The 57,671-nt window shown below is 54.2% G+C and carries 42 protein-coding genes and 1 tRNA gene (2 of these 43 cut by a window edge); 29 read left to right on the top strand and 14 right to left on the bottom strand.

Annotation, left to right across the window (positions count from 1 at the left end; genetic code table 11):
• The 3 genes from dxs to gap form a co-directional block, all read right to left on the bottom strand.
• Positions 1-1,508 carry the 5' portion of a 1-deoxy-D-xylulose-5-phosphate synthase gene (gene dxs / locus R3C20_23525; protein MEZ6043480.1) on the bottom strand. 397 nt of this gene lie to the left of the window's left edge, so only the first 1,508 of its 1,905 coding nucleotides appear in the window; the start codon lies at positions 1,506-1,508; the stop codon falls past the left edge of the window.
• Positions 1,509-2,546 carry a polyprenyl synthetase family protein gene (locus R3C20_23520; GenBank protein MEZ6043479.1) on the bottom strand — a complete coding sequence of 346 codons (1,038 nt, stop codon included), beginning with the start codon at positions 2,544-2,546 and terminating at the stop codon, positions 1,509-1,511. It abuts the gene before it with no gap.
• Between the two features lie 217 nt (positions 2,547-2,763).
• Positions 2,764-3,762 carry a type I glyceraldehyde-3-phosphate dehydrogenase gene (gene gap, locus R3C20_23515; GenBank protein ID MEZ6043478.1) on the bottom strand — a complete coding sequence of 333 codons (999 nt, stop codon included), beginning with the start codon at positions 3,760-3,762 and terminating at the stop codon, positions 2,764-2,766.
• A 531-nt stretch (positions 3,763-4,293) separates the two neighbouring features.
• Between gap and R3C20_23510 the strand changes: the two genes are divergently transcribed.
• From R3C20_23510 to R3C20_23470, 9 genes are all read left to right on the top strand, one after another.
• Positions 4,294-6,045 (top strand): proline--tRNA ligase, encoded by a 1,752-nt coding sequence (locus R3C20_23510; protein MEZ6043477.1) that lies wholly within the window; start codon positions 4,294-4,296, stop codon positions 6,043-6,045.
• Positions 6,046-6,055: 10 nt separating this feature from the next.
• Positions 6,056-6,994 (top strand): polysaccharide deacetylase family protein, encoded by a 939-nt coding sequence (locus R3C20_23505; GenBank protein ID MEZ6043476.1) that lies wholly within the window; start codon positions 6,056-6,058, stop codon positions 6,992-6,994.
• A 159-nt stretch (positions 6,995-7,153) separates the two neighbouring features.
• A complete protein-coding gene (locus R3C20_23500) occupies positions 7,154-9,280 on the top strand; it encodes an FAD-dependent oxidoreductase (GenBank protein MEZ6043475.1) in 2,127 nt (708 codons plus the stop codon).
• A gap of 427 nt (positions 9,281-9,707) precedes the next feature.
• Positions 9,708-9,781 (top strand) — tRNA-Arg (locus R3C20_23495).
• 390 nt (positions 9,782-10,171) lie between these two features.
• The gene (locus tag R3C20_23490; protein ID MEZ6043474.1) at positions 10,172-10,690 is read left to right on the top strand and encodes a sigma-70 family RNA polymerase sigma factor; all 519 of its coding nucleotides are present in this window, start codon (positions 10,172-10,174) and stop codon (positions 10,688-10,690) included.
• Positions 10,690-11,703: a hypothetical protein gene (locus tag R3C20_23485; GenBank protein ID MEZ6043473.1), complete on the top strand. Its 1,014-nt coding sequence runs from the start codon at positions 10,690-10,692 to the stop codon at positions 11,701-11,703. Before R3C20_23490 ends, R3C20_23485 begins: the two co-directional genes overlap by 1 nt.
• Positions 11,700-13,325 carry a metallophosphoesterase gene (locus tag R3C20_23480; protein ID MEZ6043472.1) on the top strand — a complete coding sequence of 542 codons (1,626 nt, stop codon included), beginning with the start codon at positions 11,700-11,702 and terminating at the stop codon, positions 13,323-13,325. Before R3C20_23485 ends, R3C20_23480 begins: the two co-directional genes overlap by 4 nt.
• Before the next feature lie 21 nt (positions 13,326-13,346).
• Positions 13,347-14,801, top strand: a complete 1,455-nt coding sequence (locus R3C20_23475) for a sulfatase-like hydrolase/transferase (protein MEZ6043471.1) — start codon at positions 13,347-13,349, stop codon at positions 14,799-14,801.
• 32 nt (positions 14,802-14,833) lie between these two features.
• A complete protein-coding gene (locus R3C20_23470) occupies positions 14,834-15,010 on the top strand; it encodes a hypothetical protein (protein ID MEZ6043470.1) in 177 nt (58 codons plus the stop codon).
• Positions 15,011-15,150: 140 nt separating this feature from the next.
• On the opposite strand, the gene R3C20_23465 is transcribed toward R3C20_23470, so the two are convergent.
• Positions 15,151-15,426 (bottom strand): GxxExxY protein, encoded by a 276-nt coding sequence (locus R3C20_23465; GenBank protein MEZ6043469.1) that lies wholly within the window; start codon positions 15,424-15,426, stop codon positions 15,151-15,153.
• 144 nt (positions 15,427-15,570) lie between these two features.
• Between R3C20_23465 and R3C20_23460 the strand changes: the two genes are divergently transcribed.
• From R3C20_23460 to R3C20_23450, 3 genes are all read left to right on the top strand, one after another.
• A complete protein-coding gene (locus R3C20_23460) occupies positions 15,571-16,260 on the top strand; it encodes a hypothetical protein (protein MEZ6043468.1) in 690 nt (229 codons plus the stop codon).
• A gap of 428 nt (positions 16,261-16,688) precedes the next feature.
• Positions 16,689-18,818, top strand: coding sequence for a YHYH protein (locus tag R3C20_23455; GenBank protein MEZ6043467.1), 2,130 nt, complete (start codon positions 16,689-16,691; stop codon positions 18,816-18,818).
• Between the two features lie 327 nt (positions 18,819-19,145).
• Positions 19,146-20,387: a hypothetical protein gene (locus tag R3C20_23450; GenBank protein MEZ6043466.1), complete on the top strand. Its 1,242-nt coding sequence runs from the start codon at positions 19,146-19,148 to the stop codon at positions 20,385-20,387.
• Positions 20,388-20,450: 63 nt separating this feature from the next.
• On the opposite strand, the gene R3C20_23445 is transcribed toward R3C20_23450, so the two are convergent.
• Positions 20,451-21,032 (bottom strand): DUF2585 family protein, encoded by a 582-nt coding sequence (locus R3C20_23445; GenBank protein ID MEZ6043465.1) that lies wholly within the window; start codon positions 21,030-21,032, stop codon positions 20,451-20,453.
• Between the two features lie 451 nt (positions 21,033-21,483).
• Between R3C20_23445 and R3C20_23440 the strand changes: the two genes are divergently transcribed.
• Complete coding sequence (locus tag R3C20_23440) at positions 21,484-22,497, top strand: class I SAM-dependent methyltransferase (GenBank protein ID MEZ6043464.1); 1,014 nt, start codon at positions 21,484-21,486, stop codon at positions 22,495-22,497.
• 162 nt (positions 22,498-22,659) lie between these two features.
• On the opposite strand, the gene argC is transcribed toward R3C20_23440, so the two are convergent.
• Positions 22,660-23,682 carry an N-acetyl-gamma-glutamyl-phosphate reductase gene (gene argC, locus R3C20_23435; GenBank protein MEZ6043463.1) on the bottom strand — a complete coding sequence of 341 codons (1,023 nt, stop codon included), beginning with the start codon at positions 23,680-23,682 and terminating at the stop codon, positions 22,660-22,662.
• Positions 23,683-24,019: 337 nt separating this feature from the next.
• Here argC and R3C20_23430 point away from each other — a divergent pair, with 337 nt between their 5' ends.
• From R3C20_23430 to greA, 5 genes are all read left to right on the top strand, one after another.
• Positions 24,020-25,054, top strand: coding sequence for a hypothetical protein (locus R3C20_23430; GenBank protein ID MEZ6043462.1), 1,035 nt, complete (start codon positions 24,020-24,022; stop codon positions 25,052-25,054).
• Between the two features lie 25 nt (positions 25,055-25,079).
• Positions 25,080-27,776 carry a calcium-translocating P-type ATPase, PMCA-type gene (locus tag R3C20_23425; protein ID MEZ6043461.1) on the top strand — a complete coding sequence of 899 codons (2,697 nt, stop codon included), beginning with the start codon at positions 25,080-25,082 and terminating at the stop codon, positions 27,774-27,776.
• Positions 27,777-28,359: 583 nt separating this feature from the next.
• Positions 28,360-29,391 (top strand): TIM barrel protein, encoded by a 1,032-nt coding sequence (locus tag R3C20_23420; protein ID MEZ6043460.1) that lies wholly within the window; start codon positions 28,360-28,362, stop codon positions 29,389-29,391.
• A 126-nt stretch (positions 29,392-29,517) separates the two neighbouring features.
• Positions 29,518-30,654 (top strand): Gfo/Idh/MocA family oxidoreductase, encoded by a 1,137-nt coding sequence (locus R3C20_23415; GenBank protein ID MEZ6043459.1) that lies wholly within the window; start codon positions 29,518-29,520, stop codon positions 30,652-30,654.
• Positions 30,655-30,994: 340 nt separating this feature from the next.
• The gene (gene greA, locus R3C20_23410; GenBank protein MEZ6043458.1) at positions 30,995-31,465 is read left to right on the top strand and encodes a transcription elongation factor GreA; all 471 of its coding nucleotides are present in this window, start codon (positions 30,995-30,997) and stop codon (positions 31,463-31,465) included.
• Positions 31,466-31,649: 184 nt separating this feature from the next.
• On the opposite strand, the gene sucD is transcribed toward greA, so the two are convergent.
• Positions 31,650-32,543, bottom strand: a complete 894-nt coding sequence (gene sucD, locus R3C20_23405; protein MEZ6043457.1) for a succinate--CoA ligase subunit alpha — start codon at positions 32,541-32,543, stop codon at positions 31,650-31,652.
• A 91-nt stretch (positions 32,544-32,634) separates the two neighbouring features.
• Positions 32,635-33,822 (bottom strand): ADP-forming succinate--CoA ligase subunit beta, encoded by a 1,188-nt coding sequence (gene sucC, locus R3C20_23400; GenBank protein ID MEZ6043456.1) that lies wholly within the window; start codon positions 33,820-33,822, stop codon positions 32,635-32,637.
• Between the two features lie 409 nt (positions 33,823-34,231).
• Here sucC and purL point away from each other — a divergent pair, with 409 nt between their 5' ends.
• Entirely contained in the window at positions 34,232-36,868 is a 2,637-nt protein-coding gene (gene purL / locus R3C20_23395; GenBank protein ID MEZ6043455.1) for a phosphoribosylformylglycinamidine synthase subunit PurL, read from the top strand.
• 1,069 nt (positions 36,869-37,937) lie between these two features.
• The gene (locus R3C20_23390) at positions 37,938-39,011 is read left to right on the top strand and encodes a hypothetical protein (protein MEZ6043454.1); all 1,074 of its coding nucleotides are present in this window, start codon (positions 37,938-37,940) and stop codon (positions 39,009-39,011) included.
• Positions 39,012-39,095: 84 nt separating this feature from the next.
• On the opposite strand, the gene R3C20_23385 is transcribed toward R3C20_23390, so the two are convergent.
• On the bottom strand, positions 39,096-40,538 hold the full coding sequence (locus R3C20_23385) for a sodium/proline symporter (GenBank protein MEZ6043453.1): 1,443 nt from the start codon (positions 40,536-40,538) through the stop codon (positions 39,096-39,098).
• 205 nt (positions 40,539-40,743) lie between these two features.
• Between R3C20_23385 and ectA the strand changes: the two genes are divergently transcribed.
• From ectA to thpD, 4 genes are all read left to right on the top strand, one after another.
• The gene (ectA, locus tag R3C20_23380) at positions 40,744-41,262 is read left to right on the top strand and encodes a diaminobutyrate acetyltransferase (GenBank protein ID MEZ6043452.1); all 519 of its coding nucleotides are present in this window, start codon (positions 40,744-40,746) and stop codon (positions 41,260-41,262) included.
• Positions 41,263-41,315: 53 nt separating this feature from the next.
• Entirely contained in the window at positions 41,316-42,572 is a 1,257-nt protein-coding gene (ectB, locus tag R3C20_23375) for a diaminobutyrate--2-oxoglutarate transaminase (GenBank protein MEZ6043451.1), read from the top strand.
• Positions 42,573-42,724: 152 nt separating this feature from the next.
• Positions 42,725-43,144 (top strand): ectoine synthase, encoded by a 420-nt coding sequence (locus R3C20_23370; protein MEZ6043450.1) that lies wholly within the window; start codon positions 42,725-42,727, stop codon positions 43,142-43,144.
• A gap of 130 nt (positions 43,145-43,274) precedes the next feature.
• Entirely contained in the window at positions 43,275-44,171 is an 897-nt protein-coding gene (gene thpD, locus R3C20_23365) for an ectoine hydroxylase (protein ID MEZ6043449.1), read from the top strand.
• 94 nt (positions 44,172-44,265) lie between these two features.
• On the opposite strand, the gene R3C20_23360 is transcribed toward thpD, so the two are convergent.
• Positions 44,266-45,972 carry a DUF6807 family protein gene (locus R3C20_23360; GenBank protein ID MEZ6043448.1) on the bottom strand — a complete coding sequence of 569 codons (1,707 nt, stop codon included), beginning with the start codon at positions 45,970-45,972 and terminating at the stop codon, positions 44,266-44,268.
• Positions 45,973-46,457: 485 nt separating this feature from the next.
• On the opposite strand from R3C20_23360, the gene alaS reads away from it, so the two are divergent.
• Entirely contained in the window at positions 46,458-49,097 is a 2,640-nt protein-coding gene (alaS, locus tag R3C20_23355) for an alanine--tRNA ligase (protein ID MEZ6043447.1), read from the top strand.
• A gap of 374 nt (positions 49,098-49,471) precedes the next feature.
• Positions 49,472-49,819 carry a PilZ domain-containing protein gene (locus R3C20_23350; GenBank protein MEZ6043446.1) on the top strand — a complete coding sequence of 116 codons (348 nt, stop codon included), beginning with the start codon at positions 49,472-49,474 and terminating at the stop codon, positions 49,817-49,819.
• A 176-nt stretch (positions 49,820-49,995) separates the two neighbouring features.
• On the opposite strand, the gene R3C20_23345 is transcribed toward R3C20_23350, so the two are convergent.
• Both R3C20_23345 and gcvT read right to left on the bottom strand, forming a co-directional pair.
• On the bottom strand, positions 49,996-50,895 hold the full coding sequence (locus tag R3C20_23345; protein ID MEZ6043445.1) for a sugar phosphate isomerase/epimerase family protein: 900 nt from the start codon (positions 50,893-50,895) through the stop codon (positions 49,996-49,998).
• Positions 50,896-50,984: 89 nt separating this feature from the next.
• The gene (gene gcvT, locus R3C20_23340; GenBank protein ID MEZ6043444.1) at positions 50,985-52,067 is read right to left on the bottom strand and encodes a glycine cleavage system aminomethyltransferase GcvT; all 1,083 of its coding nucleotides are present in this window, start codon (positions 52,065-52,067) and stop codon (positions 50,985-50,987) included.
• A 341-nt stretch (positions 52,068-52,408) separates the two neighbouring features.
• Between gcvT and R3C20_23335 the strand changes: the two genes are divergently transcribed.
• Positions 52,409-53,692 carry an amidohydrolase family protein gene (locus R3C20_23335; GenBank protein ID MEZ6043443.1) on the top strand — a complete coding sequence of 428 codons (1,284 nt, stop codon included), beginning with the start codon at positions 52,409-52,411 and terminating at the stop codon, positions 53,690-53,692.
• An 85-nt stretch (positions 53,693-53,777) separates the two neighbouring features.
• Here R3C20_23335 and R3C20_23330 read toward each other — a convergent pair whose 3' ends face one another.
• Positions 53,778-55,160, bottom strand: coding sequence for a cyclopropane-fatty-acyl-phospholipid synthase family protein (locus R3C20_23330; protein MEZ6043442.1), 1,383 nt, complete (start codon positions 55,158-55,160; stop codon positions 53,778-53,780).
• Positions 55,161-55,439: 279 nt separating this feature from the next.
• On the opposite strand from R3C20_23330, the gene R3C20_23325 reads away from it, so the two are divergent.
• Positions 55,440-56,213, top strand: coding sequence for a hypothetical protein (locus tag R3C20_23325; protein ID MEZ6043441.1), 774 nt, complete (start codon positions 55,440-55,442; stop codon positions 56,211-56,213).
• A gap of 180 nt (positions 56,214-56,393) precedes the next feature.
• On the opposite strand, the gene R3C20_23320 is transcribed toward R3C20_23325, so the two are convergent.
• Entirely contained in the window at positions 56,394-56,798 is a 405-nt protein-coding gene (locus R3C20_23320) for a tetratricopeptide repeat protein (GenBank protein ID MEZ6043440.1), read from the bottom strand.
• 392 nt (positions 56,799-57,190) lie between these two features.
• Here R3C20_23320 and R3C20_23315 point away from each other — a divergent pair, with 392 nt between their 5' ends.
• On the top strand, positions 57,191-57,671 hold the 5' end (the start) of the coding sequence (locus tag R3C20_23315) for an MraY family glycosyltransferase (GenBank protein MEZ6043439.1). Its footprint extends 749 nt past the window's final position; the window shows 481 of its 1,230 coding nt (coding positions 1-481); the start codon lies at positions 57,191-57,193; the stop codon falls past the right edge of the window.

Raw genomic sequence — 57,671 nt, 5'->3', positions numbered from 1 at the left:
CCCCATGACAACACTTCTGCTTTGCCGAGTTCCACGGGAGCGACGTCTCGTTCAACCGACACAACGGCTGTCTTGGGGTATCGAATGGATGCAGGCGCACCGCAATCCAGCGAGAAGCTCAACATTGGGCGAATTTCCTGCTCATCAGCCGGAGCCATCACCACCATATTGGGGAAGATCCGCATGTAGGAGTTGTCGAAGACACCATGGTGCGTGGGACCGTCAGGACCACACAAACCTGCCCGGTCCATCGTAAAGACCACCGGCAGATTCTGAAGCGCCACCTCCTGAAAGATCTGGTCGAAACTGCGCTGCAGGAATGTGCTGTAAATATCAACGATGGGCAACATCCCTGACTTGGCCATACCTCCGGCGAACGCAACGGCATGACTTTCGCAAATCCCGGTATCGAAGAACCGATCCGGATGCTCGTCCCGAATTCGTTCCAGCTTATTCCCGGCACACATCGCGGCGGTCAGCACACAGACCCGACTGTCTTCATTCATCGCGTCATAGATTGCGTCTGACATCACTTCGGTGTAGGAAGTTGCAGACGAGCTCCTGACCGGGACAATCTCATTTTCGCCATCGCGTTTGAACGGTGAGGGTGTATGGAACTTGACCGGATCCTTGCATGCCGGTTCGAATCCATGGCCTTTCTCTGTGAACACGTGCAGCAGAACCGGGCCCTTGACATCCCGGATCATTTCCAGGTACTGACGAAGTGATTTAATGTCATGACCGTCAATGGGACCGATGTAACGAAAACCCATTTCTTCGAACAACATGCCGCCATGCAGGAAAGACTTCACGGCATCTTTAAAGCCGCTCAGCATCTTCTCCGTGGATTCTCCGACCAGCGGAACACGATTCAGCAACCAGGAAACGTCTCGTTTTAATCCATTGTAGAACGGTGCAACGCGAGCCTTGTCAAGATAACTGGCAACTCCGCCAACGCGTGGGCAGATGCCCATCTTGTTGTCGTTCAGGATCACCAGGAGATCTTTATTCAACCCGGCAGCGTTGTTCATCGCTTCAAAGACAATTCCCGAAGGCAACGCGCCATCACCGATGACGGCAACCGACTTGCGACCGTCTGTGAATAGGAGGTCATCAGCCGCCTTCATCCCCAACACCGTCGACACGCTGCTGCCGGCATGTCCGGTGACAAATAAGTCGTACTCGCTCTCTAACGGATTCGGGTAGCCCATTAATCCGCCCCGACGACGAATCGTCTGGAACTGATCAAATCGGCCGGTGATCAACTTATGAGGGTAGATCTGATGTCCGGTATCCCAAATTAGTCGATCGACCGAAAAATCGTAGACCTGATGCAACGCAATGCATAGTTCAACAACCCCCAGATTGCTTGCGAAATGCGCGGCACGGTCCGAGACGATCGATAACAGGGCCTCACGAATCTCGCTGGAAAGCTTGTTCAGATCCGCATCGCTGAATCCCCGCAATTGCTTGGGCGACTTCAGATTGCTCAGGATTTCGAATGACATCTAGTGATCTCTTTCCACGATAAACCGGGCTAAATCTGTCAACCAGACGGCTCGGTTCCCATAAGGGCTCAGCAGTTCACAGGCCTGCTGAACAAGTAGCTCCGCCCTGTTTCGGCTGGCTTCAACACCAAGAAGCGACGGATATGTCAGTTTGCCCAGGTCCACATCACGTCCCGTAGTCTTTCCAAGTTTGCTGTTCGACCCGGTGACATCCAGTAAATCATCGGCAATCTGGAATGCCAGGCCGATCAGAAGTCCATATTGGCGCAGACGCTCACGATCCTGAACGGAACCTTCAGCACAGATCGCGCCCAATTCCAGCGAGGCTGCAATCAATGCACCTGTTTTCATGGAGTGGATACGAATTAAGTGGTCTACGTCACGCGTGTCCTGAAAGTTGGAACCGATCTCTGTTTGTTCTGCTTCGGCACCGCCCTGCTCTTCAGAATCCGCAGATTCTGCCGAAACCAAACGGTCGAAAGAAAGGCCGTGGTCATTTTCCCGATCGGCTGGTTCAGTCAAAAGCCTATTTCGGAATGGCCCCCGCTCTGCTTCAAGGTCCAGTACCTGACCACCAACCATTCCCGATCCACTGGCAGCAGACGACAAGACCCTGACGAGCTCGGCCATGACTCTCGGCGGAGAATCGCCGCTGGTCAGCGTCTGAAAGGCATGGGTCAACAAACAATCACCCGCTAATATTGCCAGGGCCTCTCCAAAAACGACATGGCTCGTCGGACGCCCCCGCCTCAGTTCATCATCATCCATTGACGGCAGGTCATCGTGAATCAGCGAATAGGTATGGATCATCTCCATTGCACAGGCTGCTGCAAACGCCTTTCTGCGTTCACCGCCACACAGTTCGCATGCCAGTAGCACCAGAACCGGGCGAAGGCGTTTGCCGCCCGCCATCAAGCTGTATTCCACCGCCTCTTTCAAACTGGCGGGCCACCGCGCTGATCCCAGATTCTCCACCAGTGCTGCTTCGACTTCCTGACGAAGCGAACTCAGGTGTTCCTTGAAGGAGACGTCGGACATCAACAACGGCTTTCGAGAGATTGAAGTAAGACCATTCCACGCAAGAATGATACCGCGAAGACATGCTACCGCGAACACAAGACAACCTCGAAACGGCGCACGACCGCCACAATTGGCGTGACGAATCCGTCCAAACGACCTGCGTCCGGAATGACAAACAGCCCTGTGGAAGATCCACAGGGCTGCAGCTTGCTGTTGAGCAGTGAACTGCCAGAGCCTACTTCGCAATAACGCGTGCCATCTCCAGCACTTTATTTGAATAGCCCCATTCGTTGTCATACCAGCTGACAAGCTTCACGAATGTGCCATCAAGAGCGATACCAGCTTCAGCATCGAAGACGCTGGTGCAGCTTTCGCCAACAAAATCAGTGGAAACCACCTTTTCCGTCGTGTAACCCATGATGCCCTTCATTGGGCCATCTGCAGCAGCCTTGACGGCTGCACAAATCTGGTCGTAAGTCGCTTCGCTGTTCAGTTCTACTGTCAGGTCGACCACCGATACATCAGAGGTCGGAACGCGAAACGCCATTCCGGTCAACTTCTTATTGAGCTCCGGAATCACCTTACCAACAGCCTTTGCAGCCCCGGTTGATGAAGGAATGATGTTTTCCAGAATGCCACGACCGCCGCGCCAGTCCTTAGAGCTTGGACCATCGACGGTCTTCTGAGTTGCGGTTGCAGCGTGAACAGTCGTCATCAAGCCACGCTTGATGCCAAAATTGTCGTTAATCACCTTCGCCAGCGGTGCAAGACAGTTCGTTGTGCAGCTCGCATTGCTGATAATATCCTGACCAGCATAGCCAGTGTGATTCACACCGTAGACGAACATGGGAGTTTCGTCCTTCGATGGTGCAGACATAATGACTTTTTTCGCACCAGCTTTGATGTGGTTGCGAGCGGTTTCGTCGGTGAGGAAGAGCCCCGTGGATTCAACAACGACGTCTGCCCCGACTTCGTCCCATTTCAGTGTTGATGGATCTTTAACGGCAGTCAGCCGGATCTTCCTGCCATTCACCACAAGGTCCGTCCCATCCACGGAAACTTCACCCTGAAAACGACCATGAACTGAATCGAATTTCAGCATGTAGGCCAGGTACTCTGGCTCCAGCAGGTCGTTGATACCCACTACTTCAATGTCGTTTGCGAAATTCTGAACGGCCGCGCGGAACACCATTCGTCCGATACGACCAAAGCCGTTGATACCTAATTTGATCATGGAATTGCCGTGTTTCTGAAGACAGGGGGACTTATCACAAGGGCACCGCCCTTGACCCGAAATCGATCTGCCGCATGGAGGTAGAGGCATCATTCACACGAGTCGACCTCTTATTTCAGGATCTCAGATCCCGTGGTCGCTCTCAGCCAATGGTCGCTCTTAGCCAATGGTCGCTCTCAGCCAATGGTCGCTCGCGGTCCCACTCGCAGATTGCGAGCCCTGAAATTGGCAGGACTCGATTACTCCAGGCCACTTTAACGACCCCATCCCAGAGCGCCAATCCAGGGTGCTCAATCCCATCTACAGCTCTCAAAAATGCCTCTCAGATCACAGAAACAGGCACTTTTGAGAATCAGTTTGCTGAAATCCGACCTCTGCTAGAATCCGCGGCTCCCGGCAAAGGTGTATGCCCTCTGCCTGTGTCGAACCCTGCAAGACGCCTCACGGATAATGCTGGTTTCTCGCCACACCCCCTGCACATCGTGTGCATGTTGATATCGCGAATTTTTCGCACTCCATAAGGATACTATCGTGCGCTGGTCACAGACATTCATCCCCACCATGAAGGAAGTCCCGTCCGAGGCCGAAGTTCCCAGCCACCAGCTGATGCTGCGAGCGGGCCTGATTCGGCAACTGATGGCAGGATCTTACACCTACCTGCCCCTGGGCTACCGCGCGGTTCGCAAGGTCAGTGAAATCGTCCGTCAGGAAATGGACAAGGCCGGGGCAATTGAACTGTTCATGCCTGCATTGCAGCCTATTGAAATCTTCGAACGAACCGGCCGTAAAGAGGCCTTTGGCAATGTGCTGTTCAACTTCGAAGCAAAACGAGGCGATCGCAAACTGCATTTTGCTCTCGGCCCGACGCACGAAGAAGTGATCACGGACCTGATGGCACGCCACATCAGCAGCTATCGTCAGCTTCCCATCACGCTTTATCAGATTCAAACAAAGTTTCGCAACGAAGAACGCCCCCGGTTTGGTGTCTTGCGAACCAGCGAATTCCTGATGAAGGATGCCTACAGCTTCGGCAGCTCCATCGAACAACTGAATGCCGCCTATGATGCGATGTACAATGCCTACTGCCGAATCTTTGAACGTTGCGGCCTGGAATACCTGCCGGTTGAAGCAGAAAGCGGTCCCATCGGCGGCGATGCATCACATGAATTCATGGCCCCGGCAGACAATGGCGAAGACTTCGTCGTCCGTTGCCCCGGGTGCAACTACGCGGCGAATCAGGAACGCGCCGACACCGGACGCGTGTCGAATCTGCCAACAAAGGTGAATGAAGCGGCCGATCCTGCCAAAGTTGCAACGCCCAATGCAGGCAGCATCGAACAGGTCAGCAAGATGCTGAACGCGGCTCCGACTTCGTTCATCAAAACACTCATCTACTCTGTGGATGAAAAACCGGTTGCCGTCCTGCTTCGCGGCGACCACGAAGCGAATGAAGGAAAAATTCGACGGGCCTGCCAGGCCACCACAGTCGAACTGGCAGACGAGGCCACGATCCTCAAAGTGACAGGGGCTCCCGTAGGGTTTGCAGGCCCCGTCGGAATTCAATGTGCGTACATTGCAGATCACGATGTCGCTCAAATTTCCTCCGCCATCACCGGAGCGAATGAAAAAGACGCACACCTGACAGGAGTGATACCGGGCACACATTTTGAGCTCCCGGAAACCTTCGACCTGCGAAACGCTGAAGCGGGCGACTCATGTCCGAAATGCGATGGGGTGCTGGAGATTGTCCACGGAATCGAAGTGGGCCATGTCTTTAAGCTTGGCACCAAGTACAGCGTGTCACTTGACGCAACCTTTGTCGACGCAAATGAAGAAGCTCACCCCATCATCATGGGATGTTACGGCATCGGTGTGACACGTGTTGTTGCCGCAATCGTTGAAACCTGCCACGACGAAGGTGGGATTATCTGGCCACTGGCTGTCGCACCTTACTCTGTGCAGATCATCCCGTTAAATGTCAGTGACGATGCCGTCATGAAGGTCGCGAATACTCTCTACGAACAACTTGGAAACGCTGGGATTGATGTCCTGATGGATGACCGTGACCAACGCCCGGGGTTCAAATTTAAAGATGCTGATCTGATCGGCATTCCCCTCCGGATTACCGTCGGAGGCAAGGGTCTTGCCGAAGGCGTCACAGAAGTGAAATGGCGAACGGACAAAGATGCGAGCAAAGTTCCGATCGCGGAAACAACCGGATACGTCAGGGATCTGATCGCCGAGAAAATGATGACTTCATCGAATTCCTCGAATCCCTCATGAAGATCGGTCCATGATGCAGAAGCACCTCGCCATCCTGCTGGTTTCACTGTCCGCGCTGGTTTCACTGGCCCTGCCGACTCTCGCAGGATCACCAGGTGCACCCAGTGACAAACCAACAACAGACAAGTCCGCACGTGGCCTGTCCGCTGCGACGGTCAGCAAAACACAGATCGTTCGTCCATCTGTTCCGGACAAGCTGGTTGTGCTGACATTTGATGACTCCGCGAAATCGCATTTCACAATCGCAAGGCCGTTGCTCAAAGAATATGGATTCGGTGCGACGTTCTTCATAACGGAAGGATTTGACTTCCGTGACAACAAAACGGACTACATGACGTGGCAGGAAATTCGACAGCTTCACGAAGAAGGATTCGAAATTGGCAACCACACTCGCGATCATCTCGGGATCACCGATAAGACCCTGGCGCAACTTCCCGAGCAACTGGAGGCCATTGCATCCAGGTGCAGAGACAATGGGATTCCTTCTCCCGTGACTTTCGCGTGGCCCGGCAATGCAACAACCCCGGCGGCATTCGAAGTGATGAAGCAACATGGCATCATATTTGCCCGCCGCGGGGGCGCGCCAGAGTACCCGTATGAGGAAGGTCAGGGATTCGCATTCGAACCGGGAAAAGACCATCCCCTTCTGCTGCCATCGGCTGGTGACGCGCGCCCGAACTGGACACTGGCAAACTTTATTCGCGCGGCCGAACAGGCCCGGAATGGTCGCGTCGCCATTCTTCAGTTTCATGGTGTCCCCGATACCGCGCACAATTGGGTCAGCAGTACGAGCCAGAACTTTGAGGCTTATCTGAAGTACCTGAAGCTGGAAGACTACAAAGTCATCGCACTCCGGGATCTTCGTCACTACGTCAATCCGGAAGTTGTGCCGTCAGATCCTCTTGCAGTCATCAATGCAAGAAAAGCCCATCTGATTTCGTCTGAATAAGCGCCCGATGTCAATCTTCGTTATTCTCTGAGTCATTCTTCACCAGCCGAATGACAGCGTCTCCTGCTTTAATCGGCGTCGTCCACAGCATGAACGACCGCGTTGTCCCTGAGTATCCGGTTTCTATCGTAGTAAGCCATTTTTTCTGGAGCTGAATCTATGAAGCGCCTTATGACATCCGCCACAGTGGCATGCATTCTTATGGCGTTGCCCGGCGTGTTATCGCCCAAACTCAGCCTTATCCAGACAACAGCCACGGCTGCAATTATGGAGACGCAAAGTAAAACGACGGCCGATGTGATCATTTACGGCGGCACCTCAGCCGGAGTGGTCGCTGCCATACAGGTCGCTCGAATGGGCAAATCGGCCGTTCTGATTGAACCGACTTCGCACCTCGGTGGACTCACTTCTGGTGGGCTCGGTATGACCGACAGCGGGGACAAACGCATGATCGGAGGAATTTCGCGGGAATTCTACCAGCGAATCAAGAAGCATTACGACAGCCCGGACGCGTGGGTTCATGAAAAACCAGGCGACTACAATCGCTACCGCCCAAACGAAGATGCCATGTGGACGTTCGAGCCACATGTGGCTGAAGCAACTTTTCGCGATATGCTTGCGGAAACGAATGTCAGCGTCGTGTTTGGAGAGAGACTGGATCGAACCAACGGCGTCATCCAGGAAAACCATCGTCTGGTCAGCATCCGGATGGAATCCGGCACTGTTTACACGGGCGACCAATTCATCGACTGCACGTACGAAGGGGATCTAATGGCGGCTGCCGGCGTCACCTACACCGTCGGTCGCGAATCCAATTCGCAATACGGTGAGACCCTGAACGGCAACCAACCTCACAAGAACGTTCACAACCATCGGTTCGTGAAGAATGTTGACCCCTACAACGTACCCGGTGACAGTTCGAGCGGCCTCTTACCGGAGATTGACGATTCCGGCACCGGGGCCGAGGGCGCTGCGGACCATCGCGTCCAGGCATATTGTTTTCGAATGTGCATGAGCAACGTTCCAGCGAATCGGGTGCCCTTTCCGAAACCCACCCACTACGATGAGCGACGTTACGAATTGCTGCTGAGAAATTTTGAAGCAGGAGATCTGCGTGTCCCACTGGCGCCTTCGATGATGCCGAACGGCAAGACAGACACAAACAACAACTGCGCGTTCTCCACCGATTACCTGGGTGGAAACTACCAATATCCGGATGGAACATACGAGCAGCGCGAAGCGATCATACGCGACCACGAAGACTATCAAAAAGGTCTGATGTGGACCCTGGCGAACCATCCGCGTGTGCCTGAATCCGTGCGAAAGCACATGTCGCAATGGGGTTTGGCAAAGGACGAATTTGTTGAATCCGGTCACTGGCCTCATCAGCTTTACATCCGTGAAGCGCGTCGTATGGTCAGCGATTATGTTGTCACGGAACAGGACTGTCGTCGCATCCGCAAAGTAGATGACGCGGTCGGTATTGGCAGCTACAACATGGATTCTCACAACGTACGGCGTTACGTCACGGAGGCGGGGTTCGCACAGGACGAAGGAGATATCCAGGTGTCACCAGGCGGGCCGTATCTGATCAGCTATAGATCAATCATCCCCGCAAAGGGTCAGGCCATCAATCTCACAGTACCGGTCTGTCTGTCGGCCACCCACGCAGCCTATGGTTCCATTCGCATGGAACCAGTGTTCATGATTCTCGGTCAAAGTGCGGCAACAGCAGCCGTGCTCGCAGCGAAGAACAATGTCACGCTGCAGGAATTACCTCCGAATGTTTTAAAGGAGACTCTTCTGGCGGATGGTCAGGTACTGGACCTGCCAGCAAATCTGAAACAGGCCAGAGTCCTGACGAAGGAACAGTTGCCAGGAATCGTGCTGGACGACGTCGACGCCGAAATGAAAGGAATCTGGAGTTCGGGGAATACCGTTGCCCCGTTTGTGGGTACATCTTATCTCCATGACGGTGACGAAGGAAAAGGCAGCAAGTCACTCACGTTTCGTGTCAGGATTCCAAAAGACGGCAACTACAGCATTCGACTTGGCTACACGGCGAACCCAAATCGAGCTGCCCGTGTTCCTGTTGTGGTGACAATTGCTGGCCAGTCGACCACTCACTTTGTGGACCAGCAGAAGGCAGCCAGTATTGAAAAGCTATTTGAGCCACTGCAGTCACCGCGACTGACGGCCGGACAAACCGTGGAAATTGAGGTTTCCAATTCCGGTACAAAAGGTCATGTTGTCGTGGATGCGGTACAGATTTTGGAATTGAACTAGGCCAGGATCATTCAAACAGCTCCTCACCTGAGGACTTGCATTCTTTTGTTTTGGCAATTCATCGCCGGTCGTATCTGACAATTCAACCCCCGCAAAACCTTCATTCGCCGGAAGGATTGCCGCGCACGGCATATCGATCCGGCTTGCAAATAATCTTTTACGGGGAGATACTCCCGCAAACTTTGTTTCCGGATCCGTGCTCCTCCGACGTCGTTGCTGTCCTGCGTTCGATTTCACCCGCACCCCGGTGTGTGATGAATGAAACGACAGGATGTGATTTTGCAGGTTTTACGGCCTTCGACCAATCCTTGTCGCCCGTCGGATACTTTTTTCAGAATGCATCCCGATCCCAATGGATGTGCAATCTGTCAGGTCATGGATTCCGGACCAGTCCCAGCGCAAAAGAGACTGGTATCGAACAGAAAATGCGCCCGTAGCTCAGCTGGATAGAGCAACCGCCTTCTAAGCGGTAGGTCAGTGGTTCGAATCCACTCGGGCGTAATACCTGTTTCTCCTCGAACGCGACGCGATCATCAGCTCTCCTGATAAGAATCGCGACCATCAATGCCCCAGACTTATTCGCGGACATGGCCTTCGCCCGCGTTGGAAGACTGGCAGGAACGGCTCTCCCGGACTCATCTTGTCGCGGCAACTCAGATGGCTTCCTTCGCTCTGCGATTTCCAATCCGGACCTCGCACTCTTGAATGAGAACACCGTTGCTGATTGCATTGGTGTCGCCCAAAGTAACATCTCAACAAGATTGCCAGCTCTACCGGGCCAGAGGTTCGAGGTCTGCGACACCCTGCCCTCGTTATGAAAATTTCTCAGAAAGCGCGTCACGATTCGCGGGGACCGGATAAGTAATCGGTGACTCAAACAGGAAATGCACAATGGATGAGAAATCACGACAGGCAATGCGATTATGGACACTGGCCCAACCGGTGGTGTCCGCCTTCGTGACGTCGGTCGTGCGGGACTTTGGGGATCGGGACGATGTGTTGCAGGAAATTGCCGTAGCGGCCATCGAATCATACGACGCCTACGACCCAAACCAGCCGTTTGTTCCGTGGGTGATGGGAGTCGCACGCAATCAGATTGGTCTGTACCTGCGACGGCGCAGACGTGGTCGGCTTGTGTTCGACGAAGAAACGGTGAGTTGTCTGGCGACCGTATTCTCCAAAGTCTCGCCAGAGGAGCATCATAAGATGGATGCCCTCTCAGAATGTCTGAAGCTGCTGGAGGGTCGTGCCCGTGAGTTGTGCCAGCTTCGCTATCAGGATGATCTCAAGCCAGCCAGCATTGCGGAGAAGCTGGGGATGGCACCGAACGCGGTGGCCAAGGCGCTGCAGCGCATCCGGGATCAGTTGCGAGATTGCATCAACCGAAAAACGGTAGAGGGAGTGGCCTGATGTCTGCTTCCGCAACAGATCTGATCCACGGATACCTGGACGAGACGCTCAATGCCGAACAACAGGTTGAGCTGGCGAATTGGATCAAAGCATCGCCCGAGCACGCACGGCAATTTGCGGAAACCGTTCTCCTGCATGATCGACTGCGGGCTCAAGTGCTCGCGGGCGAAGAGTTGCTCGTAACCCGAAGCGTGAGCGAGGGACAGAGTGCTGGCACCGCAACCAATCCCTCGCTTACGCGTCGGGTTACCTATGGACGTCACAGCCGATCACTCCGGACTGTGCTTGCACTCTCCAGCGCCCTGTGCCTCACTCTGGTCCTGGGATTGATCTTCTGGCAATCCGTCAGTTCACCAGCGCTGGCTGCCAGCGTTGAGTTACAGCGAATCATTCAGGCCAGTGAAGCCGCGTTGGATCGCACCTATCTCGTGACGGCACTGGAGGAGGAGGTAGATTCAGAAACGCTGCCATCCACTGTCCGTGGTGCGAAGCCGTCCGTCGATGGTGCATTGCTGCATGTGCGAGGCCCGAATCAGTACGTCCTTGTCCGTTACTTTGCCGACGGAACCGAGTTCATTACAGGCAGCAACGAGAAAACAGCATGGTCTGTTCCACCTCGGGGACGCGTGCGTGTGAGCAGTGATACCACGCGGTTTCGTGGGGCCGTTCCTGGCCAGCAGCAAGCCATTCCGTTCATCGACATGCGAAACAGCCTGCGGCAGTTGCAGGAATCTTACGAAATTGATCTGTCTCCTGAGAAGACTCCGGAAGGCTGGCGACGAATGAACGCGACTCGCAAAGCCTCCGCAACGGGAGGGCCGAAACAAGTCAGCATCTGGTACGACGCAACATCCGGAGCCGTTCACCGCATGTTGTTGGAACGCCTTCCCAAAGGACGCGGCGGCCCGAACAGTGTGCTGCTGGAACTGACCGACCAGTCCCGGTTACCTGACGACTTCTTCTCCCACGAATCGCACCACGCAAGCGGGCGAAGGATTGACCACGAACCATGAACATCACACCGTCCGAAAACAATACCGCGACCACACGCGTCTTCACTTCGTCTAACCCGACGAAGGCAAGGCTTGCCGCGAGGAGGACAGGCCTCGCCTTCGGCATCGGGTTAAACGGGCTGATGGATCTTAGCCTTCCTCAGGACGATACAGCACAGGTCCGACGCTCATGTGTTTTATTCCGGTGTGCAGCAGTATTGCTGGCATTGTTCTTCATGTCCCCCATGAATTCGGCCTTCGCTCAAAAAGGACAGTCCAAAGCCGGAAGTCGACTTGGCGGTTATACCACGCCTCCGCCGGCCAACAACGTCCCCGATCATCCGTTCAACATTCTCGTCGGACGATTGACGGACCGTAGCGGGACCGTTCGAGTTCTGTTCCACAACGATGTCAGAGCAATGCTGGATTACGGAAGTCGCTCCGGAGAACTAACCCGGTCAACAAAGGCTCACGACTTCCGGGCCGGTGAACCGTTTGACTTTGTCATCGATTCGCTGCCGCCAAACAGCCGCTGCTACTACCGACTCACCTACGAACTGAACGGCAGCAAAATCGAAAGCGACGAATACTCATTTCACACGCAGCGTGCTCCCGGAGAGGCGTTCGTCTTCACTGTGCAGGCCGATTCGCACCTGGACGAGAACACCAGTGGAGACGTCTATCTGCAGACGCTGGCAAACGCTTTGGCCGATCAGCCGGATTTCCATTTTGCTCTGGGTGACACGTTCATGACGGGCAAGTACGTGCAGCCGGAGTTATCGGAACCGCAATACCTTGCTCAGCGATACTATCTGGGCCATCTCTGCCATTCGTCGGCCCTGTACTTTGCCCTGGGAAATCATGACGGCGAAAACGGAAATCGCGGTTCGAACGTCTGGGCCACCAATACTCGCAAACGATACATCCCCAATCCACAGCCGAACAGTTTCTACACCGGCAATGATCAGTCGGAGCGTGGTGTCGGTCTGCCGGAAAATTACTACCAGTTTGAATGGGGCGGGTGTCAGTTCGTTGTGCTCGACCCGTTTCGGTACACAACCACGCGATCGCGAGGTGGCAACAACGACAACTGGTACTGGACACTCGGCGAACATCAGTATCAGTGGCTGAAGCGGTCGCTGGAACAAAGCAATGCAGGTCTGCGATTTGTGTTTCTGCATCACTTGGTGGGAGGCAGCGACCGGAATCAACGCGGTGGCGTCGAGGCGGCTCCGTTCTGGGAATGGGGCGGAGAAAGTGCATCCGGGAAGGACGAATTCCGTCGGCATCGATCGGGGTGGGCAAAACCCATTCATCAGCTTCTGGTCGAACACGGTGTGGACATCGTGTTTCACGGACACGACCACATGTTCATCAAGCAGGACCTCGACGGCATCGTCTATCAACTGGTTCCCCAGCCGGGGCATCCGCGATCCGGAACAAAGAGCGCCGAGGAGTATGGCTACCTGAACGGCGAAATTCAGGGCAGCAGCGGGTTCGTCCGGGTTCGCACGGATGGTCAGTCGGCTCGTGTGGATTACGTTCGCACCTATCTGCCCGAAGCGGAACGCGGGAACCAGCAAAACGGTGATGCGACTTATTCGTATGTTATCGAAGCACAAGAGGTCACGCGAAAGCGCTAAGCTGCAAAGGAAGAAAGATCAATGAAACCACGAAAACTGTGCGTCTCTGCGCCTTTGCGTGAGACCATGCTTCTGCTCTTCTCCATCACATGCGGTTTGGCCCACGCCGCCGATCGGCCCAACATCGTATTCATGATGTCCGACGACCAGGCATGGAACGGGCTTTCCGTGGCGATGCACCCGGAGCTGGCATGGTCGAAGAATTCCGTCGTTGACACGCCAAATCTGGAAAAACTGGCTGCACAAAGCATGAGGTTCTCCGCAGCCTACGCTCCGGCATCTGTCTGTTCGCCGACGCGAATCAGTCTGCAAACCGGCAAGTCTCCCGCGGCACTGCACTGGACCAAAGCCGCACCGGTGGAAACCGGTCACCGCATGCTGGAGCCGCGGAATGTGAAACAGATCAATCGCAACGAAACCACCATCGGCGAGCTGCTGCAGTCCGCCGGTTATGCGACCGCTCACTACGGCAAGTGGCACATCAACGGCGGCGGCCCGGCGGCAAATGGCTACGACGACGGCGATGGCGACATCGGCAACGAATACGCTCATCAGTACGGCGATCCCAACCCGGCTGACATCTTCGGCATGGCAAAGCGAGCCATCGTGTTCATGGAAAAGAACAAGCAGGCCGGAAAACCGTTCTTCATCCAGATGTCCTGGCATGCGCTGCACGCTCCACAAAACGCGATGAAGGCAACGCTGGCGAAGTACGCTCAGCGGATGAACAGTTCCGAAGATGACAAACGCGTTGGCAGTGCGGCCATCGCCGAGAACCTTGACACCGGAGTCGGCATGGTCGTGGACGCGATCGATCGGCTCGGACTGGCCGACAACACCTTCGTCATCTACATGTCCGACAACGGCAGCGGTGGAGGAGGTGGCGGTAAGGGAGGCAAAGGCGGGGCGCGCGGCGGTCTGTCCGGCGGAAAAGGCGGCGTCTGGGAAGGCGGCATTCGCAGTCCGTTCATCATCCGAGGCCCCGGCATTCCGGCAGGTTCATGGTGCCACGAACGCATTGTCGGCTACGACCTTTTTCCAACGTATTGCGAATGGGCCGGAATTCCCGCTTCGAAACTCCCCGAAAACATCGAAGGTGGCAGCATTGTCAACCTGCTGGACGACGGCAAAGGCGCTGTAAAACGTCCGCGTGAAGAAATGATCTTTCACTTCCCGCACTATCAGGGCGGCGACGGACCGCATTCGGCCTTGTTCCTGGGCAACCTGAAGCTGATGAAGTTCTACGAAGACAACCGCCTGGCTCTGTTTGATATCGCAGCCGACATTTCTGAACAAAACGACCTGTCTCAAAAGGTGCCGCAGAAAGCAAAGGAACTCGACAAACTGCTGGTGCAATACCTGCACGACATCGACGCCCAAATGGCGGTCCCAAACCCGAACTACGATCCGGCGAAGAATCCTGTCTCACGCAAAGGCGCGAAGGCGCAAAGAGAGAAGCAGAGGCGTAACAAATGAACTTTGCGGCTTCGCGCCTCTGCGTGAGCTCTATGCTGTCTCAACAGATGCCGCAGAAAGGCAAAGAACTTGACCGCCTGCTGGTGAAGTATCTCGGTGATATGGAGGCACAAATGGCGAAGCCAAATCCGAACTACGATCCGGCGAAGAATCCTGTCTCACGCAAAGGCGCGAAGGCACAAAGAGAAGAACAGAGGCGTAACAAATGAACTTTGCGGCTTCGCGCCTCTGCGTGAGCTCTATCGGTAGTCTTTCACTCCGTTGGCCACTCGCGAGATCCCGTTTTTGATCAACTCCTCTCCGAAGTTAATCAGCAACCCAAGTCGTTTGTCACTCAAACGCAGATACGTCAACAGTTGTTTTTTTTGTGAACAGGGTAAACGGCCTCCACCGACTTTAATTCGACAATTAATAGGCTTTCCACAATCAGGTCCGCTTCAAAACCCTTCTCAAATTCCAACTCATCCCAAACCATAGGAACCGGAACCTTTGCCATGACGTTGAGTCCACGTTTCCGCAATTCATAGACCATGACTTCCTGGTAAACCGATTCCAGCAGGCCCGGACCCAATCGAACATGATACGCCACATCAACAACAATCTTCGCTATCTCATTTTCCGTCATCTTACTTGCCCTCAGTCTTCAACCCTTCGCGTCTTGGCGGCTTTGCGTGAACCTCGTCACCGAGAGCACATTCTCACGCAGAGGCGCCAAGGCGCAAAGGGATCCGTGTTGTGCATTCTGATACTCAGTGTGGCACTACTGCCGGTGGCAGTCTCCGCCCAACCACCGCGAAAACCGCGTATCGAAGACACGATCAAAGCCAATGTGTACGCTGACAATTCATTCCGGCTGTACATCAACGGCGAACTGGTGGCCGTCGATTCCATAGCATTCGTGCCTCACAACGTGGTGTCAGTGGATGTGCTTCCGGCGTATCCAATGACGATTGCGGTGATGGCCATTGATAACGCGGATCCGAAAACCGGCATGGAGTACGCCAACACCAATATCGGTGACGGCGGCTTCATACTGAAACTCGGCGACGGCACTGTCACCAGCGCTTCATGGAAAGCGAAAAAGTTTTCGTGGGGGCCGGTCGGCGGAGACACAAAGAATCCGCGAGTCGAAAGTATACCGATTCCGGACAACTGGTATGCCAATGACTTCGACGACAGCCAGTGGCCTCAAGCCAAAGAATATTCCGAAGAGGACATCGGCCCCAAAGAACCGTTCTTTGAACATGACTTCAAGGGAGCAAAGTTCATCTGGTCCGACGACGTGAAGCTGGACAATGTGGTTCTGTTCCGAACGGTCGTGAAGTCACCGCCGGACGGAAAAGAACGCCCCGATTTTCGAGGACTCACCGACGTCATCCCGCAGGGCGGCGGCCCGCGAGGTGGCGGTCAACGCGGCGACAGGCCAGGCCGTGGACGACCGCAGGGCGGAGGGAATTGATCGCGAGGGAGTCATACAACGCAGCCCAGTTGCCCCGGCGCAATCCGAGGTCGATGTCGTGAAGTGTTTTGGGTAGGCCGTTCGTTCAACGAACGGGAATAATGTAGTGGATCTCGCCAGAGATCCCAGTGTTTTTGCGGCAAGTCTGGCGACTCCCACGACATCTTGAACGGTATTGGGGTTAAGCGATTAAAAACACTGTGTGCAAATCGATTCGAACAAGAGATTGTCCCATGACCAACAACCACTTCCACGTTTCAATCATTGATCGTCTGACTTCCTTGCGGCTGAATGCCGGCATTCAAAACGATCCCGGGGTGCGCTGCGCGACCTCGGGCATTGTTGTTGAACGCCTTCGACGTTTCCTAGGCGACACGCTCATGATGTGCGTAGTATCAGTTCTATGCGTCTGCTTTGGATCGAACGCGATGGCGCATGATGGAAGCGAACATTCGCATGATGAATCGCATGCCAATCCGGACACAATCGGACGCACGTGGCATGTAGGGGACTGGACGGTTTCGCGAACGCCGAAGAGCATTCGGGCGGATTTGCTGACGGCAAATGATGAGCATGTAAAGCTGCAGACATCCAACGGCAATGTGATCGCATTGCCCACGGGGCAACTTTCTGGAACGGACCGAGCGTACATCGAGCAGCGGCGTGAGCAGATTCGGTTGCTGAATACTGTGCCGATGTGGCAACTGACGGCCCTGCCTGCTGCGGTCTCGCAGAACACACAAACATCGTCTCTGGCCGACATCTTCCGGCCGTTTCGCGAATCCGTGAAGACACGTTCCGACCGCAACTTTCTGTACGTCGAATCCAACGGCATACCCGATCATCCGATGATGATCGGCATCACTGCCTGGCAGCAGCAGGTTCCGCTTCCGCAGGCATACTCCGGTAACAACGCCTGGCGAATTCCGTTGCATCCGGTTCCGGCGAAGAATCCCCTGTCGGCAAAGGAACACTTCTTCCGCGGCGCGATTGCTCTGGCGGCGAATGGTGTCCCGATCTTCAATCCCATCAAGAACGACGGTCGAACGGACACTCTGCTGGCCGGAGAACTTGATCAGTGGGGCGGGCATTGTGGACGCGGCGACGATTATCACTATCACATTGCTCCCGTGCATCTGGAGAAGATTGTCGGAGCGGGCAATCCGGTCGCCGTGGCGCTGGATGGATATCCGATTTATGGCTACAACGATCCGGACGGGAATCCTCCCGAAGATCTCGACTGGCTGAACGGTCACAAGGGCCCCGATGGCGCGTATCACTATCACGCGACGAAAACGTATCCCTATCTGAACGGCGGTTTCTACGGCGAAGTCGTCGAACGCGATGGTCAGGTTGATCCACAGCCGCGTGCTCAGAGTCCTCGGGCAGCACTGCCACCGCTCAAGGGAGCCCGCATCACCGGTTTTGAAACACCGAAGCCGGGAAGCTACATCGTGCGATTTGAAGTCAATGGCGAAAAGCGGTCCGTGGAATACACCGTTTCCCAAAACGGTACGGCGACCTTTCAGTTTGTCTCACCACGCGGTTCACAGACAGAAACATATACTCCGCGACCGGGTGGAGGTGGTCGTGGTGGCGACAGCGGTGGTGGAGGTCGAAGAAATGCGGATCCTCCACCAGGCGGTCGGAAACCGGGCGGGCAGCCACGCGACAGCCGTCCACAGGATCAGCTACCAGGTGATCCGCGTCGACCAGCCGATGAGCCTCCCCGAGGCAACACACCAGATCCGGTTGCTGAAGTACTGGATGCCGACGGTGACGGCCAGATCGACAGTGCGGAACTGCGAAATGCTGCTCGCGCACTGAAATCGCTCGATCGAAACAACGATGGCCGGATCACAGCCGACGAACTGCGTGGTGGAGACTCACGCGGAGGAAACCAGAGCGGCGGAAGTGCTCGCGGCGATGGCCGACGCGGTGGCACAGGTGAACGACCGCCGCGTCCGACCGACGGAGCACAGTCGAACGCGCCTCCATCGATCATCACGCCCCGGCAAAGCGGCAACTTCAGACTGACCAGTCGGGCTGTCGCTAACGGTGATCCGCTGCCCGACGAATTCACCGGCGACGGCAAAGGGGCCACCCTTCCGCTGGCATGGACCGGCGCGCCGGCCGGGACGAAGAGCTTCGCGATCGTGATGGATCATCTGGACCGGAACAATGTGATGAAAACGTACTGGGTCGTTTATGACATTCCGCCGACGGTGACCAGTATTCCCGCAAACATGACCGGTATCGGCAAGCTGGGCACCACCTGGAAGCCTGAGTTGTCGTATGTGCCGCCTCATTCCGCCGGTGGCGGACTTCACACCTATACCCTGCACATCTACGCTCTGTCCGCTGTGCCGCACTTCGCAGACTCGGCTGGCGAAATCACTCGCGAAGTGTTGCTGACGCAGATCAGAGACTCAATTCTGGACAGCGCTGACCTGAAGGTGACGTATTCGAAACCGTCGGATGGCGGTCAGCAGGAAGCCCGAGATCCGGGCAGAAAGCGTGGTCCTGGCCGGGGTGGTCCCGACGGAAACGGACGGTGAAGACGAAACCCCGACCGGCCCGGTTAAGGAAAGCCGGAGACGCTGGGCTGTTGAAGACTGCCGGACGCCGACGATCCTGGTGAGTCGAAGAATCTGGCACAGTCGAACCGGGACAAAACTCAGCAGTTGCTCAGCCTGCTGACGAACTGGCAGACTTCACTCAACGCCCCCCGCCCATCTGAACCGAACCCTGCCTTCGACCCCACCACAATTCGCCGAGGTCAGCGAAAACAGGAGCGAAAGAAGAACGACAACTCGCCTTGATTCCCCCGGCAGCTCGTCCGGGCGACAATTCCCATAGTGCGGCCTCAGCGGTTTGAATGCGGAGTGAGAACTGATAAAATCCTGAGTCCCGTTACCAATCTCATCTCAAACGCTCTGCGCGACCTGCGACTAACAATGACTCAGATCCAATCGTTCGAAGAATCACTGCCAAAGAACGAAGCTGGACCGATGGACGCGACGGCGGTTCTGACGGCAGTGGAAACGAACCTGCTGGCCCGGAAAGATTACCATCGACTTTTTGACGCGAAGATGATGCAGGTACGGCAGCAGATGGGACTGCCAGTTACTCGCCCCGCTTCGCTCGCTGGAATTCCGGCCGAGAATGAAACCGCCTACCGACAAGCTTACCTGAATGCTGCGAGGGAAATTGGTCAGCTGTTTCTGGATGACGGTCGGTTGCCCGATGCATGGGCCTACTTTCGCACCATTGGCGAACCAAAGCCCGTCCAGGATGCCATTGAGAAAATTGCAATCCCAGGGGAGCCGGACGCAGCATTCGACGAAATTCTGAACCTTGCCCTGTACGAGGGGGCCCATTACGTTCGGGGGCTCTACTTCCTGCTGAAGACGCATGGAACCTGTAACACCGTCACTGCCATGGGGCAATTAATGCCTCAAATGTCCCCTGACGAACGCCAGCAGGCCGCCGCGATGATGGTGCAAAACATCTATTCGGACCTGCAGCGCAGCGTTCGGCACGATGTTGAATCCAGGATGCCCGTACTCAATGGGAAAGCAACATTGAGTGAACTTATTTCGGGTCGCGAATGGTTGTTCGAAAACGGTAATTACCACATCGATGTTTCCCACCTGCACGCCACTGTCGGATTTGCTCGCCATCTTAACAGCGACGCTCCCGAACTACAGCAGGCCATCGAACTCGCAGAATACGGTTCGCGCCTGGCAGAACCACTCCGATACCCGGCTGACGTTCCATTCGACGACTACTACAACGGGCATCTGCATTTCCTGCATGCCATTGCGGGCATCAACCCGGAAGATTCCCTTCAGTACTTCATCGATCGGCTGAATGCCGAGCCTGATGAACCGGATAAGAAACTGATTGCATTTGTTGTCGTCGATCTTGGCCAGAGAATTGGGCAGCTGTCTCAGGCACTTGAAGTTGCCGCTCCTTTCCTCAATCGTCTTGAAGACCCAGCAGGCTTTTCATTTACTGAAGCCTGCGTCGACGCCAATCGTCTGGATTTGCTGGAACAATTTGCGAGAGAGAACGACGACATCCTCAGCATGGCAACAGTCCTGCTGACGCGCAAAGCTGACTGAAGCCGATCCGTTATTGACTAGTTTTCCCAATCGCAGAAACCTGCAGGCGCTGTGTCTGGCAGGTCATGGCATCTGCCATTCGCGAACGGAATCGAGAGGGTAAATCAGCATCAGGATGTTCAGCAGCAAGCTATCTCTGATTGTCAGCAATAGAAACAGTTCGGTTGCGACAAAGAGTCCAGTCGACCATCGGAAACCAATCTGTCGTGCCAACAGAAAACCAGCACCGCAGGCAAGTATGTCAACGCAGGAATTGGCCGTCGAATCACCGAGATAGTCCAGCGAAATTGTCGCTTCACGATATCGATTGATAATGAAGGGCGTATTCTCCAGGACTTCCCAGCCGGCTTCGATCGTTAACGCAATCATGTAACGTACCAGCCACGAAACGCGTTGTGGAAGCAGGACAATCAGCCCACAAAATGCGATTCCGTGCAGAACATGAGTCAGAGTGTAGGGATCGACGAAATGCTGTGAATTATGGCTTGTCCAGATATCCCACGACCACGGCACAGGACGACCGCATTTGCACCAGGCAGGCTGTCCCATCAGCAGAAGCACTGCACAAACGACAGTACAAACGATGATCGTGCCCACCAGCATTTGTTTGAGTTCATCTCTGCGACAAGGGATACCCTGATGCATTGCCAGCAGCCTTCATGGGATTCAAATAAAGATGACTGGGTACCTGTACTGGGTACCTGTAACAGGGCGACAAGAAGATTGGCCCACGATGGAAATTCCGGTAACGGCAGACACAAGTCCCGATGCAGTCTCATATTAAACGCGAAGAAACGGTGACGTTTAAAGGCTGGTGAACCGGCAGAATAACACGCCTGTCGCGTGAAAAATATGCGATCGGTTGGTGATGCAGAAAAACAACAGCTCCGGCAAACCGTCGTCGATTTGAGTGGCAAGCCATGAATAGTAAACAATACCTGGAAACCCAACGGATAGAGCTCTATTTTCGGGCCAGCACCGTGAGGTGGATGGCCTTACGACAGCGACAACTGAATCTGAGACAGAATCCCTGCTGCAACTCGGCAGTTCAACAACGCAGGGCAAAACCAAAACGCTGGGAAGAAAGTCATTCATCATGATACAAGCTGTGGCGACATCAGAATTGCAGGACGGCGTAAGCAGTAAGCTCAGTGGGCTGGTGAATTCAAACTGCCCCTTATGCAATTCTCCGAAATCAAGGTTCGAAACAACGATTGCCACTTACCAGCTCGACAAATGCGAGAACTGTGACTTTGTTTTCATGAATCCACGATGCACTCCGGAGCACCTCGAGGAAATCTACACTGTTCGTGATGAGGAAGAGCTAGTCGAGCTCTATGCGAAAATTGCTTCGGCCAGTGTGATCGCTGAATATCAGCAAAAACTTGAGAGAATTGAAGCACTGGTGCCGAACAAAGGCCGTCTTCTGGATTTCGCCTGTGCTGCGGGGTACTTCTTTGAACAAGCTCAGAATCGAGGGTGGGATGCCCATGGTTGTGATATCGGCCAGTGGGCCAATCGAGCAGCAAAGGAACGCGGACTGAAAAATCTGCACGTTGGTATGCTGGATGAAATCGGGTTTGAGCCAGAGTCCTTCGATGTCATCTATGCGGCACAAGTATTTGAACACCTTCTTTCGCCGAAGGTCGATCTCGCAAACCTCCTTCGCCTGCTGAAACCCGGTGGACTTCTTTACATCGATGTCCCGAACTACCAGACACTGCCAATCATGCTTGGCAGGGACGACTTTATGCTGAACGAACCCCCGCAGCATATCAATTACTTCACACCGTCGACGCTCAGGCAAATGCTGCAAGACGTCGGCATGGAGAAAATCAAGCTGACATCCGATGGAGGACTAAAGTGGGAGAACCTTCTGGGGCGACCAATCACCAGCGACATCGCCAGTGCCTATGGCCTTGGGGAGGATTCGCAGGAGGATCGAAAGCATGGATCTCCCGGGGACGACGCAAACGTTGTCTCAACTCGCCCCGGCCTGAAACAGTCACTCAAATCGATGGTCAAAGCCACACTAATCGAACCAGTGTTTTACAATCGATTCCGAGTTGGGATGAACCTGGCCGCCTATTCTTTTAAGCCAGTGAAGTAGAGGCAGGGACTAACCTAACCTAACCTAACCTAACCTAACTGTCCGTTGAAGAATCGGGACAGGCACGCAGGACGACTGGAAACCATCGTGTTTTCAGGCCTCCTGCTCGAACAAGTCCCGTTTTTCCACAGGCTGCCAAACCTGCATTCCTGGTGCAGACGATCAGCGCACAGGCAACATGCCTGTTCGCTGATCCAGCCCCAGCATCAAGTTCATATTCTGAACGGCAACTCCGCTCGCACCTTTGATCAGATTATCCAGTGCAGAAAAGACGACCAGCTGTTCACGATTCATGCGCACAGTGATATCGCAAAAGTTCGTGTGCGCCACATCTTTTGTGGCCGGAATATGATCTACGATGCGAATGAAAGGCTGCCCCTGGTAGAATGATCGGTACACTTTCAGCAGTTCCTCTACGCTCATCGACGTCCTGAGTTTTGGATAAACAGAACACAGAATTCCGCGATCCATCGGCATCAAGTGAGGATTGAAAGCGACATTCACGTTGTCGCCTCCTCCCACGTCCGTCAAGACCTGCTCAATTTCCGGCGTGTGTCGATGAGTCCCAATCCCATAGGCCGTTACAGACTCGTTGCATTCAGAAAACAGGTTGCCCAGCTTTGGATTTCGACCTGCTCCGCTCACCCCGCTTTTTGCATCGATAATAATGCCCGTTGGTTCGATCAGTTTTGCGGCCAGCAACGGTGCAAGTGCCAGAATTGACGTGCTTGTGTAACAGCCGGGGTTGGCAACCAGATCAGCAGAAGGAATTTTGTCTTTATAGATCTCGGGCAGACCGTAGACAGTCGTGGCAAGCCGTGTCGGATCTGTATGCACGTGCCCGTACCATTGTTCATAAACTCCAGGATCGGTGAGTCGATAATCAGCACTCAGGTCCACGACTCGGCACCCGGCATCCAGCAACTGCGGAACGGCTTCCATACTGGCGGTATGTGGCAATGCACAGAACGCAATGTCACACCGCTGCCCCGCTTCGTCTGCACTCAGGTTCTCGCAGTTCACGTCCAGCAGGCCGGTCAGGGAGGGATGAATGCTGGCAATCGACGGCCTTCCCTCCTGACGTGTCGTCAGAGCCGTCACTTCGACCTCCGGATGCCTCACCAGGATCTTCAGAAGTTCCAGCGCTGTATATCCCGTCGCTCCCAGTATTGCTACGCGTGTCATTTGTTTGCCGTTTATCGCTGGCACTGATCTCAAATGCTGAGTTTCTGAAATCAGACCGAAGGTTTCAGTTGCGGTTCATCAGCCCGAAGTATAGACCGCGACACAGCACACTCAACGAAGGCTCGGAGCTGAAGAATTGCTTTCCGGAGAATTACCAGACAGACAAACAAAGGTGAACTTTGAATCTGCATCTCCACCGCCCCAGCCTGCAGACCGCGAAGGCCGATTCCTGGCAGTCCATCGAGATGAAGTTCCTGGAATGGAATCTTTCGATCCGCATGTCGTGGCGGGCTCTCGAATGGAATGCCATCCTCCCGCGTTAGAAAGATGATTGCCCATGCTGATATTGTTTCTGACGTTCACCGGGCTTGCAGCCGTGATCATCGTCGCTGCAATGTTCCTGGCCAGATATGCAGACCGTATTGCTGACCAGACAGGTCTTGGGGGTAGTGTCACAGGACTGGTGCTTCTCGCCGGAGCGACGAGCCTTCCGGAATTCTCGATTGGCATGAACGCCGTGACGATGGGTGCCGTCGATCTGACGGCTGGCGATGTGCTCGGCAGTTCCCTGATCAATCTGCTCATTCTGGCCATGATGGATCTCGTCTCGCGAAACACTGACCGAATTCTTTCGAAAACGGCGGCGGCGCATGCCCTGTCTGCAATTGTGGCGTGCATGCTGACCGGAATCGTATTGCTGGGAATTGTTTTGGATTGCCCCTGGTCCGTAATGCGTCTTGGCCCTGTCAGCTGGGCACTGTTGATCACTTATTTCCTGTGTGCTCGTTTGTTGTTTCTCGATCAGAAAACGGCAGCGCGAAGCAGTGTTGAGGGCGATCGGTCAGGACTAAGAGAAGCGGACCTGATTGAAGCTTCTCAGGACCCGAAAGAACGAACGCCCGGGCGTTTGCCTCACAATATCGGGGCATTCATTGCAGCCGCAGCGGTCATCTTTTTCGTTGCACCCAGACTGGCTCACACCGCAGATACTCTGGCGGCAGAAACTGGTCTGGGACGAACATTTTTCGGCACTTTGTTTGTCGCCGTGATGACATCACTCCCCGAAGGAGTTTCCACTTTTTACGCCATACGGATGGGAACGACCGACATGGCTATCGGAAATATTCTGGGCAGCAACGCATTCAATATGGTCATCCTGGCAGCGGTTGATCTGGCAAGTCCAGTGCCCGTCCTGTCCATGGTCTCCAACACCCACTGTATAACGGCAGCCTGTGTCATCATCACGACATGTGCGACCATGCTGAGCTTGTTGTATCGAGCAGAGAAACGGTGGTGGATCATTGAACCGGATGCTGCACTTGTGTTGTTGCTCGTAATCGGCTCCCTTTGGCTTGTCTATTCCAACGGTTAGACTCCTCAGGTAAAGGATAACCATCATGAGTCTGACGATCGAAGAAAAAGTATGGGCCCGAACAGCCGAAGACATCCTTGCAGGACTGAAATCGAACGCGGAAACAGGCCTCACCTCAAAGGAAGCGGCGGATCGACTCAGGCAATATGGTGCAAACGAACTGCCGGGATCAACCGGGCACTCTGCGATACAACTGTTTGTCATGCAGTTCGCAGACTGGATGGTGGCACTCCTGGCGGCTGCCGGCATCATCAGTGCCCTGGTCGGAGACATCAGCGATACTTTGCTCATTGCGATGATTGTGTTTGGGAACGCCATCATCGGGTTTGCACAGGAATGGAAGGCCGAGAAGGCGGTTGATGCGCTCAGGAAACTCTCGGAACCTCACATCGAAGTCATCCGGGACGGCGCTGTAAGAAAGATCGCCGCAACAGAACTAACGCCGGGCGATATTTTTCGCGTCCGCGCCGGATCCGCAATTCCAGCAGATGCCAGGATCGTTCAGGCAGCCGAAGCGGAAGCGGACGAATCACCGCTGACTGGCGAATCACTGGCGGTCGAAAAGAATGACCGCACTCTGGCCGAAACCACAGCGCTACCAGATCGAAGCTGCATGCTGTTTTGCGGAACCGCACTGACAAACGGACATGCGACCGCAGTCGTCACGGCAACAGGCACGCATACGGAACTGGGCCGGATCGCTCGGATGATTGCGACGGCTCAGTCCGGGCCGACTCCGTTGCAGCAAAGATTATCGCGCCTCAGCAAACAACTTGCCCTGCTTGTCCTTGGAATCTGCATCGCAATCTTTGTTGCCGGTGTCGTCCGTGAGCCATTCGACCGCTGGAATTCGCGACTCATCTCCGAGATGCTGCTGACAGCCGTTTCCCTGGCCGTCGCTGCAATTCCTGAAGGCCTCCCAGCGATCGTCACAGTTGCCCTTGCGCTTGGTTCCCAGCGGATGGCTGCAAGAAATGCGATTGTGCGGCGACTGTCGGCAGTCGAAACTCTCGGGTCAGTCGATGTCATCTGCTCAGATAAGACGGGCACGCTCACCCAGAATCGCATGACCGTTGCGGAAATCATCGCAGCGGATAACGGCTCCGCCAGGACAGATTCACACGACAACGAAACGTCAGTCCGCGGTGTTCTGGTCGCCGCTTCTCTCTGCAACGACGCTCGTCCGGACCCGGACGGAACACCGACTGGCACTGCAACGGAGGTGGCATTGCTGACAGCTGCGATCCGGAATGGAATCGCAATTGAATCTGTTCAGACTCAATGGCCGAAATTGAGTGAACGACCATTTTCCTCTGACCGAAAACGGATGAGCAGCCTTCATCTTTCCGAATCGCATCAGCCAATAGTGCTGGTGAAGGGTGCCGTAGAACGCATTCTGGAAAGAGCAACTTCACACGGCAGCCTTTGTGCGGAAACACTGGAACTACGCGTCGCAACTACGCCATTCGATCATCAGCACTGGGCCGACCACGCAGCAGTGCTGGCATCCCGGGGACAGCGCGTTCTGGCCGTGGCGGCCCGCAAATGGGCTGTACGCGATACTCTTCAAAGCGATACTGACGATGCAGAAAGCGGCCTGACCATTCTGGGTTTGCTTGCCATTCACGATCCCGTTCGGCCGGAAGCCGCAGACGCCATCCGCCAGTGTCATTCGGCAGGCATCCACACAGTCATGATTACGGGCGACCATCAGGAAACGGCCCGGGCTGTCGCAGCAGAAGCAGGACTGAAGCCGACTGTTGATGGTTCGATGTCCGGACAGGAACTGGAATCGGTCACGGATCAGGAACTACAGAATCGGCTGCCCGATATTCAGGTGTTCGCACGAGTCGCACCGGAACACAAACTCAGAATCGTGAAGGCCTGGCAGGCCAATGGCGCGGTTGTTGCCATGACCGGGGACGGAGTCAACGATGCCCCGGCTCTGAAGCAGGCCGAAATCGGTGTTGCAATGGGCATCACCGGCACAGACGTTTCGCGCGAAGCTTCCGAAATGATCATCGCCGATGACAACTTTGCAACCATCGTTGCTGCTGTCGAAGAAGGCCGTGTCGTCTATGACAACATACGCAAGTTCGTTGCATATCTGCTGACAGCGAACATCAGCGAAATTCTCGTCCTGTTCCTGGGCGTCGTCTTCGGGCTGCCACTTCCCCTTTTGCCGGTTCAAATCCTTTGGATTAATCTCGTCACAGATGGACTGCCAGCCCTGGCCCTTGGTTTCGAAGCGGCCGAACAGGATGTCATGCGTCGGAAGCCACGAGGCAGAGAACCGTCCATATTCAGCGACGGTCTAGGTCGGATGGTGATTGCAATTGGAACGTTCATGGGAGCGTGTTCGCTGGCGGTCTTCATCATGAACTACGAACCTGGCGCCACGGAAGAGACGTTGCCGATCGCCCGGACAATGCTTTTCACAACTCTTGCCCTTTCTCAACTGTTCTACGTGCTGTCCGTTCGATCGAACTCCCGAACACTCTGGGAACTCGGGCTCTGGAGCAACTACCGTCTGGCAGGAGCAATCATTCTGGGCTTTGTCCTTCAGATGTTCATCCTCTACCTTCCCGCGTGCCACAAATGGTTCCATACGGTTTCTCTCACACCTTCCCAGCTCTTAGTTGCACTTGCCGCATCCACGTTACCCTATTTCGTGGTAGAATCGACAAAACTGTGGAAGAGACGGAAAGCAGCCATCCCATAAACCACACTTCGGCATATTCGCATCGATTTGATGGCGCTGGAGCCAATCGAAACCCAGGCGCACTTCTACCGGAAGCAGCCGTTGACGGGCATCGGGCGAAAGATTTCGTTCAGACCGGTGGCCGCAAGTTCGAGGGTCAACCTCAAATCAGGCCTCGGATATGCATCAAAACTGTCAGTCGCTTCTCAAACGGCAAAGTCCCCGTCAACATATTGCGCGAAGGTTGTTCCCCACCGGCGGTTCTCATGAATTGACCTGATGCCGTCGATAAGCCCGGGGCACTTTTGTCCGCATGTCTTTAGATGGGTGAATGGTCGTAGGATCGCCTTTCGTTCTGCGAAAGCTGAACTGCTTTTGAGGAGCCAGAGGCGATGCAGACGTCATTCGCGCAATCTGCACGAAAAGCGACGGCGTCCCCCTCCATTTTTCTCATTCTGCGTGGTGACTTCACCACAACCAGCATTTCCTAACCGGCAGAAGCAATGGCAAACGTCGCATCGTTGAGATTACTTACTGATCGTCGTCGGTATGTTTATTATTAGCAGACTTCGATCATTTTTCTGACTCCTGAAAGGCTCAAAACATGTCCCATGGATCTCCAAAACTTCACAATGCAATGTGGCCCGGTTTGGTCGGCAAAGGCGACGGTGAAGGTCAGGAACCACCAATCAGTCTGCAACGCATGCTTGAGCTGACGGCAGCGGCCAATGTGGATGGTCAGAAATTTGACGGCATCGACTACTTCCTTTTTCACCCGCACACGGATCCGGATGCCAGCGAGGATGATCTTCGTCGCATTGCAGACCAGATCGCATCCTTCGGTTTTTCCGTCGGTTCGCTGGTGGCTCCGATTTGGCCCGGTACCGTTGGCGATTCCGCCATGGGTTGCCCGGTTCAACGTGCGAAATTCATTCTGGCGGTAAAGAAAGCCTGCCGCATCGCCCGGATTTTTAATGAACACGGTGTACGCCAGTATGGCGTGATCCGGATTGATTCGGCGGAGTTCGGTGTAAACGCATGGCGGGAAAACGCGGCCGCCAACACAAAGACGATCGCTGCAACGTTTCGTGAAGCTGCCACCATCGCCGCAGCCAATGGAGAACGACTTGCAGCCGAAGGGGAAATCTGCTGGGCTGGCATGCACAGCTGGAAGGATATGCTCGACCTGCTGGAAGCTGTCGACATGCCGGGCTCCCTCGGCTTCCAGTGTGATCTGGCTCACACCTACCTGTATCTCCTTGGCTACAACGCGCCGGAGCATGCACTGGTTAAAGAAGGCTATAGTGAAGACGAATTCTATGCAGCCTACAAGACCATGACAGACAAGCTCCGTCCGTGGACAATCGACTTTCACGTCGCGCAGAATGACGGCCAGGTCCACGGAGCGGGCTCTCATGACAAAACCGGCAAGCACTGCCCGGCCGACGACCCCAATGGCAAGCTGGACATCGTCAAGTGCGCCGGGTACTGGCTGGAAGGCGCAGCCGATCGCGGGATCAGGCATATCTGCTGGGACGGCTGTATGTTTCCGAATGCAACGCTCGAAAACCCAGCCACCTGGAACACTATCCTTGACACCATGATCAAAGTTCGAAACGCCCACGGCTGGCAGTAATCGGCTGTTCCGTCATCTCGACGAGAATATCACGGAGAGTATGACGTCCTTCGCAGATCAACGATTCACATGGTACTGACCAATGGCGGAATCATTTAACTTCACTCTATTTCACAGGATTTCATCATGAAACCTCTTAACATCGGGCTCATTGGTTATGGCTTCATGGGCCGGACTCACAGCAACGGCTACAAACGCGTCAACGATTTCTTTCCGGAACTGCAGCACCGCCCGGTCCTGAAAGCTGTCTGCGGTCGCAGTGAGGACAAGGTCAAAGCGTTTGCAGATCAGTGGCAGTACGAATCCACTGAAACAGACTGGCGTGCCCTGATTGCCCGACCCGACATTGATGCGATTGACATCTGCACTCCGAACAACTCGCACGCCGAAATCGCAATCGCGGCCGCCGAAGCCGGAAAGATGATCCTTTGCGAGAAACCTCTCGCACTGAATCCGGCAGAGGGTCAGAAGATGGTCGACGCTGTGGAGAAGGCGGGGGTCGCAAACACCGTTTGGTACAACTATCGCCGCGTTCCTGCCGTCACACTGGCAAAGCAACTGATCGATGAAGGACGGCTCGGACGCATCTTCCACTACCGAGCAAATTTTCTGCAGGACTGGACAATCAACGCCGACCTCCCACAGGGTGGAGCCGCGCTTTGGCGACTGGACGTCGAAGCTGCTGGTTCCGGTGTCACGGGCGACCTGCTGGCCCACTGCATCGATACGGCGATCTGGCTGAACGGATCAATCAGGAACGTGACGGCCATGACAGAAACGTTCGTCAAAGAACGTATGCACAACCTGACCGGCAAGGTTGAAAAAGTTGGAATCGACGATGCCTGTGCTTTCCTGTGTCGATTCGAGAATGGCTCACTTGGACTTTTCGAATCCACTCGATACGCACGCGGGCACAAAGCTCTCTATACTTTCGAAATCAACGGTGAAAAAGCGTCAATCAAATGGGATCTGCACGATCTTCATCGTCTGGAATACTTCGACTACAGCGATGATTCTTTGATCCGCGGCTGGCACGATGTGCATTGCACAGATGGCGATATGCCCTACATGGATAAATGGTGGGTGCCCGGACTGCAGATCGGATACGAACACACATTCGTGCATCAGGTTGCCGACTTCATCAGGAGCATCGAAAGCGGCACCGCCTGCAACCCGACATTCCGGGATGCTCTCGAAACGCAGAAGATTTGCGAAGCCGTACTGGATAGCGCAAAATCGTTGCAGTGGACAGAAATTGGGTAGTCGTTAAGGTTTACCACGACTATACTCACATTCATCGAGTCATCCTGATCGGCGGTTGAAAGCGCAACTTTCAGCCGCCTTTCTGCTTGAATTACCAATGGTTCCTGTCACGGCAGGAATTGAGTGATGTTCATGGGATGATTCACCCGAAACACAATTGAATCAGCACTTTCAGCTGAATCAGCACTCAAGGCAATCCGTTGCCAGTCTCCGAAACAACGATTTTGCGAGACAGTGCAAAGTGAAGTTAAAACCTCGAAGCGACTCGGACAATGGTTGAGTCGTTTCTTTTTTTGTTACTGCCGGATGCAACGCATCCACAAGTCCCAGGATGTCTGTCATGGAACGTCAGCCCATTTCCCGAGAAGGTTACGACAAGATCCGCGCAGAAATCGAAGCGCTGGAAGCGACAAAGCCTGACGTGCTGGAACGCATCAAGACCGCTCGCGAAGAAGGTGATTTGAAAGAAAATGCGGAATACCACGCCGCCCGCGAAGCCCTCGCGCATCTGGAACGACAAATTGGAACCAAACGCCTGCAGCTCTCAAAATGTGAAATCGTGAAGAAGTCTGATGGCCCCAGTGACACCGTTGCGTTCGGAACGCGGGTCACGATCAAGGATCTCAGCGACGACATGGAAGAAGCCTACGAGCTTGTTGGACCGGGAGAAGAAGACTACTCCGGCGAAGTCATGAAGATCCTGACGTCCAGCCCAATCGCTCAGGCGATGCTTGGAAAGAAAGTGGGCGACCAGGTGGAAGTTGAGATCCCGGCTGGTAAGCTGAACCTGGAAATACTTGCAATCGAATAAACCCACTCCCTGGCATTACCGCAAATCCTGGCTCACCTGAGCGCACAAAAAAGCCCGACTTCTGGTTGAAGCCGGGCTTTCTTCGTGTCATCGTTCCTGATGGTCCTGCCCTGTTCGGGGCTGATCCTGCTGGAGCAGCTCGGGTTTGCCGCGTCCGAGTGAACTGGCCAATTCCAGGAACCAACTATTTGCTCATCGCCTGCTTCATCGCATCACCCATTCCTCCGGGACTGTCTGAGACGATAATCCCTGCAGCTCGCATGGCCGCCATCTTTTCGGCAGCTGTACCGCCACCACCGCTGATAATGGCGCCAGCATGCCCCATTCGCTTTCCTGGCGGGGCAGTCTGTCCGGCGATGAACCCGGCGACTGGTTTTGTAACGTGTGATTTGATGTATTCGGCTGCTTCCTGCTCTGCACTACCACCGATTTCACCAATCATCAGGATGCCTTCTGTGCCAGGATCATTCTGGAACATTTCCAGCAGATCGATGTAGTTGGTTCCGTTGATGGGATCGCCACCAATGCCAACAGCAGTGCTCTGGCCCAGACCCACGCGACCAAGTTGCCAGGCGGCTTCGTAGGTAAGCGTTCCGCTCTTGCTGATGATGCCAATGGTCCCGGGCGTGTGAATGTAGCCCGGCATGATACCAATCTTTGCGATACCGGGAGTGATCACACCCGGGCAGTTGGGACCGATCAGTCGGGATTTCGATTTCTCGAGTCCGCGTCTGACACGAATCATATCCATCACCGGGATGCCTTCGGTAATTGCAATGATGAGATCAATGCCGGCATCAGCCGCTTCAAGAATTGCATCACCACAAAACGGAGGAGGAACGAACACCATCGAAGTATTGGCCCCGGTTTTCTCCCGAGCTTCCCGGACGGAATCGAAGACGTGGAAACCATCAACGGTTGTTCCACCTTTCCCCGGGGTCACACCACCGACGAAAACATCGACGCCGGGCTGACATTCCGCTGCGTATTCGCGGCATTTCTGGGCATGGAACAAACCAGTCTTGCCAGTAATTCCCTGAGTTATGACGCGAGTCTCTTTGGTTACAAGAATGCTCATGATTTTGAATTCACTGAAGAACGACGAATGAGATGTAAGAAAACCGGGTACGCAAGCCGACGTGAAATATGTCCAGCGGAAGCACACGTACCTAGGCACTCAATGACGCAACAACCTTCTGAGCTGCATCTGTGAGGTCTGCTGCTGCGATAATATCGCGGCCGCTTTCTTCGAGCATTTTGCGAGCCTTGTCCACGTTGGTACCTTCAAGCCGAACAACCAGCGGCACATTGAAACCAACCTTTTCGTAGGCTTCGAGCAGAGCTTCGACGATGACGTCGCAGCGCATAATGCCACCGAAAATATTGACCAGTACGGCCTTTACGTTGGAATCCGACAGGATGATACGAAAGGCTTCCGTAACCTGATCCACATTCGCACCGCCTCCAACGTCGAGGAAGTTCGCCGGCTCGCCCCCATGGAGTTTGATCAGGTCCATGGTACTCATCGCCAGCCCTGCCCCGTTCACCAGACAACCAATGTTGCCTTCCAGTTTCACGTAGCTCAGACCAGTGTCCGCTGCACGCACTTCAGACGGATCCTCTTCGGACAAGTCCCGCAGTTCAACGATGCCTTTGTGACGGAAGAGAGCGTTGTCGTCGAAAGAGACCTTTGCATCCAGAGCCAGAAGCTGACTGTCTTCAGTCAGAACAAGGGGATTGATTTCCGTCATACTGCAGTCGTAATCAACAAAGAAACGGCAGATTCGGGGAAGGAACTTCTCGGCGCTGCGAACGGCTGTTGCATCGAACCCCAGTGCGTAGGCCATCTTACGAGCCTGATAGGGAAACAAACCTTCGGCAGAATCAAATGGCTCACTGACAATCTTCTCAGGGGTGTTGTGGGCCACTTCTTCAATATCCATGCCTCCTTCGGACGACATGATCAAGACTGGTCCGCCAGCTTCACGGTCAACGACGATGCCCAGATAGAGTTCGCGAGCGATCTTCAGCCCCTGCTCGACAAACAACGTGTTCACCTGCTTGCCTTCGGGCCCCGTTTGTATCGTGACGAGCGTGCTGCCAAGCATCCGTTCGGCATTTTCTTTTGCTTCTGCGGCAGATCGGACAAGAACCACCCCAGCCTGATCGGGATGCTCTTTAAACCGACCTTTTCCACGACCGCCGGCATGAATCTGAGATTTGACGACAGCCAGCGTTCCGCCAAGCTGCTCGAATGCAGCAGCCGCTTCATCCGGAGACTTCGCAACGATCCCCTGAGGTACCGGAACGCCTGCTGCCTTGAAAAGTTGCTTTGCCTGATATTCGTGGATTTTCATCGATGATGCCGCGATGTTCTCTGAACGCAAACAGATCGAATTCGCACGCGGGGATGCTGGCTGTGTTTGCGGCAGCCTGCCTCCACCCGAACAGTCTCCGGACTATAGCGACCTGCCCCGGACCGTACGAGGTACCTGGAAACAGGAACTCTCGTTTTCCAACAAAACCCGCGATCGGGGACCATCTTCTCTTTCTCAATCACAGTCTTCGGTCGCGCGTTCATTGTACTGCGGGGCACGGGCTGAAATACTCCGCAGACACGCAGTGTATGGCTGCCGAAGGGATGAACGATCACCAGACCCAACAACACCTTTCTCGCCCTGCAACCCGGTCAGACGACATTCAGCCAGGTGGCGGATTTCCATCAAAATCCTGTTCTACGATTTCAGACTACGGAACCAGATTGCCATGCTTTGGGAAGTTGAAATTCTGCCTGCCGGAAACAACATCGACCACGAAGGAAACCGAGTTCTGGCCAGCGCTCAAAGCCAGGGAATCCGGGGACTGAGCACTGTCCGAACTGCTCGCTCGTTCCTGATTCAGGGTGACCTGAATCACGCAGCCGTGACTTTGGCCGCCCAGCAGGTACTGTGCGATACCGTAGTGGAAGAGTTCCGCATTCACGAGCTGCCGATGAGCGGAAGCACCACTCCGGATACACAGGTGCATATGAATGTCCTGCTTCACCCCGGAGTCACCGACAGCGTCGCAGAAAATGCCGCCCGCGCACTCAAACGTCAGGACTTCAGCGTCACCAGCGTGGCGACGTGTCGAAAGTACTGGATCACAGGGGAACTGAGTCCGGCCGCCGTCGCACAACTTTCGAAAAAGGTCCTTGCAAACGATGCGATCGAATATGTTGTCAGCGGCCCATTGCAGATCAGAGACCTCACCCTGGGAAGTGATTATCAATTCCAACTGACAACCATCGCCATTCGAAGCATGAATGACGACGAATTGATGGTCCTGAGCAAGAAGGGACAGCTTTATCTGAGCCTTACCGAAATGCAGACAGTGCGCGATCACTTTCAGTCGATTGATCGTGACCCCACAGATATTGAACTCGAAACGATCGCTCAAACATGGAGCGAACATTGCTCGCATAAGACGCTTGGCGGCCGCATCCACTACACCGAAACCTGCAACGGCGAAGTCGTGCGAGATACACACTTCAACAACATGTTGAAGGAAACCATCTTTAACGCCACGGTACAGATCCGTGATCATCTCGGTGCCGAAGACTGGTGCGTAAGCGTTTTCAAAGATAACGCGGGCATCGTAAAGTTCGATGAAAAGCAAAACGTCTGTATTAAAGTGGAAACCCACAATCATCCGTCCGCCATCGAACCATACGGCGGGGCGAACACCGGATTGGGCGGCGTCATTCGCGATCCACTGGGCACGGGCCTGGGCGCTCGCCCCGTTTGCAGTACGGATGTTTTCTGTTTCGCCCGACCGGATTATCCGGCGGATCAGCTGCCTCCCGGAGTTCTGCATCCGCTTGCTGTGATGCAGGGCGTTGTGGCTGGTGTTCGCGACTATGGCAACCGCATGGGAATTCCGACAGTCAACGGCGCTGTTTGCTTTGACGACCGTTACCTGGGAAATCCCCTGGTTTACTGTGGTAACGTCGCCATGATTCCCGTCGACAAGTGTGACAAGAAAGTCAATCCGGGTGACCTGATCGTGGCAGTCGGCGGACGCACTGGTCGAGACGGAATCCACGGCGCAACGTTTTCTTCCGTCGAATTGACTGAAGAAAGCGAACACATTTCAGGGGGTGCCGTTCAAATCGGGAATCCGGTGACCGAAAAAATGGTGATGGACGTCATCCTGGAGGCACGAGATCGGGGCCTGTATACCGCTATAACTGACTGCGGGGCGGGTGGGTTCAGTAGTGCCGTTGGCGAAATGGGGGAAGAAACCGGAGCCGAAGTATGGCTGGATAAAGCCCCGCTCAAGTATTCGGGATTGTCGTACACCGAAGTCTGGATCAGCGAAGCTCAGGAACGTATGGTGCTGTCCGTGCCTCCATCGAACTGGCAGGAATTCCATGACCTGTGTGCTTCTGAAGGCGTTGAAGCCGTGGCGATTGGCAGGTTCACTGACACCAAACAACTGGTTCTGAAATACGGTGAAAATGAAGTTGGCAACCTGAGTCTGCACTTCATGCACGAAGGTCGGCCCCCGGTCGTGCGTGAAGCGATCTACGATATTACTGCACCCGATTCAACGTCGTCGTCGTCCACAGCAGTACAGCAAACGATCGATCACACCGAGACGCTTAAGAAAATCCTCGGCTCACTAAACGTCGCCAGTAAAGAATGGATCATCCGACAATATGATCACGAAGTGCAGGCTGGCAGCGTAGTCAAGCCGCTTGTCGGAATTAACAACGACGGGCCATCTGACGCTGCGGTCGTTCGTCCGGACCTGACATCAAAGCGCGGCCTCGTGGTTTCCTGCGGCATCAATCCCCATTTGGGTGATCAGGATCCTTACTGGATGGCCGCTTCTGCCATCGATGAAGCCGTTCGAAACTGCGTCGCTGTGGGAGCCGATCCGGACCGCATCGCCATCCTGGACAACTTCTGCTGGGGAAACACCGAACGCGCAGAAACACTCGGAACCCTCGTTCGAGCCGCCGTTGGATGTCAGGACATTGCAATTGCATATGGAACGCCATTCGTCAGCGGCAAAGACAGCCTGAACAATGAATTTAGTTACGAAGACTCCACCGGCACTCGCCGGACAGTCGCTATCCCTTCCACACTCTTGATCACAGCCCTCGGTCAGGTTGACGACGTCGAAACCTGCGTCACGATGGACCTGAAAGGCCCCGGCAATCTACTCTACCTGATTGGCGAAACTAAAGACGAAATGGGCGGCAGCCATTACAACCTCGTCAACGGCCTCACCGGCGGCAACGTGCCAACCGTTGACAAAGAGATGGCCCCCAGAATCTTCCGAGCCCTGCATCAGGCCATCAAACAAGGCCTGATCCTCAGTTGCCACGACCTCAGCGAAGGAGAGGTGGTTTGGTAGCAGTGGCTGCGGCGCGGAAATGGCATTTGCAGGCGGGAGTTGGCGTGGAACTCAGCGTTGCTAACTTGCCGCTCACGGCTCTGTTCTCGGAATCGAATACGCGGTTTCTCTATCGAAGCTAGAAGAGAAGCGTTTGCCGATCAATTGGAATCCGTCTTCGCTCAGTTATCGCTGACCCGCATAGGTATCACTACCGCGACTGACTCAGTGGCAGCAACAGTGGATGGAGCAACTCTCATCACGGCACAGTTGGCAGAATTGAAATGTGATTGGCAAACACCCCTGAATAACTAACGTTTAGCAAACGAGCACGCATGAAAAGAAAGAATCCACCGCACTGATTGTCACCATCATTATCTCGTTTGTTCTGACTTTGTGTTTGGATTTGCAGTCCGATACTTTACGGTCATTTTGTTTGGACTTTATCCATGCAGTCCGAATTGTCGCAGTGTTGACTTCATCAGGCGTATGAGTCCACACGGATTTCGCCTCGAAGGCATGGTTGTTGGTCTCTTTGGGGTTCGTGCTGTTTAGCTGGTACGCGAGTGTTCGACTTGGCGAATCAATCTCGAAAATGAACGCCGCCTGTGCAATGGGGCAGACGGGTATTCTTCGCTGCTTGTGAAAAGAGTCCTCATCCGGCCTGTGTTCTTGACAGCACGACTTCTCCTTTTAGGGCGTCCTTGTCAACTCTTTTTCGCATATGCAATACGCGTCGACTTGCGTGTCGTTTTGGAGACTTTTGCCTGGCGATTCAAACCTGCGTCCGAATGTGAAGACAGCAAGAAGCCACATATTGCGATGTGTGAAGACTGGGAGCTGGGCACTCTATTTCTAAAGCTTCGAGAACAACATGGCTCGGATGAGATTGCGGCGAAATTCACACGGGAGAAGTTTCTGAACCAACTTTGCGGACCAACGAAAGACACGCGGTTTTTTATGGGAACATTCTTTCCATACAACACATGGCTGGTTCTGGGAGTATTTTGGCCGCCAAAGGACCCAACGAGAACCTTGTTCTAGAAATATTCATCAGTCTTCCCACAATCCATCGGAAGGACGGCCTTGAATGCCTGCACAGCCACTATGTCACCCGCTGATCGTGTTGATTTCGGTTTTTGTTTCCACATTGACCTGCGCCCATTGTGAAGAACACGTCGAGTTCCTGATCGGTGATCGTATGGAATCCGAGGGTGGTCACTGGCAGTCCGCTGACAGTCCGGTGAATCGGCCGTTCGGAGTTGATTTTGATACTTCCGGGAACATGTATCTGGTGGAACTCGAAGGCGGACGCGTCTTCAGAATGGATACGAAAAGACAACTGACACAAATCTCCGGAGATGGAAGTAAAAGGTACACAGGGGACGGGGGCGTTGCTGGCGATGCAACCTACAACGGGATGCATAACTGCGCGGTGACACCGGCTGGTGACTTGTTCATCTCCGACAGCTGGAACCACTGCATTCGTCGAATTGACCTGAAGACAGGACTGGTTTCGACAATTGCAGGAACTGGAAAGAAGGGGTTCGGGGGCGATCAGGGTCCTGCCACTGATGCAACGTTTGACTACCTGATGTGCATTTCGCTCAGCCATGATGACTCGCTGATTCACATCACCGACCTGTCGAATCGTCGCATTCGCGAAATGAACCTGAAGACCGGCATGGTTCGAACTGTCGCAGGTAACGGACAAAAGGGCGTGCCAACGGATGGCGCGATGGCCGTCAGCAGCCCCTTCGTTGATCCGCGAGCAGCGGTTGCCGATTCCCAGGGGCGACTTTATGTCCTGGAACGCGGCGGACACGCACTGCGAGTCGTCGAAACCGATGGAACGATTCGCACGGTGGCTGGCACCGGCAAGAAGGGGTTCGCCGACGGACCAGCGCTGTCAGCACAACTGAATGCCCCCAAGCATATTTGCGTCGATCCACAGGACAATGTTTACATCGCAGATGACGAAAACGCCGCCATCCGTAAGTACGATCCAGTCACCCGGACGCTGTCAACGCTTCTGGGTCGCGGATTTGGTGACAAGCAAATCCAATTGTCACACCCACACGGTGTCTGCGTTCAGGGCGACTGGCTGTATGTCTGTGACTCCAGTAACAACCGCGTGCTCCGGATCCAACTGGCAACCCGGTAAACCCACAAGCCACAGGCTAATACGGATAACCGGACGCTGCGGAGCCAGCACCAACAGCGTGCGTTTCAGGCGACAGCGTGCGTTTCAGGCGACACTATCTGCGAGCTTGGCGGGACCAAAGACAGCTCGCCCCACCGGATAGGCCGCGAATGCTGCAATCATACCAGGCATGAGTTTAAAGATATCGCCGTCGTAACCCGCCATGTTCCAGACGATGACGGTGATAACTCCGGCAAACATCATCAGGGTAAACGTGCCGGAAGCGATCGGTACGCGAAACAAGCGCAGCAACAGCGCTGGACCAAGTCCTGCGCCCAGGGCGGACCAGGCAATCAGAACAAGTGAAAAGACCCCCTGCCCCGCAAAGAGAGCAACCGTGAGTGCAAGAAGTGTCACCGCGACGGTTGATAGTTTGGATGCGTAGTACGAATTCTTCCAGCGGGGATTCAGATCCTGCGTCACCGCGCCGGAACAAACAAGAATCTGAGAATCCGCGGTCGACATTGTCGCAGAGAACAGTCCGGCCAGCGTCAGACCGATGAGAACAGGGGGCAGTGTTCGACGCGCCATTTCCGGCATCGCCAGTTCCGTCGCCTGAGACTCTGTCATCCCGGCGGTGAGTGGAATCTCTGTCAGGTCCGGCATCAGCGCTCGTGCGTACAGGCCGACAGCAATACTGGCGACAAAGAACGGAATGAACCACAGAAAATAGATGGCTCGAGCTCGACCAATATCCCCGACTGAACGCAACGCCATAAAACGCACCAGGATATGCGGCTGCCCAATGGCACCGAAGCCTCCAAACACCATGCCCAGCACGTAGAGCGGAAAACCAAATCGCAGCCCCTGCGGAAAGAAATCCACCAGCGATGCATCCTGCGCTTTGAGATTTGCCCAGACATCCGAAGGAGCCCCGACCTGAAAGCTGGCCGCAATCAGCAATGTTGCCATGGCAATGATCATCACGAAGGACTGAGCCGCGTCTGTCCAGATGGAAGCACGAATGCCCCCGGAAAAACAATAGAGCAGCACAATCACTGCCCCGATCACCGCGCCGGTCTGAGGAGCCCAGCCGAACAAGGCCTGCAGTGCAGTGCTGCCAGCCTTCAATTGAGCAGCAGCGTAAACGGCCAGCAGCAGAAACGTCATGACGGCAGACAGGATCACAATCCATCGGTGTGACCCCTGAGAGTGATGGCCCAGAAGTCCGGAAACAGTAGCGGTCCCGGAGGATTCCGACTGAACACGAACCTGCGGATGCACGAGCAGCCAGGCAAGAAAGTCACCGATGACCCAGCCGATCATCATCCAGACAGATTCAATACCGACGCGGTACGTGTAGGCAATCAAACCAATGAACATGAATCCGCTGTTATTGGTCGCCACCGCCGACAAAGCCGCCAGCCAGGGAGGGATACTGCGTCCTGCAATCAGGTAGTCCTCCGTTGTTGACTTGTGTCGTCGCACCGATGCAATGCCAATCGCGACAAACATCAACAGGAACACCAGAAAGCTCACAACAACCATTATTCCCACTCAACCGAAAAAACTTTCGGACCCGCAAACCAAGTAAGACCAAGGCTTTAACCGTTGTGACCAAAGTGATCTCACAGAAACAGACGGATCGCGGTTGACGCCACGACCTCATTCCTTAGCATTGTTGAGGATCATGTTGAGCGTTTCAAACTCCGCTTCCAACCAATCATCAATTCCAGGCGGATGAATGAAACTCATGGTGTCTGATCATTCTTTTGAACCACATGTGCGTCGTCCCTGCGTGGATGACGCAAGCGAGATGTGGCGCGTTGTCGCAGAATCGGGAGTGCTTGACTGCAATTCCCCCTACCTCTATCTGCTCTTGTGCCGTCACTTTCGCGAGACCTGCCTTGTGGCAGAACATGGCAACCAGATCGTGGGATTTGTCTCCGGCTATCGATTGCCTGAAGCAGGCAACACGCTGTTCGTCTGGCAGATTGGTGTGAGTCCGTCAGCTCAGCGCAGGGGTGTGGCCAGCCGATTGCTGCACCATTTGGTGCAGCAGTGCAGACAATCATGCCTCGAATTCGTGGAAGCAACAGTTTCGCCGTCGAACACGGCTTCTCGGCGGTTGTTTCATTCATTAGCCCGAACACTGAACGTTCCGTTGACAGAAACTACAGGATTTGAGCAGAAGCATTTCCCGGTTCCTTCAGATGCGAATGCCACACCGCATGAAGCAGAACCTTTGCTGCGGCTTGGTCCCTTGACTTAAGTGGGTCTGCGGTCAGTTGACGACCGGTGCCCAAAGAAAGATCTCGAGAGAGAATGGAAGAATTTGAACGGCTGGAAAGTAACGTCCGGGGCTACTGTCGAAGTTTTCCGACAGTCTTCCAAACGGCTTCGGGCGCGACCCTCACGGACGAACAGGGCAAGTCCTATATCGATTTCTTTGCTGGTGCTGGTGCACTGAATTACGGGCATAACCCGCCGGCGATTCGCGACCGGCTGATTGAATATCTGCGCGGTGACGGCGTCATCCACGCGCTGGACATGTCAACGACGGCTAAGCGGCAGTTTCTGACGACGCTGGACGAAGTCATTCTGGCTCCTCGCCGGATGGACTACAAAGTCATGTTTCCGGGGCCGACAGGTACCAACGCGGTTGAAGCCGCGCTGAAGCTGGCTCGCAAGGTCACGAATCGCCACAACATCATTTCCTTTACTAACGGCTTTCATGGTATGACGCTGGGATCGCTGGCCCTGACAGGAAATGCATCCAAGCGAGCAGGTGCAGGTGTGCCGCTCAACAACGTCGTCCATATGCCTTATTGCGACTATCTGGGTCTCGACGCCAGTACAACGAATGCACTCGAGCGGTATCTGGAAGACACAAGCAGCGGCGTCGATATCCCGGCCGCATTTATCCTGGAAACGGTTCAGGCTGAAGGCGGCGTGAATATTGCCAGCACCCAGTGGCTGGCAGAGATTCAGCGGCTGGCCAAGCACTACGGAATACTTCTTATCATTGACGACATTCAGGTTGGTTGCGGACGCACGGGACGTTTCTTCAGCTTCGAAGGAATGGGGCTCGATCCCGACATCATTTGCCTTTCCAAGTCACTTTCCGGATTCGGGCTGCCCCTGGCAATCACTTTGTTGAAGCCGGAGCATGATGTTTTCTCTCCGGGAGAACACAATGGCACGTTCCGCGGACATAACGCAGCATTTGTAACTGCGACTGCCGCACTGGATCTCTACTGGAAAGATCATGTTCTGTCTTCGGACGTCAATCGAAAAGCGAAACTCATCCGTGAAGTTCTCCTGAACATCGCGGACGAATTCGATGGCAGCAGCGTGCGTGGTCGAGGCATGATTCAGGGCATCGAGTTCGAATGTGCCGACACGGCAACAGAAATTTCCAGGGCTGCGTTTCAGGCTGGCCTGATCATCGAAACCGCTGGTCCAAGAGATGAAGTGCTGAAGGTCCTTCCACCTCTGACCATTCCGGATCAGCAACTGCTCGAGGGGTTGCAGATTGTTACCGAGTGCAGTCAGCAGATTCAGACAAATTCCGTCGGTTGATTTCTCGTCCGTGCCGCGATCGCCGCAAAAGCATGGCGTTTCATGCGGTGGTTGACGCTCGGAATACCGACGTTGCTCGAAAAAGTAAGAGACGCGCACTGTGCGCGGACCGCTTCCGATGAAACTCTAAATTCCCGGAGAGACGCAAGCAAATGATTGTCCGCTGCCTTGATCAGCTGTCCGAAACGGATCGAGAAACCAAAGCCGAAACGTGGAGCAGTCGGCGCTTTCTGCTGAAATCCGACGGCATGGGGTTTTCGCTGCACGACACCATCATCCACGCGGGAACGCGCACGGAGATGCATTATCGAAACCATCTGGAGGCCGTGTATTGCATCGAAGGGGCAGGCACCCTGACAGATCTCACCAACAATTCTGTGCACCAGATTCAGGCTGGCACAATGTACGCACTAAACGGTCACGAAAAACATATTCTGGTTGCACACGAACGTATGCGGATGGTCTGTGTGTTCAACCCGCCACTGGTTGGACCGGAAACTCACGACGCAGACGGCGTCTATCCCCTGCTGACGGATGTCTCTGGCAAAACACACCAGCCCACCAATGCGTAGGCCGAACGGCAGCAAATTCTGCAGGGGAAGATTTCCATCGACGACGATGGGTGCGGTGAATTTCCCTTTGTTCGACGCTTAGCATTCTCCCGAAAACATCTGAACTCGAACTCCCGGAATCTTACGGACGATGACAACACAATCTCTCGCCACTGATCCATACCATTCGCGCACTTCTGAAACATGGTCGGCTGCTGACCGAGTTGACCCCGTGGTATGGTCTGAGAACGATGGACCACTGACGCAGCAGGAAGTGGAGTCCTATGAACGGGACGGCTTTCTGTTCTGTCAGGACCTGATTCATCAGGACGAAGTGCAGTCATTGCTGGATGAAGCCACCGGACTTGCTGACAACTGGCCCAGCCAACAGCCAGGCCTGGTGCGAGAGCCGGACTCCCGCATTGTTCGATCGATTTTTCAGCTGCATAGACACAGCGATCTCTTTCAACGCATGTTTGCAGACGAACGCTTACTAGCCCGAGTGACTCAGCTGCTGGGCTCAGACGTTTACATTCACCAGTCCCGGATCAATTACAAGCCGGCGTTGAATGGAAAGGAATTCTTCTGGCATTCGGATTTTGAAACGTGGCACGTCGAAGATGGCATGCCTCGAATGCGTGCCATCAGTGTGTCAGTCTTTCTGACAGAAAGCCATGAATTCAATGGGCCGCTGATGCTGATTCCCGGTTCACATCAGACCTACATCCGATGTGCCGGTGAGACCCCTGAAAATCATTACGAACATTCACTGCGTCGGCAGGAATACGGCGTACCAACAGAGGATGCGTTGAAACTTCTGACAGAAAACGCATCGATTGTCGCCCCGAAAGGTCCCGCTGGGTCAGTAGTCTTCTTCGAGTGCAACACGATGCACGCATCCTGCGGAAACCTGAGCCCGCAGCCTCGCATTAACCTGTTCGCTGTTTACAACAGCGTTCACAACACTCTGGAAGCTCCCTTTTGCGACCAGCCACCGCGCCCGGATTTTCTGGCAGACCGGAATTTTCATTCACTGCGATTGAAATGAATTGTCGCATGGAGAATGAAGGGCAACTCACAGAAACTGCCCACGGCGTGTCTGAAGACCAGACAGTTTCAAACTTGTCACTCTTCGTGCGTTATCATTCCTGATGCCATGCATTCCACTGTTCATCAATCCATCCGGCATCTGCGGGCCCATCAATAATCAGGTATCGATACCGGCTTTCATACGGGTGAGCCTTTTCGATACTGAATTCACCATCCACGCATGGTGAGAAAGCAAAATAGGGTTTCGTCGGGTGCAGTCGGGCAGCCTGAGGCGCTCGATAGTTGTGTGAATGAGAGAGAACAGCGATCGTCACCGGTTGACGACTGAGTTTGCCGGTCATTGAAACCCAACGGGTATGTTCGTGGTTGCCTTTGATTCGATCTGAGCCTGAATCATTCAGGAAGGTCGATCCGAGGAATTCGGGCGAAACATCCTTGTCGTGTATTTTCCTGACATCCGAATCTGACTGCGTCAGCCATTCGACGGGGCCTCGCACCGCATGGCCTCCATAGTGATACTCATGAAGCTGCAACGGCAGGTCAGTTTGATTGACCTGCGTCGACTGAAGATCAAACGCGTGCCACACACCGCTGGTCGGCAGCACGGTCACTTTCCAGCGTTCGCGAAGGATGTCAACGACGGGATCGGTCTCAGTTCGATGAATCAGGTCCACTTCAAATCCGACATTCTGCCCATCCGCTGAAGTGCTGATGACTCGCTGATGAAGTACTCGGCCTGTCCCGCCGGCCAGGTTCCAGAAATCAATCTTTCGGTTGTTCCAGGCCGTCCGGACCCATGCCGAAAAAATTCCGTGCTGGTGAGCATGATCGAAAGGAAACGCAGCAGTCACAATTCCTCCGTCCGGGGACATGACCGGGTGAAGAAAACCACTGCGATGGTAAACAGGATTGATCCCTTCAGGTACCGGAGGCGACACCTTGTTGTAGACAAGAACTACGCGATCTCGATTGCGGATCGTGATTGTGTCTGCGGTTTCTTCAAGGCTCAGAGAGCCGTTCGAGATATTCCCTTCATAAGGTTGTGGCACAGCTGAGGCTGCAAGCTTTTCGGCATCGAAGCACGCTTCAAGTGATGGCACCTTTTTCAGTAATTCAGTCACAACGAGTGGCGCAACTGCACGGCTGCCGTCGAGATTCAGATGCGTGTGATCGGCACCGTCTTCCGTCATCGGTTCAAACGCACGGAATGCAGTGGGCCCCAGAAGCTCACACTGTCGAATGCTGGACGTGTGCAAATCAATCACAGGAATCTGCTTTTCCCCGGCCACAATCAGAGTTGCCTGCGCGTATTCTTCCAGTGACGGAACGATTTTCTGACCGTCCCACTTCCGTCGGGTCAGGGATGTGAGCAACACAGGCTGGATTCCAGCTGTCCTCGCCTCGTCGACATATTGTCGCAGATGGTCCCGAAATTCTGTTTCTGGTTTCGATTCACGTTCCGGCCCTTTGCCAGGCTGGTCGTTGTGGCCAAATTGAATCAGCAGGTAATCAGGCTTCAGGTCCAGACATTTCTTCCACCAGCCTTCCGTCCGATAACTTCGAGAACTGCGTCCCCCCCTGGCCATGTTGATACACCTGGCACCTTCGTTCAGCAATTCCGCGAAACCAGCGCCCCACCCTGCCTTGTCTGTCACCGTCGAATCACCGGCAAGAACAAACAACGGCTTACTGTCCTGCCCACCGGAATCGAGGGGCGACTGAGCCATTAAAGTTGTGGCAGGCACGGAAACACAAAGCAGAACTGCGACAAAAAGAAGTCGACCCTGGTGTGTTGTCATATCAGGTTATCCGAGAAGTTATCCGCGAACTTGAAGTCAGGAGTCATGGAAACGCGGGCGGTAAAGCCAGTCTGCCGCCGTTCAATTGGAGTCACTGCGTCAGCCATTTTGTGACAGATTCTCACAGATTTGCTTCATGACGGGAACTGGCAGGCGGAGGACAGCCGATTTCTACCCGGAACAGACTCCGACCCGAAGCGAATCTGGCGAGCAGGAGTCCTTCGAATGCGGAACCTAAGTCTTTCTGACGGCAAATCGATCGGTTCGGCTTCTGTCAACGCGCTGCGCTGATGTAAATTCCGCCTTACTGCTTTGTCCAGCCATGAAACCGGGGACCAGGATTAGCTATTGAACGCCACGCAACGGCCTAAAACCCGTCAGCGTGTTCCGGCTGGTCACATAAGCCCCGGTTCCTGACGTTGACGAGGCATTGCGTTACCTTTCGGTCAGCCATAACACTGTTCTGTGATCAGCGATCAAACGTCATGAAAACCGACGAACTACGTGAAAAATACCTTTCTTTTTTTGAATCCAAAGGATGTGTTCGCCGCCCATCGGATGTGCTTGTCCCGAAGGATGACCCGACTGTTTTGTTTACGCCTGCCGGCATGAACCAGTTCAAGAACGAATTCCTGGGGATTGGCAAGCTGGAATTTACCAAGGCGACGACCTGTCAGAAATGCCTGCGAACCGGCGACATCAGCAACGTGGGTGTCACCGCTTATCACCACACATTCTTTGAAATGCTGGGGAACTTTTCCTTTGGCGATTATTTCAAACGCGAAGCAATTCACTGGGCGTGGGAGTTTCTGACCGACAAGAAGTGGCTCGGATTGCCTGGTGATCGCCTGACTGTCAGCGTCTACAAGGGCGCCCATGGATTTGACGAAGAAGCTTACAACATCTGGAAAGATGAAATCGGACTTGATCCCAGGGCCATTGCCTGCCTGGAAGAAGACGAAAACTTCTGGCCGGCAAGTGCACCCAGTGAGGGTCCCGATGGCGTCTGTGGGCCATGCAGCGAGATCTTCTTCCATCCGGAAGGAACAGACAAAGATGTCGAGATCTGGAATCTGGTTTTCACTCAGTTCAATCGCGTGGGATCCCCACCCAATAATCTTCGGCCCCTGCCCGCTCGCAACATCGATACCGGAATGGGTCTGGAGCGCATTGCGGCAGTCATTCAGGGCAAGCTCAGCAACTTTGAAAACGACGTCCTGAAGCCGCTTTGCCTGGCAGCGGCCGACATCGTAGGAGTGAAGTACGACTTCAACGCACCGGAAGGACGACCTCTGCGCCGTATCGCCGACCACGCTCGCGCAGTGACATTCAGTATTCACGAAGGAGTAATGCCGGACAAAGAAAAGGAGAACTACGTCGTCCGGCAACTCCTGCGCAGAGCTTTGCTGGAAGGCTATCTACTGGGCAAGCGAGAACCGTTTGTTTACCAGATGGTGCAGCCGGTTGTCGAAGTCATGAAGAACGCCTACCCGGACATTGCAGAATCCGTTGACAGTGTTCAAAACAGTATTCGCGAAGAAGAAGAACAGTTCCTGGGGACAATTGAACGCAATCTGGACCAGTTCGAGAAAAGTGCTGTTGCGGCGAAGACATCTGAAAAGAAACAAATCTCCGGACGCATCGCCTTCAACCTGCATTCGGAAGATGGATTTCTGATTGAACTGACAGAAGCCCTCGCCGCCAACCACGGCCTGACCGTTGATCGAGCCGAATTTGAACGGCTGATGGACGAACATGGTGTCATCAGCAAAGGCAATCGCGAAAGTTCTGTGATGGTCGCCGGACCACTGGATCTGATTCGAAAGAATGCAGGAGACACAACGTTTCTCGGCTATGACGTTCTTTCATCAGAATCGAAGATCGTTGGGTTGATTGTTGACGGCGCCGCAGTTGAAAAAGTTGATGCGGGATTCACACGACCCGTTGGAATTATCCTGGATCGGACACCGTTTTATGGCGAAGCTGGCGGCCAGGTCGGCGACACAGGCTCGCTGACAGCCAATGGCGTTCATGTTGACATCACTAATTCGCTGCGACACCAGCAAACCCTGTTTGTCCTTGAAGGTCGTTTGAAACTGGGCAGCCTTTCCGTCGGTATGAATGTGACAGCAACCGTTGATGCCGATCGCCGATCCGGCATTCGGCGAGCACATTCGGCGACGCATATTCTGCATCATGCCCTGCATCAAACCATCGGCCCTCAGGCAACGCAGCGCGGTTCAAAAGTGGAAGCGGATGCGCTTCGATTTGACTTTGCTCACAAGCAGGCCCTGACCCCGGATGAGATTCGGCAGGTCGAAGACATTATCAATACTCGCATTGCATCCGGTGCAGTTGTTGATACCCAGCTGATGGATCTGGAATCAGCTCGCAAGAAGGGAGCGATGGCCCTGTTCGGTGAAAAATACCCGGACAAAGTTCGCGTTGTTTCAATGGGCGACTTCAGTGTTGAATTGTGCGGTGGAACCCATCTTTCCAACACCGGTCAGGTCGGCCTGTGCCGGATTACTTCCGAAGAACCAGTAGCTAAAGGAGTCCGACGGATTACGGCACTGACAGGACCAAGAGCTTTGCAGAAAAGCCGGGAAACCGATGAGTTAGTGGCAAAGCTGCAGATCATGCTGAAGGCAAATCAGCCCCAGGATCTGCCGGGGCGGGTCGAAACGCTGCAGTCCGAAATCCGCAACCTGAATAAAGAATTGTCTCGGCTGACCAGCGCATCTGTTGCTGATGCTGTTGGGGATCTGGTAAAGGACGCCCCCACTGTGGGAGGTGTACGGATTGTCGCAAAATCTTTGCCTGGAATTGCCCGTGAATCCCTTCGTGAATTCACAGATCAACTACGCGATCAGTACGGCCCGATTGCCATCATACTTGGAACCGTGATCGATGAAAAAGTAGCCCTGATCACTGCGGTGAGCAAAGAACTGATCAAAGGTAAAAACCTGAACGCGTCCGAATGCATCAAAGCAGCAGCGAAGGTTGCCGGAGGCGGGGGCGGAGGACGCCCCGATCTGGCCGAGGCTGGAGCGAGGTTTGTTGACAAACTGGACGACGCAATCAACGCTGGTGCCGAATACTACACAGGTGTGTTGAATTCGTGATTCAGCACTGATGCCGATCGGGAACACAGCCCGCTCTGTGCGCACCTGATGTAACGAATAAACGTGCTGCCGGAATTCCGGCAGCACGTTTTTTATTGGTAGCGATAACCCGCTAAACGATTCACTCGGTGACAGGCTATTCTTGACTCACGGATCTCATTTCTCGGTCCGACTTTTGAAAATCACTCCCATCAGTTGAACTCCCGTACCTTTCACCAGCAGTTGCACCGGGCGATGAAATTCATTCATCACCCGATCAAACCTGCAAACGGAACTCACATGAACAACGCCAGCCCCGGCGTGACATGGTCTTCCAGAGTCAAGAACACACTTTCTGAAGTCAAACGCAGCTTTCAGGCTGAAGGGGCAGCGCCATGAAGGAAGAAATCGAACGATTACTCTACGAAGCGCAACGGACAAAATTCACGGAACGAAGAACCGAATCCAGACATCCTTTTGTCCGTCCGGTCACAATCTACGTGGGGACAGAACCGGGAATGACCGCCTTTGCCAAGGACATTTCGATCCTGGGCATCGGCATTGTCAGCCCGATGGAATTTTCAACCGGGTCTCAGGCTGTTCTTCGAATTCACAGCGTCAACGGCACCCCGGTCTTCCTGAGAAGCGAAGCCCGCTGGAGCGATGCCTTCGGCAAAGGCTGGTTCAATGTCGGCTGGAAGTTCATCTCTGCTGCGTCCCCCCCCGCTCAAGCGCACCGTTAGGCTCGACACTCGCCAGTCCTGACTGCTCGTTGTGGTAGTGAACGTAGCAGAGCTTCCCATTGCAGTGTCGACACCGCCGAAGCGATGCCGGGCAGGAACTGACAATTCCGGCCGGAACGCTCTCAGACTGAATCTCATCCGCTACGCTTTCGGTTGATCACACGAGCCGTGCAGAATTACTTCGATGCCGATGAGACCATCTGCTCAAAGACTTCCCGCTGCTCGATTAGGGCTTTGACTTTGTCTGAAGGATTCGTACGTGCTTCCAGCAGAATCCAGCCAGCGTAGTTCATTTTGACAAACAGATTCATCAGATCCTGATACGGGTAGTCTCCTTCGTTCAGTTCGCGGACGTGCACCGTACTTCCAAATCGACCTTTGACCAGATCAAAATTGTGTGCCAGGCCAGAGCCCTTCAAATCTTCACCGTTGGAATTCCAGCAGACCTTAGCATTGGGATGTGTTGCCACATCAAAGATCGCCTTCATGACCGGCAGTTCCTGAGTTCCGCTGCCGTGCACTTCTACCCGAATCTCCTGACCGAACTGTTGCCCATATTCAGCGACTTCATTCAGCGCTTTGCCGATCTGCTCAATCGTTTTCTCCCGCGGGACATCTTTGGCAAACCCATTTGGCTTCACTTTGACACCCGTTGCGCCGCAGTCGTGCATTAATTCGATGTACTTTTTTGTGAGCTCAATATTTGCCTTCAGTCTGGCCGGATCACTTGAGTGGTATTCGGCATTGGATCCATACCCAACGAGTTCGACAGGGCTATCCGCAAATCGCTTCCGAACGTCTTCACGCTGCGCAGCATTCAGGGAGGGTTCGACGCCATGTTTGTGTTCCGTCCGCAACTCGACCCCCAGAATGCCCGCCTTTTCACAGACATCAAGCAGAGTTGGCAAATCCATATCCTTGCCCCACAGATAGGTCACGAGGCCGAAACGCATGTCTGATACTGGCCTGAGTGATGCACCACGAGCAAAGGCAGGCATTTGCTGTGTTGCACCTGTTGCCATACCTCCAGCCAGTAAAGCACCACGCAGCAGTATAGATCGGCGGGTCAAAGTCATCAGATACACTCCTGAGAATTGTGATGGCAGCGACGAATCACTTGTTCGACTTCTGCAGTCCGGGATACTACTCGCAGCGCGAGCGGCACTTAACTTCGACGATAAAACGGCAACGGAACAACAGTCGCCGGGACCATGGTCCCGCGAAGGTCAACCTGCAATTCTGTTCCAGCAGTGGAAAGATTGCAGGGAACGTACGCCATCGCAATGGTCTGCTGCAAAGTTGGGGAAAACGTACCGGAAGCCACTTTCCCGACAACCTGGCCGTTCAAAGTGACAGGAGTTTCTTCGCGGGCAATCCGACGGCTCTCAAGTTGCAGACCAACGCGTTGCAGTTGCAGACCACGTTCTCTGATCGCCAGGATAGCGTCGCGGCCCACGAAGCTGGACTTTGTCAGTTTCACTGCAAATGCTAACCCTGCCGTCAGCGGATCGACGGACTCACTTAGTTCGTGCCCATACAATGGCATCGCTGCCTCCAGCCGAAGCGTATCGCGACAGCCAAGTCCTGCAGCCACCACGCCGGCATCGTTGCCGAGTTCCAGCAAACGACACCAGATCCGTTCTGTCTCTTCAGCCGGCAATGTGAGTTCGACGCCATCTTCGCCGGTGTAGCCGGTGCGTGATACGAGCCCGGTAATTCCTGCATAGGTCAGAACCTGGCCGGAGTAATACTTCATACAAGACACATCCTGACCGAGCAGCTGATTCGCAATGCGGATCGCCGCAGGTCCCTGGACAGCAATCATACCGGTTGCCAGTGTCTGATCATCGAAACCACAATGATCAAATCCACTTTGCCGGCGGAGCCACGCGACAATCTTTTCCCGGTTTGAAGCGTTCACAACCAGAATCCACTGATCCGGCAGGCGATAGACCAAAACGTCGTCCAGAATGCCTCCGTCTTCTCTGCAAACCAGAGAATATCGGATCTCGCCTGCCTTCATCTTTGCGGTGTCGTTTGTCAGCACACTGTTCAGAAAATCGCCGGCGTGATCTGATGTAAACGTCAGCCGCCCCATATGTGAGATATCAAAAAGACCAGCTCGAGTGCGCACGGCCGTGTGCTCGTCCACAATCGAACTGTACTGGACCGGCATCTGCCATCCCGCAAAATCAACCATGCGTCCATTGTTCGAATGATGCCAGGAATTAAGTGGAGTAAGATTCATGATCACATTTCAAATGAACGAATGAAAACTGAAAATCGCGGTCGGTTTGAAACCACCGCAGGAAGATCGAAGAGTGTGCTCCGAACAAACGCCGCTCCGCCTCAGAACGGAGTCTACCCACCTGATTCGTTGAAACAATGTCCAGCGACTGCTGCTCTGATATGCTCCGCAGACCGAGACACCGTGCGACGGAACGTTTTGCCCTTCTGCGCAACTGACAGTTGCCATCGCAAGCTGATAGAATCGGCCTTTCGGGAGTAAATCGCGCACGGGAACATTTACAGATGACCCTCAGCGGCGAACATACCTGCGATTAATTGCCCCCCGTCAGGAGACGTAGAATGAAACTTGGCTCCGGCACCGTCGTGATTCACAACGGACAAATCGTTGATGGCAATGGAAGTCCGCCAATTCCGTCCGGCACAGTAATCGTCACCGCTGGAAAGATTGCATACGTCGGTCCATCTGCGAATGCTCCGAGCTTTTCGGATACGGCAACGCAAATTGATGCCAACGGCGGAACCATCATGCCGGGTCTGGTTGAGGCGCATTTTCATCCGACATATTTCAATGTCGCTGCGCTGGAAGATCTGGATATCAAGTACCCTGTTGAATACGTCACGCTTCTGGCTGCCAATAATGCCCGACTTGCTCTCGAATGTGGTTACACGGCTGCACGCAGCGGCGGCAGTCTCTTCAATATTGACGTCTGGTTAAAAAAGGCAATCGAGAACGATCTGATCATTGGACCACGACTGGCAGCCAGCGGTCGCGAAATCTGCGGTGCAGCCGGACTCATGGACTGGAACCCTGACTACCGCAAGATTGGCATGGAAGGCCTTGTCCTGCTGATCAATGGCCCTGATGAAGCGCGTGCTGCCGTCCGCAAGCTGGTAAAAGATGGTGTTGAGTGGGTGAAGACATATCCCACCGGAGATGCGGCCTCCCCCGAGATTAATGACCATCATACACTCTGCATGACAGCCGAGGAGATGCAGGCTGTTGTTGCAACTGCCCATAATCATGGAATGAAAGTGACCGGACATTGCAGAGCGACTGAAGGAATTCGCAACGCGTTGATAGCTGGCTATGACGCGATCGAACACGGCACATTTATGGACGATGAAACCATGGAACTGCTGCTCAGGCGAAACGTCCCTGTTGTTCCCGCCCTTTACTTCGAATTCGCCAGCATTCAGCTGGGGCCACAATTTGGTATGCCGCAGTCTGTCATTGATGGTCATCAGGAAACTCTGGATGGCGGAGCCGAAAGCGCCCGACGTATCATCGCCGAAGGCGGCCGTCTGGGCATGGGCGGAGATTATGGCTTTGCCTGGAATCCACACGGCGACTATGCCCGTGAACTGGAATTCTTTGTCGATTTCGTGGGACTCAAACCGCTGGATGTGCTCAAGTGCGCGACTCGAACAGGAGCGGAAATTCTGGGGCGAGCCCACGAAATTGGTACCCTGGAGACTGAAAAAATCGCCGACATCCTGATTGTCGATGGAGATGTCGTTAACGATATCGCCATTCTGCAGGACCGCTCGAAATTGATCGCCGTCATGCAGGGTGGCATCATCAAAGCTGAACGAGGACGCAGTATTTCACCCTCCGCGATTTAAGAGGGGCTGGTATTTGACTGATCCCGCCTGGCCGATCCGACTGGCCACAAGGCAATACGATCGGAACTGGCGACTTTGAGGCTTCTCAGGCGGCTTTCAGCCCAGCCTGATCCGATTCATCCGATTCCGCAACTCGCAGCGCCGTTCTGTTCTCGTACAGATGCTGCCTCGTGCATGGCATGCCCGATAATCCTCGTGAGCCGTGTCTGGTTGATACGGTTTGATAAATGCGAGCTCCACCGTCTCCAAGAGCAAAAACGCATCCAGCCAGATACAACGTCCACATGCGATATTTTTCATAACCTATCAGTCGAATCGCTTCGTCGCGATTGGCTTCCAGACGCTGGCACCAGTGGCGACAGGTCAGTGAATAGTGATCACGCCATCCTTCAACATCATGTACATCAAAACCATTGCTTTCCAGGCACTGCGTCATGTGGCCGAGATGATCAAGTTCGCCGCCGGGAAAAATATACTTTGCCAGCAGTCGGCGTTCGGGTGACTGTTTTCGGAAGGCCTTGTCCGTCGCTTTGGCAGGACGAGTAATTCCGTGATTCAGAAACATTCCGCGATCGGGGAGCAGTGAACTGACCTTGGCCATGTATCCGGCCATGTTATCGATGCCAACATGCTCCACCATGCCGATACTTGAGATCTTATCGAACGGGCCTTCGACATAGGCATAGTCTTTCAGCTCAGCAGTAACCCGGCCTTCCAGACCCATCTCACGGATGCGTTGAAGCGTTAACGACAATTGTTCTTCGGACAGGGTAATTCCATGCGCGATAACACCATAGTTCTTTGCCGCATGGCAGATTAACGCCCCCCAGCCACAACCAATGTCCAGGTAACGCTCGCCCGGCTTCATTTGCAGCTTTCGACAAATCATGTCCAGCTTATTGACCTGAGCTTTCTCCAGCGATTCCTCCCAATGATGAAAGTAACCGCAACTGTAAACCATCTGCTCATCCAGAAACAATTTGTAGAAGTCGTTGCTGACATCGTAGTGAAACTGAATGAAGTCCTTGTTTTCCTGCTGTTCACGATTCACGCCGGTTTCATCGCCATCGTACGTATGCTCTACGTCGATGTTCTCGCCCTTCTCCAAGATGAATGCGGCTGCGAACCGGGCTATCAAAGCTAACGGAAGGCCGCGAGCCTTCCTGCGACTATTTCGCACGCGGGCCTTTTCAATGAATGTCATCAGGTCCGCACCTGCGTAGTCGATTAATCCGCGCGCAAACAGGCGAAGCAGCGTATCTGGTTTGGGACGACGCAGAAGCGTCCCAATGACTCCGGGTCCGGCGATAGACAGTTCCAGTCCCGGTTCGACCCGATCAGACAAGGGAATGACACTTCCATCCCAAAGCCGTACGGAAATCGGTGATTGAAGACGACCACGGAGAAACTCGAACAACGCCGTAGCCTGCTTTACCTGTCGTTTTTCTTTTGCATCCCTGCCAAACACTGCTGAGTCTCCGCGAGTCCTTGCGTTCGAACTTCAGGCCATCACAAACCCTGCAGAAGGCATCCTGATAGTCACGGAAATACCATGAATACGGGTACAAATTCAGTTTTTGCAACGCTGTTCAACTTCCGACTCTAGCACAAGACACGTGTTTCAGGCGATAGTACTTCCGCGACTCCCCGCCTGCGTCGGGCAGATTCCTGCCATCGAAAGATCACTCAGTACATTCAGTCCATGGATTGAACTCACGGCCGGATCAAACCAACGACAGCTCACGCTATGAAAGCGGATCCAGGCAATCGGGCACAAAACCCCTACTCGGCTCCCGCAGCCAGAGAGGCGTGGAATCCCCAATTCATCAAACCCTCACGGCGCGAACTGGCTGATCTTTTTCAGGCGTGGATCAGCAACGAAATCTCCAATACTCAGTTCCACTCATCGCTTGAGACGTTTTTTGACTGTCAAGATGATGTGATCGAATGGTGCCTTTGGGAATTTCCGCCGTCATGGGATCCCGGTGCAGAGTACCATCGCCCAGAGACGCGCGAACAATGGGAGTTTGCTCAAAGGGTGATTCTGTTGCTGCATTCCGGATTTGAGATGAAATCGACCACTAAAATACGGTGGAGTCTTTGGCAGATTCCCGCACTCCTGATCGTTATGGGAGTGACGTGGGCGGTTATGCGATGGCCAGCGCTGGATGTCTGGCGGCTCACGGTGTTCCCAATTGCGTTCATCTCCGCACAACTCAATCGCGTGCGCAGTCAAATTGAAACAGCTTCAGAAGCAGATCCGTTGACCGCGCCGTTCAGGTCGATCGAAGACCTGGAACAGGCGGGCAGGCATTCTCCGGATTTTGTTTGGCGGCCATTCCCAGAGACGACCGCCAGCACTCAACCCGCCCGATTTCAGGGTGGTAGGCCTGTCGCAGGCAAAGCGCAGAATTTGTTGATAATGGCCCTGCTCTGGATGGTTTCCTGTCCCGTCAGCATTCTCGCCCAATGCTTTCCCATCCGTTCGGAAGAAAGCGTTCCGGTTCCCTCAGACAACTGACCGCACCGACATCGCTCCAGTTCAGGAAACGGTGTTCATGGCCGTGTTCACCATTCGGTCTGCCTGCTGCTGCCCGATCGTGAAATGGTCTGCATCAACGCGAAACCCATGACAACCAACGCGGACGCATGCAGACCCGGGACTCGTACGATCGTGATAACGCCCGCTCAACCTTAACGGCTATTTCGCTAACGAATTCTTTGACTTGGACAGATTCAGGGTCACCGGGCTGAATGGGACCGAGATTTGCAAATCAACCTGAACATCCCCCGCAAGTTGTGACGCCATCGCGGCCAGTTGTTCGCTGCCCACGGCCTTGTACGAATCAGTCAATTCCTGCCAGGCAAATCGCCTCACCGGTGAGGGCATGATTCTTGCCGCCCGCTCCAGATGACTGATCGCCTCCGGATGTCGATCAAGCGTCTTCAGTGCGATTCCCATCAGCAGATGGCGCGGGCCATCCAGCACGGTCGATTCCGGCATGCATTCCAGTTCGGCGATCGCTTTTTCGGGCATGTCCAGATCCAGATAACCGTCTGCGGACATCAATCGTCGAACGGTTTTTGGGGTAATCTGAATTCGCATAGCGGCCAGCTCCTTAGTCTGCTTTGAACGAACTTTGACGTCCGATTGTGCTTTTTACGATTCCCAGCAGGACTTGCAACAAGTGACTTCCGTTGTGTTGTCCTTCTGACACCAGAATTAAGCAAGTGTCGCGCCAAACAGCAGGCGATTCAGCATTTTTTCTGTAACCTCCTATTTACAAAACACTTACAACACCGAAGGACGACTGAACCGGGGAGACCTGACTGCCAAAACTACAATTCGATGAATGAGTTTTCCGAATTTGCGGGCGAATTGAAACGCTTCCATTGCAATAGTTACCAAACCGCTCCGGTTCCAGCGAGAAAAAGTTGTCGTACCAGACCAACATGACGTAAGTCAAAGCGGCTGTGGAATTCCGGCGAAACGAACCGATGTATTTCCGCAGAGACGAGGCGGAAACAAGGGGTAAGTTCGAGGTAGCAATGCTGGAAGTCCTGGTGGCGGCGTTCCTGGTGCCGATGGCAATTTCGGCCATCGTAGTCCCGTTTATTCGTGGGCTTGCGCCAACCCTTGGACTCATCGACCAACCAGGGCACAGGAAGGTGCATGTGCAGCCAACCCCGCGGAGCGGCGGAATTGCTGTCTGGCTGGGAATCGTGCTGACCATTCTCATCGGGGTGCTCGGATGGAAACTGCAATGGCCCGGATTTGCCGCCCGTCTTGAAACGCTGACGGATTCCATGACTGGAAACCCCGAACGGATGCGTCAGCTGATGGCCGTTGCTGTGGGAGGATGCCTTCTTTTCTTTGTGGGTCTTGCTGATGATCGATTCAACCTTTCCTGGAAGATCAGGCTTGGTATTCAGTTGTCAGTTGCGGCAGGAGTCTCCCTTGCCGGCGTTCGGGCAACGA

It is taken from the genome of Planctomycetaceae bacterium (genome assembly GCA_041398825.1).
Taxonomy (GTDB): Bacteria; Planctomycetota; Planctomycetia; order Planctomycetales; family Planctomycetaceae; genus F1-80-MAGs062.
The sequence above is the reverse complement of the archived record's forward strand: the minus strand, read 5'-3'. Positions and strand labels throughout refer to the sequence as shown.

Bases quoted from the DNA above. Each gene is read 5' to 3' on its own strand.
- R3C20_23335 (MEZ6043443.1), top strand. From the start codon at position 52,409: ATGAAACTTGGCTCCGGCACCGTCGTGATTCACAACGGACAAATCGTT.
- ectB (MEZ6043451.1), top strand. From the start codon at position 41,316: ATGGAAGAATTTGAACGGCTGGAAAGTAACGTCCGGGGCTACTGTCGA.
- sucC (MEZ6043456.1), bottom strand. From the start codon at position 33,822: ATGAAAATCCACGAATATCAGGCAAAGCAACTTTTCAAGGCAGCAGGC.
- argC (MEZ6043463.1), bottom strand. From the start codon at position 23,682: ATGACACGCGTAGCAATACTGGGAGCGACGGGATATACAGCGCTGGAA.
- R3C20_23490 (MEZ6043474.1), top strand. From the start codon at position 10,172: ATGGATGAGAAATCACGACAGGCAATGCGATTATGGACACTGGCCCAA.
- ectA (MEZ6043452.1), top strand. From the start codon at position 40,744: ATGGTGTCTGATCATTCTTTTGAACCACATGTGCGTCGTCCCTGCGTG.
- sucD (MEZ6043457.1), bottom strand. From the start codon at position 32,543: ATGAGCATTCTTGTAACCAAAGAGACTCGCGTCATAACTCAGGGAATT.
- R3C20_23455 (MEZ6043467.1), top strand. From the start codon at position 16,689: ATGGCGCATGATGGAAGCGAACATTCGCATGATGAATCGCATGCCAAT.
- R3C20_23320 (MEZ6043440.1), bottom strand. From the start codon at position 56,798: ATGCGAATTCAGATTACCCCAAAAACCGTTCGACGATTGATGTCCGCA.
- R3C20_23390 (MEZ6043454.1), top strand. From the start codon at position 37,938: ATGCCTGCACAGCCACTATGTCACCCGCTGATCGTGTTGATTTCGGTT.
- R3C20_23360 (MEZ6043448.1), bottom strand. From the start codon at position 45,972: ATGACAACACACCAGGGTCGACTTCTTTTTGTCGCAGTTCTGCTTTGT.
- R3C20_23430 (MEZ6043462.1), top strand. From the start codon at position 24,020: ATGCTGATATTGTTTCTGACGTTCACCGGGCTTGCAGCCGTGATCATC.
- R3C20_23505 (MEZ6043476.1), top strand. From the start codon at position 6,056: ATGATGCAGAAGCACCTCGCCATCCTGCTGGTTTCACTGTCCGCGCTG.
- R3C20_23345 (MEZ6043445.1), bottom strand. From the start codon at position 50,895: ATGACTTTGACCCGCCGATCTATACTGCTGCGTGGTGCTTTACTGGCT.
- R3C20_23440 (MEZ6043464.1), top strand. From the start codon at position 21,484: ATGATACAAGCTGTGGCGACATCAGAATTGCAGGACGGCGTAAGCAGT.
- R3C20_23420 (MEZ6043460.1), top strand. From the start codon at position 28,360: ATGTCCCATGGATCTCCAAAACTTCACAATGCAATGTGGCCCGGTTTG.
- R3C20_23465 (MEZ6043469.1), bottom strand. From the start codon at position 15,426: ATGACGGAAAATGAGATAGCGAAGATTGTTGTTGATGTGGCGTATCAT.
- R3C20_23500 (MEZ6043475.1), top strand. From the start codon at position 7,154: ATGAAGCGCCTTATGACATCCGCCACAGTGGCATGCATTCTTATGGCG.
- R3C20_23480 (MEZ6043472.1), top strand. From the start codon at position 11,700: ATGAACATCACACCGTCCGAAAACAATACCGCGACCACACGCGTCTTC.
- R3C20_23520 (MEZ6043479.1), bottom strand. From the start codon at position 2,546: ATGTCCGACGTCTCCTTCAAGGAACACCTGAGTTCGCTTCGTCAGGAA.
- R3C20_23470 (MEZ6043470.1), top strand. From the start codon at position 14,834: ATGCTGTCTCAACAGATGCCGCAGAAAGGCAAAGAACTTGACCGCCTG.
- R3C20_23415 (MEZ6043459.1), top strand. From the start codon at position 29,518: ATGAAACCTCTTAACATCGGGCTCATTGGTTATGGCTTCATGGGCCGG.
- R3C20_23385 (MEZ6043453.1), bottom strand. From the start codon at position 40,538: ATGGTTGTTGTGAGCTTTCTGGTGTTCCTGTTGATGTTTGTCGCGATT.
- thpD (MEZ6043449.1), top strand. From the start codon at position 43,275: ATGACAACACAATCTCTCGCCACTGATCCATACCATTCGCGCACTTCT.
- R3C20_23350 (MEZ6043446.1), top strand. From the start codon at position 49,472: ATGAAGGAAGAAATCGAACGATTACTCTACGAAGCGCAACGGACAAAA.
- greA (MEZ6043458.1), top strand. From the start codon at position 30,995: ATGGAACGTCAGCCCATTTCCCGAGAAGGTTACGACAAGATCCGCGCA.
- alaS (MEZ6043447.1), top strand. From the start codon at position 46,458: ATGAAAACCGACGAACTACGTGAAAAATACCTTTCTTTTTTTGAATCC.
- R3C20_23325 (MEZ6043441.1), top strand. From the start codon at position 55,440: ATGAAAGCGGATCCAGGCAATCGGGCACAAAACCCCTACTCGGCTCCC.
- R3C20_23425 (MEZ6043461.1), top strand. From the start codon at position 25,080: ATGAGTCTGACGATCGAAGAAAAAGTATGGGCCCGAACAGCCGAAGAC.
- R3C20_23445 (MEZ6043465.1), bottom strand. From the start codon at position 21,032: ATGCATCAGGGTATCCCTTGTCGCAGAGATGAACTCAAACAAATGCTG.
- purL (MEZ6043455.1), top strand. From the start codon at position 34,232: ATGCTTTGGGAAGTTGAAATTCTGCCTGCCGGAAACAACATCGACCAC.
- gcvT (MEZ6043444.1), bottom strand. From the start codon at position 52,067: ATGAATCTTACTCCACTTAATTCCTGGCATCATTCGAACAATGGACGC.
- R3C20_23475 (MEZ6043471.1), top strand. From the start codon at position 13,347: ATGAAACCACGAAAACTGTGCGTCTCTGCGCCTTTGCGTGAGACCATG.
- R3C20_23370 (MEZ6043450.1), top strand. From the start codon at position 42,725: ATGATTGTCCGCTGCCTTGATCAGCTGTCCGAAACGGATCGAGAAACC.
- R3C20_23485 (MEZ6043473.1), top strand. From the start codon at position 10,690: ATGTCTGCTTCCGCAACAGATCTGATCCACGGATACCTGGACGAGACG.
- gap (MEZ6043478.1), bottom strand. From the start codon at position 3,762: ATGATCAAATTAGGTATCAACGGCTTTGGTCGTATCGGACGAATGGTG.